Here is a 57,671-nt window from a genome sequence, read left to right on the forward strand (position 1 = left end):
GCCTGCGGCCTGCGGCCTGCGGCCTGCGGCCTGCGGCCTGCGGCCTGCGGCCTGCGGCCTGCGGCCTGCGGCCTGCGGCCTGCGGGCTACAGCGGCGAGTTGAGGGGTGTCATGAGTGACTACGGGGTCGGCTCCGGAAGTTCATCGGGGGTCGGCGCGACGGACGGTTGGTTGCGCGGCCCGAGGTGCTCAGGTGCACAGACCGCTGCAGGTTGCGTTCACTACGGTCTTAGCGGGGTAGCCCGAGCTCGCCCGCACGCAGCCCGGCCTGGTAGCGGGAGTCGGCCTCCAGCTTGACCATCAGTTCGGCCACGCGCCGCCGGTAGGTGCGTAGCGAAAGGCCGAGCTGCTTGGCCGCCGATTCGTCGGTGAGTCCCGAACCGAGGGTTTTGAGGATCGTGCGGCCTTCAGCATCGAGGTGGGGGATGTTCTTCCGCAGATAGGTGTCGGGATCGACGGCGGTGTCCCAGATCGCCTGGAACAGTGAGTGGACGCCGTCGACCAGGATCTGCGATGTCGTCACGGTGTATTCGCGGCCGGTAGGGGTCTCTGCGCCGGCGAGGATCACCACTCGCCGGTCGATGATGATGGTCTCGTGCGGCAGCAGCGAGCCGCTGATCCGAACGAGAGCCCCCTGGTTCTGCACCAGCCGCAGATGCGCGCGGGCCTCCTCGTCGGCGAGCGCGACCGGGCTGAGCAGCTTGCGGGGGGTGAAGTCCGGGGAGCGCGCAGCGCGCATCCGGTTGCGGATCGCGGCCCTCGCCTGTGGCTGCGAGAAGGTCTTGAGGTCTCGGGCGGCGCACAGGAACTCGGTCTGCGCGGACTCGAAGAGATGGCTGGCACGCACGATCAACTCTGCGTCCCCTCGGACGGAGAACACCTGCTCGTTCCGCATACCTCAAGTCTGGCAGCAAGTTGCCACAAGCTCGCGGGGCGTCGTGGCGGCGGACACCATGACGTTATGACGATCAAGAAGTTCTCCCTCGGCGGAGACCTGACCATCAACCGGCTCGGCTTCGGCGCGATGCGCCTGGCGGCAGGCACCTTTGACGGCCCGCCGCGAGACCCTGAGAACGGCATCGCGGTGCTCCGGCGCTCCGTGGAGCTGGGCGTGAACCACATCGACACGGCCGGCTTCTACCGCAGGGGTGCGGTGCGGGCCAACGAGCTGATCCGCAGGGCGCTGTCCCCGTACCGTGACGATCTGGTGATCGCGACGAAGGTCGGGCCGCTGCCCACGCCAGACGGTGTGCCGAGTGGGCAGGCGACGCCTGATCAGCTGCGCGGCCTGGTCGAGGCGGATCTGCGCTCTCTTGGGCTGGACCGGCTCGACCTGGTCTATCTGCGGGTGGGCGGGATGACCGGGCCGGGCGGCGAGTCGATCGCCGAACGCTTCGCGGTGCTGGCCGAACTCCGGGCGGAGGGGCTGATCCGGCACCTGGGCGTCAGTAACGTCGACGCCGTCCAGTTCGCCGAGGCCCGAGGAATCGCGCCTGTGGCGGCGGTGCAGAACCGGTACACCAGTGACATGGGGCTGCTGGCGGAATGCGAGGAAGGGGGCATCGCGTACGTGCCGTACTTCCCGCTCGGCGGTGGCATCAGTCCGCTGGACGCCGAACGGCTCGGCAAGGTCGCAGCTCGCCTGAGCGCGACCGCCACGCAGGTGCAGCTCGCCGCGCTGCTGGCGACCTCGCCGTCGCTGCTGGCGATTCCGGGCACCGGTTCACTCGATCACCTGGAGGAGAACCTCGCGGCGAACGATCTCAGTCTCAGTGACGAGGACCTGTCCGACCTGCGCGGCTAACTGGTCGGCTCTGGAAGTCGGCTTGCCTGCCATGCCCGTTGCCGCCGCCCGCCCGATATCCCCGACCGTCACCGAGCTGCACCGGTTGAAGAAGGCAGTCTGGGGCCACATGCCCACTCCTCCAGGCCGACCCAGCCCAACTGCCCCGATTGAACCACCCCTCGGTGTCCACGAGCGCGACTCATCTCGTGCCCTGTCGGGAACGGCGGCCTACAACCGGGTATCAGAGCAGCGCCCGGCACCAGTCGGCGGTGCCCAGCCTGCGGGTCTTCAGCGTGTCGAGGCGCCATTCGCCGTGCTTCTTGACTGCGGTGTAGAGCCGTTCGGAACGAAACGGGTGGCCGAGTGGATCACGAACGAGGAGTTCGCATCGGTTGGGCTTGGGATAGTGGACGGAGTGGAGTGTTTCGCGTTCATCCACTTCTGTCGGTGTCCCGATGCTGTGCGGGCGGTAGGTGCGCGGCCGGACGCTGAGATAGGCCGACGCGAGTACGTCTCGCTCTGCACACAGTGCGTTGAGGTCCCGGGCTCGATCGGCGAGCGCGTCCTGTTCCCACTTCGCCATCCGGAGGATGAAGCCGCGTATGACTGCGACAGGGTCGTCGTAGGTCACTTGGGCGGGGGCGACAGAAGGCCAGGGGAGAGCGGGAGGCTCAGGAACGGGTGGCGGAAGAACGGCGCCGGCTTCGACGAGTAGCCGATGAACGTGCGTTGCCCCATCGTTGCCGTGCGATTCACGATTCAGGGAGAGCGCATTCTGGCCGGAGCTGTCCGTGATGGCGACACGCGCGGTGTGCCCAAGCAGGATTCGCACGGCGTCCGCGTGACCCTGTTGGGACGCGAGCATGAGCGGAGTGCGAGCGAAGTCGCCATTGGCGCTGTCTACATCGGCACCGTACTCAAGGAGCACCCGCACAAGGTGCGTGTTCCCTTGTGCAGCGGCCCAGCCCAACGGCGTGAATCCGACGGCAGTGTCACGTGCCTCGATATCGGCAGACGCTGCCAAGAGGACAGCGACCGTATCGAGGTGACCGCTTATGACCGCCTCAAGAAGGGGTGTTCTCCCCGTTCCCCGGGCGCGCACGTCCACGTCGGACTGGGTCTGAACGAGCTTCCGCACTGATTCGGTGTCGCCGCTGCTGCTCGCGCGTAGAAGTGTCATCGTCGTGATCCTTGATCGAGAGCTCTCCGCAGTGCTGGTCATCGTAGGCCGACGGCCGATGCCCGAGCTGAGGCGCGTTTCAGGGGCGCTTGAGCATGCCCCGGAGTTCGGCGACGAGGCCGCCGACGTCGCGTTCCGTGTCGGCTCCGGTGGCCTGCTCGCGCGCGGCGTGCAGGGCGGGTGTGCGGCAGGGGCGGCAGAGGCCGTCGGGGAGTGCTTCGGGCGGGCCGGGTGTGCCGCATTCGGTGCATTCCATCGACAGGCGGCGGACGGTGCTGCTGGGCGTGGCCGGTGTTGGGGTGGTGGGCAGGTGGGGTGGGATCTTGTCGTTGAGGCGGCGGCGCACGAAGCCGATGGGGGAGTCGACCTGGGTGGGAAGTCCGGAGGTGAGGGAATGGGTGAGGTAGTCGGGGTCGACGCCTCGGGTGAACCACTGGGCGGCCAGGGGTTCCAGGACGGTGCAGTCGGCGGCTGAGAGGGCCAGGCGTGGTTCGATTCGGCCCAGTTGGGCCAGAGCGAGGTACGCGGGCGAGGGGTGTGCCGGGGCGGGTTCGGGGGTTCGCTGCTGCGGTACGGCGGGCAGGGGGCCGGGCGCGGTGGGCTGCGCTTCTGGCTCGGCCGGTGTCACGGGGGCCGGGGCCGACGGTTCTGCCCCGGCTTGGGGGGCGGGCGTCCCCGTGGGGATCCGGGGCGGCGTCGGGGGAGCGGTTGCTTCTTGGGCGGCTCGGTCGTTCTCGGCGTCGAGGAAGGCGCTCCACCATTCGTTGTCGCGGGCGGTGCGGGACCAGAACGTACGGGTGACCCAGCGGACCTGGCCGCGCTGCTCGACCCGGCATTGGGCGTGCCGCAGGTGACCGGCCACTCCCAGTGCCCTGAGGGCGCTGCCGACGGCCATCTGCCCGTACCGGGGGATGTTCTTGGCCAGTGACTTGATGTCCATGGCCGCACCGTCGGGCAGGTGGTCGACGTACCCGGCGATGTAGCGCTCACGCTCGGGCAGCAACATGAAGTCGTCCGCGCACGCGGGGTGTTGGTCCGGTGCGGATCGCTTGCCATAGCCGCGGACGGCTTTCGCGTACGGGCGCGAGGATGCGGGCGTACGCAGGGCAGGACTAAGGTTCTCGGTAGCCACGAGATCGCTCGATTCGATCTTGGGGTGAGACCCCGGCCCGGTGGTTCAACACCGTGTCGGGGTCGTTTCGTTGGGGGCACCGTAAGCAGCCGCAACAGCGCGCCGCAAGCTGGTCACAATTAGTCGTTACTTGCTGGTCGTGACGGGTCGGGGAGGGTGGGGAGGGTATCCCCAACCCCCTTCATTTACCAACCGGTTGAACAAGAGCGCTCGAATCCCGGAGCCCGGATCCCGACACCCGGATCCCGAAGCTCAAGCGTCGGGACCGACCCCCTCCACGTACCCACGAAAGAGTGAATCAGCCGGTCCCGGAGCTCGAACCCCGCCCCTCGAAGCCCGGAACTCGGGTACCGAGGGTCGGGTGGCGCTGCTCGACCGACAGACCCGCACGCCACCACCGTCCGTGAATTGCGGAGCCGGTTCCTCAAACGGCACCTCATCGGAATGGCCTGCCGACCGTCTTCTTCGCCATTCGCCCGAGGGACGGCGCTCTCTCCTCGATCCCAACGGACTTACCCTGAAAGGGAGGTGATCCCATGCCGCTGTCGGAGAACATTCGCAGCTTTCGACGCCGTGCCGGCCTGGGTCAAGAACGGCTCGCCGAGCAGGCGGGCCTGTCCCTGGGAGTCGTTCGAAAAGCCGAGCGAGGCGGAAGTGTGCGGGTCGGGACACTTCACATGCTCGCGCCGAACCAGGAGCCGGATGCGGAACCGCAGACGTACGCCATGCTGTGCGTCGTCTGCGGCGAGTCCTCCGCTGCGGCGGAGGACTGGGAGACCCCGCAGGGCTGGGCTCTTTCGCACTCGGGGCGCAATCCGTCCCACCACACGTACCGTGAGCTGATCACCAGACCTTGGCGAACGTGGATGGACTCGTGACGAGGGTCATGGGCCGTGGACTCTGCCTTCATCACCGCACACAAGCTCCGAGCCTCGAGCCCGGCGGCCTGGCCTGGATGCTTTCCTTTTGGTGGGTATCTGAGAAATAAGTGGGTTCTTGGCGGGTGCCTGCGCCGTGATGACCATGGTGCGCATGACGTCTAAGAACAGCTCCTCGATCGAACCTGCCCCCGCAACCGTCACCGTCATCGGCCTCGGCGCCATGGGTCAGGCCCTCGCCGGGGCTTTCCTCGAAGCCGGCCATCGCACCACCATCTGGAACCGCTCGCCGGGCAAGGGCGAAGAGCTCGTCGCCCGGGGTGCCGTACGAGCCGGATCGGTTGAAGAGGCGGTAGGAGCAAGTGAGTTGGTGGTCGTCTGTGTCGTCGACCACGAGGCCTCGCGGCAGATCCTGGCGCCGTTGACGGGCGCGCTCGCCGGGCGTGTGCTGGTCGACCTCACCTCGGACACCCCGGACAGCGTCCGTACCTCCGCGGCCTGGGCGGACGCCCATGCGCTCGACTATCTGGCGGGCGCCGTCATGGTGCCCATCGAGGTGATCGGCGGGCCGGAGGCGCTGATCTTCTACGCGGGGTCGCAGTCCGCGTACGACAGGTACGAGGCCGTGCTCAAGGCGCTCGGAGCGGGCGCCCCGTTCCTGGGCCCGGATCACGGACTCGCCGCCGCGTACGACATGGCGATGCTGGACTTCTTCTACGGGAGCATGGCGGGGCTGGTCCACGCCTTCGCCCTGGCCGGGGCCGAGAACATTCCCGCGGCCGCCATCGCCCCGTATCTGCGGACCATCGTGAACATCCTGCCGCCCATAGTGGCCGGGACGGCGGCCGATATCGACGCGAAGGACTACAACGGCGCGGGTGCCAACCTCGCCATGATGACCGCCGGTGTCGACCACGTGCTGCACTCGTCCCGCAGCAGAGGCCTGGACTCGGCCCAACTGGAGGCGATCAAGGCCGTCTGCGACCGTGCCATTGCCAAGGGGCACGGCGTCGACTCCTGGGCGAGCACGGTCGAGGCGATCGGCGGCTGAGCGGGCGGGCACGGCAAGGGCCCGCGACCGGACCTCGGGTTCCAGCGGTCGTCGCGGGCCCCTCCGCCGGATCACATCGGCTTGAACCAGACCGTCGCCAGCGGTGGCAGCGTCAGCAGGATGCTGCCGGGACGACCGTGCGCGGCCACCCGTTCCGGCTTCAGCGGGCCGGGGTGGTGCACGTCGCTGCCGCCGTACCGGGCGGCGTCCGTGTTGAGAACCTCCGCCCACGCGACCTGACCGCCGAGGACGTCCGGCACGCCGATGCGGTAGTCCTGCCGCACCACCGGGGAGAAGTTGCAGACGGCGAGCAGTGGCGAGCCGTGCGCGTCGTAGCGCAGGAAGGCGAAGGCGTTGTCCTCGGCCGCGCCACCGTCCACCCAGTCGAAGCCCTCCGGGACGGTGTCGCGCTGCCAGAGCGCCGGCGTGGCGGCGTACACCGCGTTCAGGTCGCCGACCAGGGTGCGTACGCCCCGGTGGTCGCTCTCCGCCTCGTACGAGGGGTCGAGCAGCCACCATTCCGGGCCGTGCCCCTCCGACCACTCCGCTCCCTGCGCGAACTCCTGCCCCATGAAAAGAAGTTGCTTGCCCGGATGGGCCCACATGAAGCCGAGGTACGCCCGGTGGTTGGCGCGCCGCTGCCACCAGTCGCCGGGCATCTTGCTGACCAGTGCCTGCTTTCCGTGCACCACCTCGTCGTGCGAGATCGGCAGGACGTAGTTCTCGCTGTACGCGTACACCATCGAGAAGGTCATCTCGTTGTGGTGGTACTTGCGGTGCACCGGCTCCTTCGACATGTACTGGAGGGAGTCGTGCATCCAGCCCATGTTCCACTTCAGCCCGAAGCCGAGTCCGCCGAAACCGTCGGAACCGACATGGTGGGTGGCGCGGGTGACGCCGTTCCAGGCGGTGGACTCCTCGGCGATGGTGACGACACCGGGATTGCGCCGGTAGACGGTGGCGTTCATCTCCTGGAGGAAGGAGACGGCATCCAGATTCTCCCGGCCGCCATGCTCGTTCGGGGACCAGTTCCCGTCCTCGCGCGAGTAGTCGAGATAGAGCATCGAGGCGACGGCGTCGACCCGCAGCCCGTCGACGTGGAACTCCTCGCACCAGTAAGTCGCGTTGGCGACAAGGAAGTTGCGCACCTCCTTGCGCCCGTAGTCGAACTCCAGCGTGCCCCAGTCCGGATGCGCCGCCCGCGACGGGTCCGAGTGCTCGTACAGCGGACGGCCGTCGAATTCCGCGAGCGCCCAGTCGTCGCGCGGGAAGTGTGCGGGCACCCAGTCGACGATGACGCCGATGCCGGCCCGGTGCAGCGCGTCGACGAGGAAGCGGAAGTCGTCCGGTGTGCCCAGACGCGACGTCGGGGCGTAGAAGCCGGTGACCTGGTAGCCCCACGAACCGCCGAAGGGATGCTCGGAGACCGGCATCATCTCCACATGCGTGAACCCCAGATCCTTTACGTATCGGGGGAGTTGGCCGGCCAGCTCGCGGTACGTGAGCCCCGGGCGCCAGGACGGCAGATGCACCTCGTACACGGAGAACGGCGCCTCGTGCACCGGTACGTCGCCCCGGTGGGCCATCCACTCCCGGTCCCGCCACTCGTGGTGCGAGGCCGTCACGATCGAGGCGGTGGCGGGCGGGACCTCGGTGCGGCGGGCCATCGGGTCGGCGCGCGTGGTGTGCGAACCGTCCGGGCGGCAGATGTCGAACTTGTAGAGCGCGCCCTCCCCGATTCCCGGCAGGAACAGCTCCCACACCCCGCTGGAGCCGAGCGAACGCATCGGGAAACCGGTGCCGTCCCAGAAGTTGAAGTCGCCGACGACCCGCACCCCGCGCGCGTCGGGGGCCCATACGGTGAACCGGGTGCCCGGGACGCCCTGGTGTTCCATGGGCTGCGCGCCGAGGGCGGTCCACAGCTCCTCGTGTCGTCCCTCGCCGATCAGATGCAGATCGAGATCGCCGAGCGCGGGCAGGAAGCGGTACGGGTCCTGCACCTCGATCTCGTTGTCGTCGTAGGCGACCAGGAGTTGGTACTCGGGGAGCGCGGGCATCGGCAGCAGGCCCGAGAAGAGGCCGTCGCCGTCGTCGTGCAGCCGGACCCGCAGTCCCTTGGCGAGCACGGTGACGGACCGCGCGAAGGGGCGCAGCACCCGGAAGGTCACACCGCTGCGGCCCATGTGGGCGCCGAGCAGGTCGTGCGGGGCGTAGTGCTCGCCGCACAGCAGCCGGGCCCGGTCGCCCTCGTCCAGGGGGTGTGCCTTGCGTACTCCCTGGCTGCCGGCGCCTTCCCGGCGACGCGGCGGCGTAGCGCCGGAACGGGAACCGGCACCAGTGGCGACACCGGCATCAGCAGCGGCTCGCCCGGCCGCCGGCTTCTGCCGCTCGGCGGGGGTGGCCGGTTCCGGAGAGGGCTGGGCGGCCACCTTCGCCGGGGCCGCGGCGGATACCTTCCCGGCCGGTGTCACCGGCGGGGCTTGGGGGGCCTCGACCTCGGTCTCGGCCTTGATCTCGGCTTCGGTGCGGGCGGGCGATTTACGGGACGGCTTGCGGGCGGTCACAGGGACAGCCTCCTCGGAGGGTATTGGCGGAGCGGAGCGGGAGGAACCGGTACGGGAACGGGACGGGGACGGGCGGCGGCCTCGAACCGGGCGACAGGGGCGGCGTCCCCGGGCCGTCAGTCGGCGACGGCGGCCAGGCGCTGGATCGCCGCCATCGGGACCGGCAGCCAATCGGGCCGGTGACGTGCCTCGTACAGCACCTCGTACACCGCCTTGTCGGTCTCATGGGCGCGCAGCAGCTCCGGTTCACTGCGCGGGTCGACACCCGCGGCCTCGGCGTACCCCTCGCAGTAGGCGGTCCGGCAGCGCGCCGCCCACGCGGCGTTCCACGGGCGGTGCGAGCGGGCCGCGTAGTCGAAGGAGCGGAGCATGCCCGCGATGTCGCGCACCGGGGGCTGCGGCCGGCGGCGCTCGGGCAGTGGCCGGGCCGGTTCGCCCTCGAAGTCGATCAGCGACCAGAAGCCGTCGGCCGCGCGCAACGTCTGGCCGAGGTGGAGATCGCCGTGGACCCGCTGGGCCGCCCAGTTGCGGCCCCGGTGCCCCAGCGCGGCCACCGCGTCGAAGGCGGTGCGCAGTCCGGGGACGTACGGCATGAGCGCCGGTACCGCGTGCGCGGCGGCCTCCAGGCGCTGCACCATCGCGGCGGCGAGATGCTCGGTCTGGGCGCGGCGCAGAGCGGGCTGCGGCAGGGCGACGGCGAGCGCGGTGTGGACCTCGGCGGTGGCTCTGCCGAGGGCGTGTGCCTCGCCGGTGAAGTCGAGGCCCTTGGCGAGGGCGCGCAGAGCGAGCTGCCAGCCGTCCTCCGCGCCGCGCAGGAACGGTTGCAGGACACCGAGGGTGAGCGGCTCGGGGGCGGCGGACTCGAACCAGGCGACGGGGGCGGGCACCCGTCCGCAGCCCTCGCGCGCGAGCGCGAGCGGCAGTTCCAGATCGGGGTTGGTGCCCGGGAAGATCCGGCGGAAGATCTTGAGGATGTAGGCGTTGCCGTAGACGAGCGAGGTGTTGGACTGCTCGGTGTCGAGCAGTCGCGGCGCGAGCCCCGCGGCGATCGGGGCGCCGCCCCGGTCGAAGCGCAGCGCGCCGAGGGTGCCGGGCGTACGGAACCGCTCCAGCAGGAGTTCCGCGAGGCGCGGGTCGTGCAGCCCCTCGTAGACGGTGCGGCCGGCGAGCGGCCCGTCCGTCACATGGCCGATGAGCGCGGGCGCCAGCCGCGGCGGCAGCACGGACCGTACGCCGAGCAGGATTTGGTAGCAGTCGTCCGGCGACTGCCCCGGCATGGACGGCTGATGGGCCCGGACCAGCAGATGGAGCAGCCCGGTGCGGGCGCCGACCTGGCCGGTGTCCACCGGCAGCATCTCGGTCGCCGACAGCAGCGAGAAGGCCGCGATCGGCTGTCCCTTGCCCGCGAACCACCTTTGCCGGGGCAGCCATTCGTGCAACAAGGGAGCGAGAGACGGGAGCAGAGCTGTGCTGTCAGCCAGGGCGACCCGAGTGGGCGCAGCCTCCGACATGGCATCGCGTCCTTTCCCCGGGCACACCACAGGATGCGAAGAGTGTCCCGGATTGCGGCATTAGCTGTCCGGCTGTGCGGGACGTGTCGGGTCAGGATGGTCCGTACGGACTCGACTCGAAGGGTTCGAAACGCCAGCAGGGACCCGGAAGGTCCCGGAAGTGCTCGATGTGGGGGAGAGTGCCCCGTGCGGGGCGGCGGAAACCGCCCCGCGGTGGGTGGTGGGAAGTGGCGCCCGGTCAGTTCGGCGGCGCGTCCTTGCGCAGTCGGAACCAGTAGAAACCGTGTCCGGCGAGAGTCAGCAGGTAGGGCAACTCACCGATGGCGGGGAAGCGCACCCCGCCGATCAGCTCCACCGGATGACGCCCGTCGAACGACCGCAGATCGACCTCCGTCGGCTGCGCGAACCGCGAGAAGTTGTGCACGCACAGCACGAGATCGTCCCCGTGCTCCCGGGTGAAGGCGAGCACCGCGGGGTTCGACGACGGCAGTTCGCTGAACGAACCGAGACCGAAGGCGGGGTTCTGCTTACGGATCTCGATCATCCGCCGCGTCCAGTGCAGCAGCGACGACGGAGAGGCCATCGACGCCTCGACATTGGTGACTTGATAGCCGTAGACCGGATCCATGATCGTGGGGAGGTAGAGCCGCCCGGGGTCGCTGGAGGAGAATCCGGCGTTCCGGTCGGGGGTCCACTGCATGGGTGTGCGGACCGCGTCCCGGTCGCCCAGCCAGATGTTGTCACCCATCCCGATCTCGTCCCCGTAGTAGAGGATCGGGGAGCCGGGCAGGGACAGCAGCAGCGCCGTGAACAGCTCGATCTGGTTGCGGTCGTTGTCCAGCAGAGGGGCGAGCCGCCGCCGGATGCCGATGTTGGCCCGCATCCGCGGATCCTTGGCGTACTCCGCGTACATGTAGTCGCGCTCTTCGTCCGTGACCATTTCGAGGGTGAGTTCGTCGTGGTTGCGCAGGAAGATGCCCCACTGGCAGTTCTCCGGGATCGCCGGTGTCTTCGCCAGGATTTCGGAGACCGGGTAGCGGCTCTCGCGCCGGACAGCCATGAAGATCCGCGGCATCACCGGGAAGTGGAACGCCATGTGGCACTCGTCGCCGCCGGCCTGGAACTCGCCGAAGTAGTCGACGACGTCCTCCGGCCACTGGTTGGCCTCGGCGAGCAGCACGGTGTCCGGGTAGTGCGCGTCGATCTCCTTGCGGACCCGCTTGAGGAAGTCGTGGGTCTCCGGGAGGTTCTCGCAGTTGGTGCCCTCGCGCTGGTAGAGGTACGGCACGGCGTCCACGCGGAAGCCGTCGATGCCGAGGTCCAGCCAGAAGCGCAGCGCGGAGATGATCTCCTCCTGCACCGCCGGGTTCTCGTAGTTGAGATCGGGCTGGTGGGAGAAGAACCGGTGCCAGTAGTACTGCTTGCGCACCGGGTCGAAGGTCCAGTTGGACGTCTCCGTGTCGACGAAGATGATCCGGGCGTCCGGGAACTGCTTGTCGTCGTCGGCCCAGACGTAGTAGTCGCCGTACGGCCCGTCGGGGTCGGTGCGGGACTGCTGGAACCACTCGTGCTGATCGCTCGTGTGGTTCATGACGAAGTCGATGATCACGCGCATGCCGCGCTGGTGCGCGGCGTCGACGAACTCCACGAAATCGGCCAGGTCGCCGAACTCCGGGAGTACGGCGGTGTAGTCGGAGACGTCGTAACCGCCGTCGCGCAGGGGTGACTTGAAGAACGGCGGCAGCCAGAGGCAGTCGACGCCGAGCCACTGCAGGTAGTCCAGCTTGGCGGTGATGCCCTTGAGATCCCCGATGCCGTCGCCGTTGGAGTCCTGGAAGGACCGGACGAGGACCTCGTAGAAAACGGCGCGCTTGAACCAGTCGGGATCGCGGTCCTTGGCCGGGGTGTCCTCGAACAGGTCGTGGACGGGCTCATTGACGATCATGGTGTGGGTGACCCTCCGGTCGGCGGGGACGGTCGCAGGACGACGATGTGCGCGGGCGTGACACCCGGCTCCAGACGCACATAGAAGGTCCTGCCCCAGTGATAGGAATCGCCGGTGAGCTCGTCGCGCACCGGCACGCTCTCGTGCCGGTCGAGGCCGAGTCGCGGCATGTCCAACGAGACCGTGGCCTCGTGGGTGTGGTGCGGGTCGAGGTTGACGACCACCAGAACGATGTTCGAACCCGAACGCTTGCTGTAGACGATCAACGCGTCGTTGTCGACGGAGTGGAAGTGCACATCGCGCAGTTGCTGCAGCGCAGGGTGGCGGCGCCTGATGCGGTTGAGGCGGGTGATGAGCGGGGCCAGTGAGCGGCCCTCGCGCTCCGCCGACTCCCAGTCCCTGGGCCGGATCTCATACTTCTCCGAGTGGAGGTACTCCTCGCTGCCCGGCCGGATCGGGGTGTTCTCGCACAGTTCGTACCCCGCGTACACGCCCCAGGTCGGCGAGAGCGTGGCGGCGAGAACGGCCCGCGCCTCGAAGGCCGGACGGCCGCCGTCCTGTAGGTAGCCCGGCAGGATGTCCGGGGTGTTCACGAAGAAGTTGGGGCGCATGTAGGAGGCGGTCTCGCCCGACAACTCCGTCACGTAGTCGGTGATTTCCTGCTTGCTGTTGCGCCAGGTGAAATACGTGTAGGACTGCTGGAAGCCGATGGCGGCGAGCGTACGCATCATCGCGGGACGGGTGAATGCCTCGGCCAGGAAGATCACATCCGGGTCGGTCCGGTTGATATCGGCGATCACCTTCTCCCAGAAGATCACCGGTTTGGTGTGCGGATTGTCGACGCGGTAGATCCGTACCCCGTGACCCATCCAGAAACGGAGAATGCGCCCGGTCTCCTCGACCAGGCCGCGCAGGTCCTTTTCGAAGGCGATCGGATAGATGTCCTGGTATTTCTTCGGCGGATTCTCCGCGTACGCGATCGTGCCGTCCGCGCGGTGGTGGAACCACTCGGGATGTTTTTCGACCCAGGGGTGGTCGGGGGAACACTGGAGCGCGAAATCAAGCGCGATCTCCATGCGCAGGGTGCGGGCGGTCGCGACGAAATGATCGAAGTCGTCGAGCGTGCCGAGCTCGGGATGGACGGCGTCGTGACCGCCCTCGGCCGAACCGATCGCCCAGGGCACGCCCACGTCGTGGGGAGAGGGGGAGAGCGAGTTGTCGGGGCCCTTGCGATGGGTGGTTCCGATGGGGTGGACGGGCGGGAGGTAGACGACGTCGAAACCCATGGCGGCGACCGCGGGAAGCCGTTCGGCGGCCGTACGGAAGGTGCCGCTGATGATCCTCTCCGGTTGTACCGCCGCCTTTCCCGCCCTGCCGGCTCTGCCCTTCTTCGCCGTACCGGCGGGCTTGGCCGGTACCACCCTGGCGCCCTCCGAGCGGGGGAACAGCTCGTACCAGGAGCCGAACAGGGCCCGCCGGCGCTCGACCAGCAGGGGGAGCGGATGGGAAGCGGTGACCAGTTCGCGCAGCGGGTGACGGGCGAGCGCGGCCCGCGCCTCGGGGATGAGCGCCGCGGTGAGCCGGGCCGCGGCCGGGCGGGACTCGTCGCGCAGGGCGTCGGCCGCGTCCAGCACCGCCTCGCGCCCGTCCCGTTTGGGCACGCCCGCGGCGGCCCGTTCGTACAGCTCGGCGCCCTCCGCCAGGACGAGCGCGGTGTCGATCCGGGCCGGGACCTTGATCCGGGCCCGCTGTTGCCAGGTGGTGACCGGATCGCTCCAGGCCTCGACCGTATACGTCCAGCGGCCCTCGGATGCCGGGGTGACATCGGCGCCCCATCGGTCGGTACCGGGGGCGAGCTCGCGCATCGGCGTCCAGGGACCGGGGCGCCCGTTCGGATCCAGCAGGACCACATTGGCGGCGACGGCGTCATGGCCCTCCCGGAAGACGGTCGCGGTGACCTGGAACGTCTCGCCGGCAACGGCCTTGGCGGGCCTTCTGCCGCAGTCGACGAGTGGGCGGACGTCGAGGACGGGAATGCGACCGATCATGGAATCACCTGGGGACTGGGGCTCGGACCGAACGGGACGCGACGCGACCGCGGAGGGCGGAATGCGCGCACCGCGACCGATGGGGTCCGTCCTTTCTAGCTGCTCTGTTGACGACTGACGGGGTGTGGGCATGGCCGCTCCTGTCCGCATTCACTCGAATGGCACTCGAATGGCTGGGGTGCGGATGTGTTTCGCGGAGGTAAACCGGCTGGACACCGGCCCCGCGGGTGCCTCGTATTCGTGCTGCATTCAGGCGGCATTCGCATGTTCCCGTGATGCACTCGGGCTCCGTACCGGAGAAGCCTTCCCACAGTTCCCGGGAGGCCAATCCGGTGGTGTGTCAACTACTCGGGCGTATCTGTAACGAACTGAATGCGCCGAGCGCTGCCGCACGTGCGCGGGCTCGTCGGTGCTTCCCGGACGCCACTGCGCAGCTTTCCCCTTGGTGCGAGGTGCCACAAGACCGGACGAGGGAAGGGAATCGGCCATTACCTGCGGGGCGGATGTGTAATTACGGGCCGCGAGAGGTACCGGGTGCGGATGAGGCGGGGGCGGGCTGCGCGGAGATCGCCCTCGGGCGGAAACGGGGTGGAACCCGGGCGGAAACGGGGCGGCACCGGGTGTGTCCTGCGGTCGGCGGCGCGCGCGGCGAGCCGGTCGCGCGCCACGGTTGCGGGGCGTGGTTGCGGGGCGCGGGCCACGGTTGCGGGGCGCGGCCCACGGCTGATGTCGAGGGTGACGGAGCGGCGCACACCGTGGTGCGTCCCCTCGGATCCGTACGTCCCCTGTAATGGTGGAATACGTGAAGGCCATCCGTCGATTCACCGTGCGTCCCGTCCTCCCCGATCCCCTTCAACCGCTCAGCGACCTCGCCCGCAATCTGCGCTGGTCCTGGCACACCGAGACCCGTGAGCTCTTCCAGGCCGTCGACCCGGAGGTCCGGCGGACGGCGGAGTGCGACCCCGTGCGGCTGCTCGGTGCCGTGTCCGCCGGGCGACTCGCCGAGCTCGCCCGCGACGAGCAGTTCCTGCACCGGCTGACCGAGGCGTCCGCGGACCTCCGGGACTACCTGGACGGACCCAGGTGGTACCAGGAGCAACTGGCCCAGGGGGCGGAACTGCCGGCCGCCGTCGCCTATTTCTCACCCGAGTTCGGGGTGACCGCCGCTCTGCCCCAGTACTCCGGCGGACTCGGCATCCTCGCCGGGGACCACCTGAAGGCCGCCAGCGACCTCGGCGTCCCCCTCGTCGCGGTCGGACTGCTCTACCGGCACGGCTACTTCCGCCAGAGCCTGTCCCGCGACGGCTGGCAGCAGGAGCACTACCCCGTACTCGATCCGAACGAGCTGCCGCTCACCCTGATGCGCGAAGCCGACGGCACCCCGAGCCGGGTGGTGCTCACCCTGCCCGGTGGCCGTTCGCTGCACGCCCACATCTGGCAGGCCCAGGTGGGACGCGTCCCGCTGCTGATGCTCGACTCCGCCGTGGAGGAGAACGCGCCGGGCGAACGCGAAGTGACCGACCGGCTGTACGGCGGCGGCAGCGAGCACCGGCTGCTCCAGGAGATGCTCCTGGGCATCGGCGGCGTACGTGCGGTACGGACGTACTGCCGTCTCACCGGGCATCCGGCACCCGAGGTGTTCCACACCAACGAGGGGCACGCCGGATTCCTCGGGCTCGAACGCATCCGTGAACTCTCCGGCACCGGGCTGGACTTCGACTCCGCGGTGGAGTCCGTACGGGCCGGAACGATCTTCACCACCCACACGCCCGTGCCCGCCGGGATCGACCGGTTCGACCGCGAACTCGTCGCCCGGCACTTCGGGGACGAGGGCGAACTCCCGGGGGTGGGCGTCGAACGCATCCTGCAACTGGGCATGGAGACCTTCCCCGGCGGCGAGCCCGAGCTCTTCAACATGGCGGTCATGGGACTGCGGCTGGCCCAGCGGGCCAACGGGGTCTCCACCCTCCACGGCTCGGTCAGCCGGGAGATGTTCGCCGGGCTGTGGCCGGGCTTCGACGCGGCGGAGGTGCCGATCACCTCGGTGACCAACGGGGTCCACGCGCCCACCTGGGTCGCGCCCGAGATCCTCCGGCTGCGCAAGGACTACGGCGGCACACCCGGCCGCTGGGACTCCGCCGCCGACGTCCCGGACCGGGAACTCTGGGATCTGCGGCGGTCACTGCGCGCACAACTGGTCGACGAGGTGCGGAGACGGCTCTACGCCTCCTGGCGTGACCGGGGCGCAGAAGCCGCCGAACTCGGCTGGATCGACAACGTGCTGGACCCGGACGTGCTGACCATCGGCTTCGCCCGGCGGGTCCCCTCGTACAAGCGGCTGACGCTGATGCTGCGCGACCGCGACCGGCTGCGGGAACTGCTGCTCCACCCCACCCGCCCGATCCAGATCGTGGTCGCCGGCAAGGCCCACCCCGCCGACGACGGCGGGAAGCGACTGGTGCGGGAGCTGGTGCGGTTCTCCGACGATCCACGGGTGCGCCACCGCATCGTGTTCCTGCCGGACTACGGGATGGCCATGGCGCAGAAGCTCTACCCGGGCTGCGACGTCTGGCTGAACAACCCCCTGCGCCCGCTGGAGGCCTGTGGTACGAGCGGCATGAAGGCGGCGCTCAACGGCTGCCTCAACCTCTCGGTCCTCGACGGGTGGTGGGACGAATGGTTCGAGCCGGACTTCGGCTGGGCGATCCCGACGGCCGACGGTCTGGCCCTGGACGAGGACCGCCGTGACGATCTCGAGGCCGGCGCCCTCTACGAGCTGATCGAGGACAGGATCGCGCCGCGCTTCTACGACCGGGGCGGCGAGGGGCTCCCCGAACGCTGGATCGAGATGGTCCGCCGCACCCTGGGTACGCTCGGGCCCAAGGTTCTGGCGGGGCGCATGGTGACCGAGTACGTGGAGCGGCTGTACGCGCCCGCCGCGCTCGCCCAGCGTGCGCTGGACCCCGGCGCCGCGCGGCAGCTCGCCGGCTGGAAGGCCCGGGTCCGCGCCGCCTGGCCGCGCGTCGCCGTCGACCACGTGGTGGCGGTGGCGCCCGACACGGCGGGCGGTTCGGCCGAGCTGGGGTCGACGCTGGTGCTGCGGGTCCGGATCGACCTCGGGGCGCTGGAGCCGGACGATGTGGAGGTGCAGGCGGTGGCCGGCCGGGTGGACGCCGCCGACGGGATCTCGGACGCCCAGCTCTTCCCGCTGAAGCCCGCCGGGGGCCAGGACCTGGACGGCCGCTGGCTGTACGAGGGTCCGCTGGCCCTCGACCGCACCGGCCCGTACGGCTATACCGTGCGGGTGCTCCCCGCCCATCCGCTGCTGGCGACCGGCGCGGAGCTCGGCCTGGTCGCGCTGCCCACGGAGTCGGCGGGGGACGGCGCGGGCGTGCTGATGCGCTGACGTACCGTCTCCGGGCCTCGCGGCACCCACCCGCCGCGGACATGAAACCGCCCGGGAGGAAGCGAGAGCTCCTCCCGGGCGGTTCGTTTCGGAGCCGGACCCGGCTCAGGGTTCAGCGGGCCGACGGGTTCAGAACGTCAGCTTGAAGCTGTTGATCTTGCCGGTGTCGCCCGAGTAGACGTCCTGGACCTTCAGCTTCCAGGTTCCGTTCGCCGCCACGGACGACGCGTTGACCGTGTACGTCGTCTGGACGTTGTCCGCCGAGTCGGAGATCGAGGCGTTCTTCAGCCGGTAGGTCGTACCGTTCGGGGCGACGAGGTCGATGACCAGGTCACCGCGCCAGGTGTGGGTGATGTCCACGCCGACCTTGAGGGCGCTGGGCGCGTTGCCCGTGATGCCGGTGACGTTGACCGAGGTGGTGACGGCCGCGCCGCCGTCCGGGATGGCGACGGAGGTGGTGTTCTCGAAGACCGTGCCGGTGCCGGGGTCACCGCCACCGGAGCGCGAGCCGACGTTGATGCCCGCCCAGGCGTCGGCGACGGCCTTGTACTCGGCGCTGGTCGTGCCGTACAGCTCACCGGCCGCGGCCAGGGTGCCGGTGCGGGCCGCCGCGTAGTTCGTGGTGGAGGTGAACTTGGTGGTGAGCGCCTTGAACCAGATCTGCGCGGCCTTGTCGCGGCCGATGCCGGTCACCGGCAGGCCGTCGGAGGTCGGCGAGTCGTAGTTGACGCCGTTGATGGTCTTGGCGCCGCTGCCCTCGGAGAGCAGGTAGAAGAAGTGGTTCGCCGGCCCCGAGGAGTAGTGGACGTCGACGTTGCCGATGCCCGAGTACCAGGCGTCCTTGGACGCGCCGTCCTTGCTCGGCTTGTCCATGTAGCGCAGCGGGCTGCCGTCGCCGTTGATGTCGATCTTCTCGCCGATGAGGTAGTCGCCCTTGTCGGTGGCGTTGTTGGCGTAGAACTCGACCGCGGTGGCCATGATGTCGCTGGTCGCCTCGTTGAGGCCACCGGACTCACCGCTGTAGACCAGGTTTGCGGTGGCGGCGGTGACGCCGTGCGTCATCTCGTGCGCGGCCACGTCGAGGGCGGTCAGCGGGTGCGCGTTGCCGCTGCCGTCGCCGTACGTCATGCAGAAGCAGCTGTCCTGCCAGAAGGCGTTGACGTAGTTGTTGCCGTAGTGGACGCGGGAGTACGCGCCGACGCCGTCGCCCCGGATGCCGGTGCGGCCGTGGACGTTCTTGTAGTAGTCCCAGGTCTCCGCCGCGCCGTAGTGCGCGTCGGCGGCGGCCGTCTCGGCGTTCGACGGGTTGCCGTTGCCCCACACGTCGGTGGAGTTGGTGAACAGCGTCCCGGTGCCGGAGGTGCCGTGGTTCAGGTTGTACGTCTTGTGGTTGCCGCGGCCCGTGTCGGTCAGCGAGTACGACGGCGCGGTGCCGAGGGTGACCTGGCCGCTGTACTCGGTGTTGCCGACGCCGTTCTCGATCGCCTGCCACTCGTACAGCTTCGCGCCGGAGGCCGCGTCCGTGATGACGTGCAGCTCGTTCGGGGTGCCGTCGTCCTGGAGCCCGCCGACGACGGTCTCGTAGGCGAGCTGCGGCTTGCCCTGCGCCATCCAGACCACCTTGCGGGGTGCCCGGTCGGCCTCGGTCTTCTTGGAGCCGTCGGCCTTGGCGAGGCCGAGCGCCTGCTTCTCGGCCGCGGCGGGCGCGATGTCGGCCGTCGTGTCCACGGCCTTCAGCTGGCCGCTGGTGACCTTGGACGCCTTGGTGACGCTCTTGGCCGCGCCGGCCTTGGACTCCTGGACGACCAGGTCGCCACCGAGCACCGGAAGTCCGGCGAAGGTGCGCTCGTAACGCGTGTGCGTGGTGCCGTCGTTGTCCTGGATGACATCCCGGACGACGAGCTTCTCCTGAGCGCCGAGACCGAGTTCCTTGGCCGTGGCCGCCTTGCTCGCGTCGGCCTCGCGGATCAGCTCGGCGCGCTGGGACGGGGTGAGCTGCTTGGCCAGCGCACCGTGCTTGGCGCCGGCGGTCGCCGCCGTTGCGGTGGTGCTGCCGGGAGTGGCAGTGGCCGTACCGGTCTGGACTCCGACGGCGAGGAGGGCTGCTGCGGCTATCAGAGCGCCGGTCGCGGTGGCACGACGGCTGGGCGTGGATCTCACGCGGACTCCTTCTGCGAGGGGGGTACCGGCGGCAGGGTGGCCGTCGGAAGAACGAGAAGTGCGCAGAACGGGGTGAAGAGTGTCAGCCGGAAGACGGTCCTGTCAGGACCGCGTCAACAAGTTGGCCGGAAGTCGTCCGTTGCCATAAAGGTCATGTTCGTTAAGCGGACGTTTCGCCGATCATCATCGCGACGTCATCCAGCGTCCTGGGCAGGCCGAATTCGAAGAGTTCGTCGAGATCAAGCTCGAACTCACCGTGTTCGAACAGCGAGTTGAGGAAGGGGTAGTCGCCACTGGCCGAGATGGCATCGAACTGTGGCTCATTTCTTACCATCCACTTTGCGGCGGACAGCGGGCGAACAGCGTGAGATGGATGTGCGGCATCGTGCGCGGCGGCAGCGCCGTGCCCGCCGGTCGCGGGGTACGACGCCCGGCGGGCGTTCACCGCGGAGGTGGGCGGCGTGGTGGCGACGCGGCGGATGGGCACCTCGGACATCCCCTCGGCGTCGGCCGGTCCGAGCGCGGTGCGCACGATGCGCTCACGGCTCACGGCTCACGGCTCAGGGCTCGCGGCTCAGGGCTCGCGGCTCAGGGCTCGTGGGTCACAGGTGACAGGTCACAGGTCAGGACTCAGGGTCGAGGCCGTGCCCCGGCCCGGTGACCCCTGGCGGGCGACGCTCGACGACGGCCGTGCCTGGGAGAAGGCACGGCCGTCGATGGAGCCCGCCGCCCCGTGCGCGGCGGGGTGCGTCAGCGCGTGGTGAGCACCATCCGGAAGCGGGCCGCGCCGGACATCATCTTCCGGTACGCCTCCTCGGCCGCGTCCAGCGGCACGGTCTCGGTCATCGGGCGGATTCCGCGCAGGGCGCTGAACGCCAGGGTGTCCTGGACGTCCTGCGCGGTGCCGGACGGGTGGCCCCGGACGACCTTGCCGCTCATGAGCAGCTGGGTCGGGCTGATTCCCAGCGGTTCGGGATCCGCGCCGATGACGACCAGCTCGCCGCGGGGCGCGAGGCCGTCCACGGTCGCCGTGATGGCCCCGGAGGCGGCCGCGGTGGCCAGGACGACCTTGGCACCGCCGAGGGCCTGCAGCGCGTCCGCGACGGTGGTGTCCGCCGTACTGTCGATGTAGTGGTGCGCGCCGAGTTCCTTCGCGAAATCGGCCTTGGCGGCTCCGCGGGCGATGGCCACGGTCTCGAAGCCCATCGCGGCCGCGTACTGCACACCCAGATGGCCGAGGCCGCCGATGCCGAGCACGGCGACCAGGTCACCCGGCCGCGCGGAGCTGCGCCGCAGCCCGTTGTACGTGGTCACCCCCGCGCAGGCCATGGGCGCCGCATCGACCGCGTCCAGCGCGTCGGGGATCCGGGCCAGGGCGTCCACCGGTGCGATCACCGTCTCGGCGTAGCCTCCGTCGTACGCCCACCCGGGCACCTTCAGGTACTGGCACACCATGAAGTCGCCCTGCCTGCAGGGTGTGCAGTGGCCACAGCTGCCGCCGAACCAGCCCACCGCCACCCGGTCGCCCACCCGCCAGGCGTTCTCCGCCCCCTCGCCGAGCTCCTCGATCCGCCCGGCGATCTCATGCCCGGGGACCACCGGGAACCGTACGCCCGGAAGCGCGTCGTTCACGAACAAGGCGTCACTGTGGCAGACCCCGCAGGCATCCACGGCCACCCGTACATGACCGGGGCCCGGCCGGGGCACCTCACGCTCGACGATCTCGAACGGACCGCCGGCGGCTGCGACCTGCGCGGCCCGATAGACGCTGGAGACGCTCATCTGGATCTCTCCGGGATACGAGGACACGGGTGGACGGCCCCCCGGAATCAGCAGACCAGCTCCGGCCCGATCACGCACGCCGGGCGGCGCGGACGAGGGGTGGGCACGGGGCCCGTCGGCACCCCCCTCGTCGTCAGCGCCGGTCATGTTTCCTCAGCCCACGCAGCGTTGCGGCGGCGTCCACCGCTGCCGTCCCGGCGCCGGTTTTGGACCGGTCCCGGCCGAGAGTCGAAGACCATCTCAAGTGGCCCCGGTCCCGTCGTACCCGGACGCACGTCCCGGCGCGTCAGCCGGCGAACCCCGGCACCACCAGACCGGACTCGTACGCGATGACCACCGCGTGGGTCCGGTTCTGCGCGCCGAGCTTGGTCAACACGTTTCCGACGTGGGTCTTCACCGTCTCCAGACTCACCGTGAGCGACTCCGCGATCTCCGGGTTGGACAGGCCGGTGGCCATCAATCGCAGCACCTCCTCCTCCCGCCCCGTCAGTGCCGCCTTCGGCAATGCCTCGGCGGAGCCCAGCGGACGGGCGGCGACCATCCGGCGCAGTGCCGCCGGGAAGAGGATCGCCTCTCCCGCCGCCACCACCCGTACCGCCTCCGCGATCTGCCGGACCGGACGCCGCTTGAGCACGAACCCACTGGCCCCCGCGCTGAGCGCGGCGGTGACGTAGCCGTCGTTCTCGAAGGTGGTGATCACCACGACCTTCGGCGGTTCGGCCGACTCGGCCAGCAGTTGCCGGGTGGCCTCGATCCCGTTGCGACGCGGCATCCGCACATCCATCAGGACCACGTCCGGCCGCAATTGCCGCACCTGCTCGACCGCGTCGACGCCGTCGGCGGCCTCCCCGACCACCGTGATCCCCGGCTGTGCCGCGAGCAGCATGCGCAGACCGCTGCGGGTCACCTCGTCGTCGTCCGCGATCAGGAGGGTGACGGGGGTGCCGGCAGAGCTGGTGGTGGCGGGGCCGGTGCCGGTGCCAGTCCTGACGGCTGCGCTCGCGTCAGGGCTGGTCGCGACGGCCGCGCTCGCGTCGGAGCCGATCATGCCGACAACCGTACCGGCAGCCGGACTGTCAACCGCCAGTGCTGCGGCCCGTCCGGGCCGGCCTCGATCTCACCGTGCAGCAGCCGCACGCGCTCGGCCAGCCCGGGCAGGCCGTGCCCGGACGTCGGGAAGGCGCCCGGGCCCCTGCCTGTGCCCGTCCCCGCCCGGGTCCGGTTGACCACGCCGAGCTCCAGTCCGTCCGACGCGGCCGCCACCCGGACCTCGATCGGACCACCCGCCCCGTGCCGCAACGCGTTCGTCAATCCTTCCTGCAGGATCCGGTACGCCGCCCGGGAGAGCGTCCCCTGCACCTGCGTCAACTCGCCCGACAACTCCGGCTCCACCACCGCCCCCGCGTGCCGCAACCGGTCCAGCAGCTCGGGCAGGTCGGCCAAGGTCCGGGTCGGCGCTGTCCCCGCCTTCTCCTCGCGCAGCACGCCCAGCACGTAATCCAGGTCCTCCAGCGCGGCTCGGGCCGACTCCTCGATGCTGCGCAGGGCGGCCCGTGCCGCTACCGGGTCGGCGGAGAGCACCTCGCCCGCCACCGCCGCCTGGATCGTGGCCGCCGTCAGCGTGTGCCCGATCGAGTCGTGCAACTCGTGGGCCAGTCGGTTACGTTCGGCCAGCAGCAGCTCCCGCTCGGCCGCCAGCGCGAGCCGCTCGGCCGAGGACGGCCCCAACAGCCTCGGCGCCAACCACCGCAGAGCGTTCGCCACCACCGCACACACCGTCGCCGCCAGCAGCACACAGCCGAGCGCCACCGCCCAGCTTCCCCAGCCGCCCCTCGCCCGCACCGACCAGCCGAACAAGCTCAGCCCCGCCTCGGCGCCGAGCCAATTCCCCGGCAGGACCAGGCCCGCGAGGATCAGTGCACCGCTCACCAGCGCCCCCGCCCACCCCAGTGCCACGTGCAGCAGCAGCCAGACCGAAGTCCGCCAGCGGTCCGCGCCGGACGGCACGGCGTGGGTCGGCGCGGCAGGGTCCGGCGCAGTGGGAGTCGGCCCGGTGTCGGGTGAACTCGCCCGCTGACGACCGGCCACCGGATCCGGCAACGGCACCCTCAGTAGTCGACGGGAGAACGCGATCAGCACCCGTCGCGTGGTGCGGGCCAGCCCGACCACACCGATCAGTGCCGCCCAGACCAGCAGGGCCAGAACGCCCTGCACTTCATAGGGGACGGATCGCCACGCCAGCACCGGCAGCAATGCGAAAAGCAGCAGCGGAATGCTCGCCAACGCACCGCAATAGGCGAACAGCGCACCCGCATACGTGGAGCCGCGCAGCAGCGGCCGGATTCCCCTGATCATAATCGGCCAGTATGACCGGGAAGCTCGCCGGCGGCCTCCCCCGATCGAGGGAGCATAATCTCCCGCCTTCCCGCGATGTGCGCCCGAGACCCCGGAAATCAGAATCGTGTCCTGCCCAGTTGAGCGGGAGGACGGATGATGAACACGCAAGGGACAGAGACGTCGCCGAATCACACGGCGCCGGCTGAGGCTGTGTCGACTCGGACGGCGTCAACGCCTGGCCGGCCGGCGCCGAGTCGGGCGGCATCGACTCGGGCCGCCGGGGCGGACCCCCGATCTCCATATCGCCAGGGCCCCGGCTACGGCATGCAGCCTTCGGTCGGCAAGAAGGGCCTGGCCGTGGCCGCCATGGTGCTGGGCGTCATCAGCCTGATCACCTCGATCGTCTTCGTCGGCGGCCTGCTCGGCGTCATCGGCCTGATCCTGGGCATCGCCGCCCTGAAGAGGGCCAAGCGGACCGGCGCCGGCCGGGGCCAGTCCATCACCGGTGTAGTGACGTCGTTCATCGCGATCGTGATGTCCATCCTGGTCGCCGTCTTCATGGTCTGGTACGCCAACAAGACACAGGAGTGCTACCGGCCAGAGGGCATCCAGGAATACAAGCAGTGCGTCCACCAGCAGCTCGCCGGGCACTGACCGGGCACTGACCGGCGGCCTGCAGCACGGCCGGCGACGCCCCCGGCCCCGGCGCACCCTTGGGCGGCCGCCCCCACCGGACCCCAGGCCACGACGTCAAAGATCAGCACGAGGATCACGTCGGCTGTGCGCCGTAAGCCGGACAGTGATTCCCCTCCCGACGACGGACTCGCCAACCTCCCGCGCGTAAAAGGGGGGAAGGGCCAGTCACCTCTTCTCGACAAGGACAAGCATGAATATGCGAAACGGGCGAACAGCATCTCTTCTGGCTGCCGGCGCCGTGGCGACTTTCGTTTCGGCGCTCACACCTTCCATGGCTTTTGCCGCATCCGAGGCCTCTGTGGCCACGGACCCTCTGCGGCAGTACGCCCAACAGAAGCCTCGGTGGCAGCGCTGCGACGCGGAGAGCCCCGCCACCTTTCAATGCGCGACTCTCAAGGTGCCGCTGGACTACAGCGATCCCGGCGGGAAGAAGATCGGTATCGCTGTATCCCGGCTGAAGGCAAGCAGCGCAAAGGAACGTCGTGGCGTGCTGCTGCTCAACCCCGGCGGGTCGGGCCTTAATATGCCTGTCATCCCGGAATTGACATTTCCCGAGGAAGTGAAAAGACAGTACGACCTCATCGGGTTCGACCCGAGGGGCGTCGGGCAGAGCTCTCCCGTCAGCTGCGGCCTGACCGACGAGGAAAAGAACGATGAGCGCCCGTACAAGGCCGAGACATTCGCGAAGGACGTGGAGTGGGCGCGTACGGTGGCCGACCGGTGCCGGGCCAAGGAGGGTGACACACTGCGGCACCTCACCACCCGCAACACCGCTCGCGACATGGACGTCATTCGTGCCGTACTGGGAGAGAGGAAGATCTCCTACCTGGGGTTCTCCTACGGCACCTACCTCGGGGCCGTCTACACGCAGCTGTTCCCCCAGCGAACCGACCGTTTCGTGCTGGACAGTGCAACCGACCCCGCAGGGATCTGGCGGGGCATGTTCCAGGAGATGGCGGAAGGGGTCGAGCCGGCCATCACACGATGGAGCGAATGGACTTCCCAGCGAAGTACCACATACAACCTGGGCAATACCCCGGCCGAGGTCCGCGCGACCTTGTGGAAGCTGATCGCCCAGGCCGACCGCACGCCCATCGACTCCGGCGGTGGACCCCTCACCGGTGACGACATCCGCGCTGAGCTGCGCGCAGAGTTCTTCCGCGTTCAGACAGCTGCCGAAAGGGTCGCCGAGCTGAAGAAGGCGGCCGAGGACGAGAAGTCGGCCCTGTCAGGCACGCCCGAGCGGTCCCCGGGCCCGGTCCCGTCGGCGTTCGCCCGTGACATCCCCTCGGACAATGACGCCGCGAGTGCTTGGGCCGTCTTGTGCGCCGACACCCGTACGTGGCCGCGCGACCCGGAGCAGTACCGCCGCGACGCGATCCGCGACAAGGCCCGGTATCCGCTGTACGGCGATTTCGCGTCCAACATCAAGCCGTGTGCCTTCTGGAAGCAGGGCAGCGAGCCGCCGACAACAGTGAACAACAAGGTCGATGCACTGATCCTGCAGAACGAGTGGGATCCCCAAACGCCCCTGGCCGGAGCCCAGGGCATGCATCGGGCCCTGCAAAGCTCCCGGATGGTCACCGTCGCCGGGGGAGAGGGACACATCGTCTACGGCTCCAACTCCTGTGCGGACAAGAGCCTCACGGTCTATCTGACCACGGGCAGGCTCCCGGCCAAGGACCTGACCTGCCGAGCGTCGGCCGGGCAGTAGGGAGAGAGCCCGCACGCTTCCTGTTCCGACAGCTCCGGGAACGCTCAACCGCGCCTGACTGTCCGGTGTCGACGTTGACTTGGGGCCTCCCGCCGACGGCAGGCCCCACCTCTGGACCAGGCAGTCCTGCTCAACCCGGGCGATCGGGTGTTCTGTGCGGCTTCGCGTTCAGCGAGAAACGTGTCGAGGAGCTGGAACATCACGTCGATCGCGTGTTCTTCATCGTCCGGCGGCAGGTCCCACATGTTGCCCTGCTTGTCCGGCAGGGCGATGTGGAGGACTTGCCCGGACCATGCGTGGTTGCGGTCCTGGCCACGGTGGGCCGATAGCTACGGACCGTAACGGATGCGCATCGCTCCCCGGATTTGCGCATTCACCGTGCATCCTCGGCCGACATTACGCATCAACCAGCGGATCCTGGACGTTCGTCCCGTCACGTCAGGCTCTCCCGCCATGCCCGGTGCAGCCCCGCGAAGCGGCCCGTGCCGGCGATGAGTTCGGCCGGGGCGCCGTCCTCCACGATGCGGCCGTGCTCCATCACCAGGACCCGGTCCGCGATCTCCACGGTCGACAGGCGGTGGGCGATCACCACCGCGGTGCGGCCGTGGAGCACCGTGTCCATGGCCTGCTGCACCGCCCGTTCGCCGGGGATGTCCAGGGAGCTCGTCGCCTCGTCGAGGATCAGCACGGACGGGTTCGCGAGCAGGGCCCGGGCGAACGCGACCAACTGGCGCTGACCGGCCGAGATCCGGCCACCCCTCTTGCGTACGTCCGTGTCGTACCCCTCGGGCAGCCCGGCGATGAAATCGTGTGCGCCGATCGCCTTGGCGGCCTGCTCGATCTCCTCGCGGGTCGCGTCCGGGCTGCCGATCGCGATGTTCTCGGCGACCGTACCGGAGAACAGGAACGCCTCCTGGGTCACCATCACCACACCCCGCCGCAGCTCGGGCACGGCCAGATCCCGCAGATCGGTCCCGTCGAGCAGCACCCGGCCCTCGGTCGGGTCGTAGAAGCGGGCCAGCAGCTTGGCGAGCGTCGACTTGCCCGCGCCCGTCGAACCGACCACGGCGACGGTCTGACCGGCCGGGACCGTCAGATCGAAGCGGGGCAGCACCTCGCCACCCGTACGGTAGGCGAACCGCACCGAGTCGAAGACGACCTCGCGGCCCGGTTGCTCACCCGCGAGCGCGGGCAGGCCGACCGGATCCACCGTCTCGGGGACGGAGGGGGTTTGGGCCAGCAGCCCCGCGATCTTCTCCAGCGAAGCGGCGGCCGACTGGTAGGAGTTGAGGAACATGCCCAGCCGGTCGATCGGGTCGTACAGCCGACGCAGATAGAGCACGGCCGCGGCCAGCACACCGAGCGCCAGCGTGCCCGACGCCACCCGGTACGCACCCCACAGCACGATCCCCGCGACCGCCGTGTTGGCGACCAGCCGGGAGCTGACGACATAGCGCGCCATCTCCAGCATCGCGTCGCCGTTCGCCTGCCGGTGAGTGGAGTTGAGGCCCTCGAAGTGCGCGTCGTTGAGGCGCTCGCGGCGGAACGCCTGGACGGGCCGGATGCCGTTCATCGACTCGGCGAACTTCACGATGACCGCGGCGATCGCCGTCGACCGCGCCGCGTAGAGCACTCCGGCCCGCCGCTGGAAGCTCCGGACCAGCAGATACAGCGGGACGAAGGAGAGCACCGCCACCGCGCCGAGACCGAAGTCCAGCCAGAGGAGCACCAGGGAGATGGAGACGAAGGACAGGACGATGCCGATCAGCTCCTGGAGCCCCTCGCTGAGCAGTTCCCGCAGCGATTCCACATCCGTGGTGGAACGGGAGATCAGCCGCCCCGAGGTGTAGCGCTCATGGAAGTCCACGCTCAGCGCCTGCGCGTGACGGAAGATCCGGCCGCGTAGATCGAGCAGCACGTCCTGGTTGATCCGGGCGGAGACCATGATGAACGCGTACTGCATGAGCCCCGCGGCCGCCGAACACAGCGCGTACCCCACGGCCACCGCGATCAACGGCCCGTAGTCCGCGTCCCGGAACGCTGGCACACCGCTGTCGATGGCGTACGCGACGAGCAATGGGCCCGCCTGTACCGCCGCCTGCTGGATCAGCAGCAACAGCGCCGACACCAGCACCCGGCCCCGGTGCGGCCGGAGCAGCGACATCAGCAGCGCGCGGGTCGCACCGCGGGGCGTGGGCAGATCATCCCGGTCGAACCGGTCCCCGGCACCGTCGGAAGGGGACGGGCCCGCGGGCTCCTTCCGCGCGTCCGGCCGCCGGTCGGCTTCGGCGGGCCCGGTCGTCGTCGTACCGGTCGTCGTGCTGGTTGTCGGGCTGGTCATCGGGTACGGCCCTTCTCGGCAGGGACGTCCGGTACGAGATGGCCCTCGCCGGACAGGTCGGGGACGGCGTCCACGGCGGGGGCACCCTTCTGTGCGCCGGTGGCCCCCGACATCAGCCACGCGTACTCCGCGTTGCCGCGCAGCAGTTCCTGATGGGTGCCGACGGCAGTGATCCGGCCCTCGGAGAGCAGCGCCACCCGGTCCGCGAGCATCACGGTGGACGGCCGGTGCGCGACCACGATCGCCGTCGTCTCCTCCAGCACCTGCCGCAGCGCGGCCTCCACCAGCGTCTCCGTGTGCACGTCCAGGGCGGAGAGCGGATCGTCGAGCACCAGGAAGCGGGGCCGGCCGACCACGGCGCGGGCCAGCGCGATCCGCTGCCGCTGCCCGCCGGAGAGGCTGAGCCCCTGCTCGCCGACCTGGGTGCCGATGCCGTCGGGCAGGTCGTACACGAAGTCGGCCTGCGCGACAGCGAGCGCCCGCCGCAACTCGTCCTCCCCGGCGCCCTCGGCGCCCATCAGCACGTTCTCCCCGACGGTCGCCGAGAAGAGCGTCGGCTCCTCGAAGGCCACGGACACCAGCTTGCGCAGCTCCTGGCGGGGCATGGCGGTGATGTCCCTGCCGTCCAGGGTGATCCGCCCCCCGGTGGCCTCGTGCAGTCGAGGCACGAGCGCGGTGAGCGTCGTCTTCCCGGAGCCCGTGGCCCCGACCAGGGCCATCGTCTCGCCGGGGCGGATGCGCAGATCGATCCGGGACAGTACGGGTACGGATCCGGGCTCCGCGTCGGGATAGCGGAACTCCACGCCCTCGAAGACCATTTCGCCCCGGCCGTCGTCCGTGCCCTGCGGCGCGCGGCCGTCGGAGGCGGCCGCGTCCTCCTCCTCGGCCACGTCCATCACCTCGAAGAACCGCTCGGTCGCCGTCGCCGACTCCTGACTCATCGCCAGCAGGAAGCCGATCGACTCGATCGGCCACCGCAGCGCGAGCGCCGTCGACAGGAAGGCGACCAGCGTGCCCGCCGACAGGCCGCCATCGGCGACCTGGACGGTGCCGAGGACCAGCGCCGCCCCGATGGCCAGCTCGGGGATCGTGGTGATGACGGCCCAGATGCCCGCGAGGAGACGCGCCTTGCCCAGCTCCGTGCCGCGCAGGCGCTGCGAGAGGGCACGGAACGCGAGGGCCTGGCTGCGGTGCCGGCCGAAGCCCTTGATGATGCGGATGCCGAGCACGCTCTCCTCGACGACCGTCGTCAGATCACCGACCTGGTCCTGCGCCTGGCGCGCCACGACCGAGTACTTCGTCTCGAAGACCGAGCAGAGAATCACCAACGGCACCACCGGAGCGAGCAGGACCAGCCCCAGCGTCCACTGCTGCATCAGCAGAATGATGAAACCGATCAGGATCGTCGTGCCGTTGACCAGCAGGAACGTCAGCGGAAAGGCCAGGAACATGCGCAGCAGCATCAGGTCCGTGGTGCCGCGCGAGAGCAACTGCCCCGACGGCCAGCGGTCGTGGAACGCCACCGGCAGTCGCTGCAGATGCCGGTACAGGTCGGCCCGCATCGCCGCTTCGACCCCCGCCAGCGGCCGGGCCACCAGCCACCGGCGTATCCCGAAGAGCAGGGCCTCGGCGATGCCCAGCAGGAGGAGGTACAGCGCACCCAGCCAGACACCTCCCGGATCGCGGTCCGCCACCGGGCCGTCCACGATCCACTTCAGTACGAGAGGGATCACCAGACCCATGCACGAGGCGACTATCGCGACCAGCGCGGCGGCGGACAGGCGGTTGCGTACCGGCTTCACATAGGGCCACAACCTCAGCAGGGAGCGCGCGGCGGACCGTTCCTTGGGATCTACATGTTCTTCGGGCATCACAGTCGAGCCTACGGTTCACCACTGACATCGCTCATGTGGTTTTTCGGCCGTCCGGTGGTGCCGGAGCCCGCTGGTCGTACCCCGTATCAACCGATCGGCCGATGCCGCTTCGAGCGCGATGGACGATGGTGCGCGGGTTCCCCGGACACGATGCTCGTAGGCATGGCAATCATCGAAGTGGACGCGGTGCACAAGGCTTACGCCGGGCGCCCCGCGGTGGACGGAGTGAGCTTCGCCGTCGACGAGGGGGAGATCTTCGGGATCCTCGGCCCCAACGGAGCGGGCAAGACCACCACCGTCGAGTGCATCGAGGGGCTGCGGGTCCCCGACGCCGGTACGGTCCGGGTGGCCGGCCTCGACCCCGTCGCCGACCACGACCGGGTGACCGGGCTGCTCGGCGCACAGCTCCAGGAGAGCGAACTCCAGCCCAAGCTCACCGTGGCCGAGGCGCTGCAGCTGTACAGCGCCTTCTACCCGGACCCCGCCGACTGGCGCGCGCTGGCCGAACGGCTCGGTCTGCACACCATGTACGGCACCCGGTTCGCCAAGCTGTCCGGCGGTCAGAAGCAACGGCTGTCCATCGCGCTCGCCCTGGTCGGCAACCCGCGGGTCGTGGTCCTCGACGAGCTGACCACCGGTCTGGACCCGCGGGCCCGCCGGGACACCTGGAAGCTGATCGAGGACGTACGCGACAGCGGTGTGACGGTCCTTCTGGTCACCCACTTCATGGAGGAGGCCAACCGGCTCTGCGACCGTGTCGCCGTGATCGACAAGGGGAAGGTCGTCGCCCTCGACACCCCGTCCGGCCTGGTCAGCAGGGCCGGCAGCGCCACCGTCATCTCCTTCACCCCCGCACAGCCGCTCGACCCGGCCGAGCTGGATTCGCTGCCCGGTGCGGACTTTGTCGAACAGAAGGACGGCCGGATCGTCATCCACGGCAGCGACGAGACGGTCAACGCGGTGATCTCACTGCTGGCCCGCCACCGCATCACCGCACACCAACTCCGCGTCTCCGAAGCAACGCTGGACGACGCCTTCCTCGACCTCACAGAAGCAGAACAGGCGGCCTGAGATGACCACAGCGACCCCGGCCAGGACGACGGCCACCCCCACCCCATGGGCTGCGGTGCTCAGGACCGAGACGCGGCTCTTCCTCCGCGAACCCGGCAGCCTGTTCTGGGTCCTCGTCTTCCCGACCGCGCTGCTGACGATCCTCGGCCTGATCCCGTCCTTCCGGGACCCCGATGACGCGCTCGGTGGCCGCCGCGTCGTCGATCTGTACGTACCGGTGTCGGTGCTGCTCGCCATGATCATGGCCGGGATCGGGGCCATGCCGCCCATCCTCACCGGCTACCGCGAGCGCGGGATCCTGCGCCGGATGTCGACCACTCCGGTGCCGCCGTCCGCCCTGCTCACCGCGCAGATCGCCCTGCACGGCACCGCGGCTCTCGGCTCCGCCGCGCTGGTGATGACCGTCGGCCGCACCGTCTTCGGCGTGAGGCTGCCCGGACAGCCCTTCGGCTACGTCCTGGCGTTGCTCCTGGCGACCGCGAGCGTCCTCGGCCTCGGCGCGCTGCTGTGCGCGCTCTCGCGCACCACCAAGGCATCCTCCGCCATCGGCACGGTCGCCAACCTCGTGATGATGTTCACCGCCGGGGTCTGGATCCCGGTGCAGACCATGCCCGACACCCTCCGGCGCATCGTCGAGGTCACCCCGTTCGGCGCGGCTTCCCAGGCACTGGACCGGGCGGCGTCCGGCGGCTGGCCCGGCTGGGTACAGCTGGGCGTCATGGCGTTGTGGGCGGCCGTGGTGACCGGGCTGGCGACCCGGCTGTTCCGTTGGGAGTGACGGTTCCGGGGGAGAATCCCCCCATGAACGCGGGGGACATGACGGAGACGGGCACAGCCGGAGTGACGACGGCCGCGCAGTGGTGGGAACGGTTCTTCCGGTACGGGCCGTACGTTCTGCTCGGCCTGGCCACCGCGGCCTCTGCCGTGTCCGCCGAGCTCATCATGTCCCGCTCGGACGTGTACGCCGGCGCGGTGCTGGTCCCGGTGGTGCTCGTCCTCGAGATCTGGTGGGGACGGTACAGGGCGGCGGTCACTCCGCCTTCGCGGGCGGCGCAGTTCTACTTCGTCGCCCGCACGTCACTCGCCTTCGGACTGGCCTGGTGCAACCCGTTCTTCTCCATCTTCGCGGTTCTCGGCTACTTCGACGCCGGCCGGCTGCTCCCGCAACGGGCCATGCGCGCCGGGCTGCTGGCCACCGCCGTCATCATGGCGGGCTCGCAGTCCGGCAGCGGCCTCCCGCCGATCGGCCTCATGAAATGGATCGCCTTCGGCATCGTTTTCGCCCTCCACGCAACCATCACCCTGGTCTTCGCCCAGATCGGCGACCGGGAGGCCGAGCAGACCCGCGCCCAGGTCGACACCATCACCGAACTGGAGTCCGCCAACGCCCGCCTCGAACAGGCCATGGCGGAGAACGCGGGCCTGCACGCCCAACTCCTCGTCCAGGCCCGCGAAGCGGGCGTCGCGGACGAGCGCCGTCGGCTCGCCGCCGAGATCCACGACACGCTCGCGCAGGGACTGACCGGCATCATCGCCCAACTCCAGGTGGTCACCTCGATCACCGACACCGATCCGGCCCTGGCCCGGCAGCACCTCGACCGCGCCGCCGCCCTCGCCCGGCACAGCCTGGGCGAGGCACGCCGCTCGGTCCACGATCTGGTCCCCGTCGCACTGGAGCACGACGACCTCGTGGGCGCGCTGAAGAAGACCGTCACCGGCTGGGGCGAACGCCATGGGGTGCGGACCGAGTTCACCGTCACCGGTACCGCCGAGCCGGTCCACGACGAGATAGCCGCCACCCTGCTCCGTATCGCCGAGGAGGCCCTCGCCAACGCCGGCCGCCATGCCGGGGCCTCACGCATCGGCATCACCCTGTCCTTCATGGGTGAGGAACTCGCCCTGGACGTACGGGACGACGGCCGCGGCTTCGACCCCGACGCCCTGCCGCCGCGCCGCCGCGGCGCGGGCGGATTCGGGCTCGGCGGCATGCGGGCCCGCGCCGAACGCATCGCGGGCACCGTCGAGGTGGAGACGGAACCGGGGCGTGGCACGGCGGTCTGCGCCCGGGTGCCCCTGGTACGGCACGGCTGATGACCAGTACGGTTGCCCTGCCATGGCTGAGGATTCCGCACGCGTCATCACGCTCGTCGTCGTAGACGACCACCCCGTCGTACGGGACGGTCTGCGCGGCATGTTCGACTCCGACCCGGGGTTCCGGGTCCTCGGGGAGGCGCCGGACGGGGTGGCGGGTGTCGACCTCGTGGCCCGGCTCGACCCCGACGTCGTCCTGATGGATCTGCGGATGCCGGGCGGCGGCGGAGTCGCCGCCATCGCCGAACTGACCGGGCGCGGCGTCCGCGCCAAGGTGCTGGTCCTCACCACGTACGACACCGACTCCGACACCCTCCCCGCGATCGAGGCCGGCGCGACCGGCTATCTCCTCAAGGACGCGCCCCGTGAGGAGCTGTTCACCGCCGTCCGCGCCGCCGCCGACGGCCGCACCGTGCTCTCGCCCGCCGTCGCCTCCCGCCTCGTCTCCCGGGTGCGCACACCGGTGGCGCCGGGCCACGAGTCACTGTCGGCCCGGGAGCGCGAGGTGCTCGAACTCGTCGCGAAGGGCACCTCGAACCGGGAGATAGCCGCCGAACTGTTCATCAGCGAGGCCACCGTGAAGACCCACCTCACCCATGTCTTCGCCAAGCTCGGCGCCAAGGACCGGGCCGCCGCCGTGGCGATCGGCTACGACCGGGGCATCCTGGGCTGACCCTCCCCGACGTCATTCCCCGGCCCTCGTTCCCGGCCCTCATTCCCTGACCCGCAGCAGCAGCACCGATCTGGCCGGCACGGTCAGCACCGTGCCGCCCGGGTGAACGGTGCCCGGCGCCTCGGCCTGGTCCTCCCGTGAGGTGTCCAGAACCAGTTCGTAACTCTGCGCCCACGGCGGTCCGGGCAGCAGGAAGCCGCTCGGCCGGTGGTCCGCGTGCAGGATCGCCAGGAAGCTGTCGTCCGTGACGGGTTCGCCGCGCGCGTCCCGGCCGGGGATGTCGCGCCCTGAGAGATAGAGCCCGACCGTCGCGGCCGGTGCGTACCAGTCCTCCTCCGTCATCTCCGCGCCCTGCCGGGTGAACCACGCCAGATCCCGCAGCCCGTCCGCCGCCTGCGCACGCCCGGAGAAGAAGGCGCGACGGCGCAGCACGGGGTGGGTGTGGCGCAGGGCGAGGACCCGGGAGGTCAGCTCGGTCAGCGCCCGCCACTCCGGCCGGTCGAGCAGGGACCAGTCCACCCAGCTGACCTCGTTGTCCTGGCAGTACGCGTTGTTGTTGCCGCCCTGCGTCCGGCCCATCTCGTCGCCCGCGACCAGCATCGGCACACCTGTCGACAGCAGGAGGGTGGTGAGCAGATTGCGCAGCTGGCGGCGGCGCAGCGCGTTGACGGCGGGGTCGTCGCTCTCACCCTCGACGCCGCAGTTCCAGGCCCGGTTGTCCGAGGTGCCGTCCCGGTTGTCCTCACCGTTGGCCTCGTTGTGCTTCTGCTCGTAACTGACCAGATCGCGCAGGGTGAAGCCGTCGTGCGCGGTGATGAAGTTGACCGAGGCGTACGGGCGCCGGCCGCCCCACGCGTACAGATCGCTGGACCCGGTCAGCCGGTAGCCGAGATCCCGTACATCGGGCAGGGCGCCGCGCCAGAAGTCCCGTACGGCGTCCCGGTAGCGGTCGTTCCACTCGGTCCAGAGCGGGGGGAAGGCGCCGACCTGGTACCCGCCGTTGCCGACGTCCCACGGCTCGGCGATCAGCTTCACCCGGCGCAGCACCGGGTCCTGGGCGATCACCGCGAGGAACGGGGAGAGCATGTCGACGTCGTGCATCGAGCGGGCCAGCGCGGCCGCCAGATCGAAGCGGAAACCGTCGACGCCCATCTCCGTGACCCAGTATCGCAGCGAGTCCGTGATCAGGCGCAGGACGTGCGGCTGGACCACGTGCAGGGTGTTGCCGCAGCCGGTGTAGTCCGCGTACCTGCGGGCGTCCGGCTGGAGGCGGTAGTAGCCGCGGTTGTCGATGCCGCGCAGCGACAGCATCGGACCCAGCTCGCTCGCCTCCGCCGTGTGGTTGTAGACCACGTCGAGGATCACCTCGATCCCGGCGTCGTGCAGGGCCCGCACCATCCGCTTGAACTCGCCGACCTGCTGGCCCGCGGTCCCGCTCGCGGAGTAGTCGGCGTGCGGGGCGAAGTAGCCGATGGAGTTGTAGCCCCAGTAGTTGTGCAGACCGCGCCGGAGCAGATGGTCCTCGTGGGCGAACTGATGCACCGGCAGCAGTTCCACCGCCGTCACTCCCAGCCGTCGCAGATGGTCGAGCGCGGCCGGATGGGCGAGACCGGCGTACGTGCCCCGCAGCTCCTCCGGGATCCCGGGGTGCAGCTCGGTGAAGCCGCGCACATGCAGCTCGTAGATGACGGAGTCCGCCCACGGGGTCTTGGGGCGGCGGTCCTCCGCCCAGTCGTCGTCATCGTGGACGACGACGCCCTTCGGGACGTACGGAGCGGAGTCCCGCTCGTCGCGCACGGTGTCGGCGACCTGCTGGTGCGGCCAGTCCCGCACATGGCCGTACACCTCGGCCGGGAGGGTGAACGAGCCGTCCACGGCACGCGCGTACGGGTCCAGGAGCAGCTTCGCCGCGTTCCAGCGCGCACCGGTCCAGGGGTCCCAGCGGCCGTGCACCCGGTAGCCGTACCGCTGACCCGGGCGTACGCCCGGCACGAAGCCGTGCCAGATCTCATGAGTCAGTTCGGTCAGCGCAAGCCGCCGCTCGTTTCCCTCCTCGTCGAAGAGACAGAGCTCGACGGCCTCCGCACCGCCCGCCCAGAGCGCGAAATTGGTGCCCGCCACCCCGTCGGGGCCCACCCGGAAGCGGGCCCCGAGCGGCATCGAGGCACCGGGCCACACGGCGGCCGGCCGCCCCGGCACGGCCTCCGGCGCGCTCTCCCGCTCCTCCGTCTCTCCGGTCTCCTGCACCGCCTCCTGCTCGGCTGCGCTCGACACCTGCTCGCCTCCTGCGGCTCGTGGGGACCGGCACCGAAAAGGAGCACACGGCGTCCCGGCCGCGGCTCCCCGAGTGTGGTCCTCCCCTCTGTTCTGCCCACACCGGCGCCAGGACTCACGTTTCCCCCGACCGGCCCCCGTCGTTGGGGGGACGTGAACCACGTAGCGAAGAGAGCGGTGGCGAGCCCGGCCACCGCGCTGACATGGGCAGGACTGTTGACCCTGCTGGCCCTGCTGAGCGGCTGCACCGACTCCGGATCCGTCTCCAACGGGAAGGCGCGCTCCCCGCAGGACGCGATCCTGATCACCCCGAGCGACGGGGCGAAGAACGTAGGCCCGGACGACCGGATGGAGGTGAGGGTCCCCGACGGGCGGCTGGAGAGCGTCAAGGTGGCGCGGATCGAGGACGCGCAGAGCCAGGAGGTGCCGGGCCGGATCGCGCACGACGGTACCTCCTGGACTCCGTGGGGGAAGACGGGCCGGTTCAGGCTCGCCGCCAAGTACAGCGTCGACGCGGTGGCCGTGGACGCCGCCGGGCACCGCTCGGCCCGCCACACCACCTTCACCACGGCGGTCCCCGAACACCGGTTCATCGGCTACTTCAAGCCGGAGAACGGGTCCACGGTCGGCACCGGAATGATTGTCTCCTTCGACTTCAACCGCCCGGTCGAGAACCACGCGGCCGTGCAGCGGGCCATCCGGGTGAGCTCCGTGCCGGCGGTCGAGGTGGTGGGCCACTGGTTCGGCAACGACCGCCTCGACTTCCGGCCCGCCACCTACTGGAAGCCGGGTACCGAGGTCACCGTCGAGGTGGGGCTGCGGGATGTGGAGGGTGCGCCGCACGTGTACGGGACCCAGGACAAGACGGTCGCCTTCACGGTGGGCCGCTCGCAGACGTCCCTGGTCGACGCGGCCGCCCACACCATGGAGGTACGCCGCGACGGCCGGCTCGTCTCCACGGTCCCGATCACGACGGGCTACCCCGGGAGGGACACGTACAACGGGAAGATGGTGGTCAGCGAGATGTACGACGTGACCAGGATGGACGGCCGCACGGTCGGTTTCGGCGGCGAGTACGACATCAAGGACGTCCCGCACGCCCTCCGGCTCACCAGCTCCGGCACGTTCCTGCACGGCAACTACTGGTCGGACGAGGACGTCTTCGGCTCGGACAACGTCAGCCACGGCTGCGTCGGGCTGCGCGATGTGCGGGGCGGCAGCAGCGACACCCCGGCCGGCTGGTTCTTCGACCGGACACTCATCGGCGATGTCGTCGAGGTGGTCAACTCCAAGGACAAGCAGGTCGCGCCCGACAACGGTCTCGGAGGCTGGAATCTGAACTGGAATCAGTGGAAGGCCGGCTCCGCCCTCAGCTGATCTCCCGCCACCTCCGTACCCCGTGTCACCTGGAGAAGTTCCGGAACGAGTTGGGACTGAACGGTGACATTCCGCGGGGTCAATTCCGCACAGTGAGTGTGATTATCTTTCGCTGAGCGCGCATACGCAGCGTGCGGGGGTGGGGCCCGAGGGCCCCAGGGCCTTGGCGCGGCCAGGCCGTGTGAGGGGAGACGACCACATTGAACGGGCAGCCGATATCGGGGACATCGGCCGGGGCGGACAGCGGGCGGCGCGGACGTGGGGCCACCGGACTGCTGGCCCTGGTGCTGGGTGCGCTGCTGTTGCTGGTGACGGCGTGCGGCGGGGGAGACGACGCCGGCAGCGCGGGCGAGGACCGCAAGGGCGGGGCGAAGGTCGATGACACCACGGCCTCGCAGGCCGTGGTGACCGTCGCACCGAAGGACGGGGCGGACTCCGTCGCCACCAGCGGGGCGCTGAAGATCTCCGCCGCGCAGGGGAAGCTGACGACGGTCAAGGTCGCCGGCCCCAAGGGCGTCGAGGTCGAGGGCAGGATCGCGGCGGACGGCACGAGTTGGACACCGGACCGGCACCTGGCCGCCGCGACCAAGTACACGGTCCACGCGGTCGCCAAGGACGCCAAGGGCCGCGAGTCGGCCAAGGACACCAGCTTCACGACGCTGGTTCCGCAGAACACCTTCATCGGGCAGTACACCCCGGAGGACGGTTCCACGGTCGGCGTCGGCATGCCCGTCTCGATCCACTTCACCCGCGGCATCACCGACCCGGCCGCGGTCGAGAAGGCCATCAAGGTGACCGCCGAGCCCTCCGTGCCGATCGAGGGCCACTGGTTCGGCAACGACCGCCTCGACTTCCGCCCCGAGGACTACTGGGCCGCGGGCACCAAGGTGACCGTGAAGCTCGACCTCGACGGCGTCGAGGGGCGTCCCGGCGTCTACGGCAAGCAGGCCAAGACGATCGCCTTCACCATCGGCCGCAAGCAGGTCAGCACCGTCGACGCGAGCACGCACCGGATGAAGGTCGTCCGTGACGACAAGCAGATCAAGGACATCCCGATCTCGGCGGGCGCCCCGGCGACCACCACGTACAACGGTCGGATGGTCATCAGCGAGAAGCTCAAGGTGACCCGGATGAACGGCGACACCGTGGGCTTCGGCGGCGAGTACGACATCAAGGACGTGCCGCACGCGATGCGCCTGTCCACCTCGGGCACCTTCATCCACGGCAACTACTGGGGCGCCTCCGGCATCTTCGGCGCGACCAACACCAGCCACGGCTGCGTCGGCCTGCAGGACGTGCGCGGCGCCTGGAGCAAGAAGACCCCGGCTGCCTGGTTCTTCGACAACTCGCTCATCGGCGACGTCGTCGTCGTGAAGAACTCGAAGGACAGGACGATCCAGCCGGACAACGGCCTGAACGGCTGGAACATGTCCTGGTCGGAGTGGACCAAGTAGCTCCCGACGTACCTGACACGGACGGGCCCGGCGCTGTGACCAACAGCACCGGGCCCGCCGTCGTTAGCGCCGGTTAACCTGCCTCTCATGACCGCAAATCTCGAAGTGACCGACGGTGTCGGCACGATCCGGCTGGACCGTCCGCCCATGAACGCCCTGGATGTCGCCACCCAGGACCGGCTGCGTGAACTCGCCGAGGAGGCGACCCGGCGCGAGGACGTGCGGGCCGTGGTCCTCTACGGCGGCGAGAAGGTGTTCGCGGCGGGCGCGGACATCAAGGAGATGCAGGTGATGGACCACGCGGCGATGGTCGTACGGTCCAAGGCGCTGCAGGACTCCTTCACCGCGGTGGCCCGGATCCCCAAGCCCGTCGTCGCCGCAGTCACCGGCTACGCGCTGGGCGGCGGCTGCGAGTTGGCGCTCTGCGCCGACTACCGGATCGCCGCCGACAACGCCAGGCTGGGCCAGCCCGAGATCCTGCTCGGGCTGATCCCCGGCGCGGGCGGCACCCAGCGCCTCGCCCGGCTGATCGGCCCCTCCCGGGCCAAGGACCTGATCTTCACCGGCCGTCACGTGAAGGCCGAGGAGGCCCTGACGATCGGACTGGTGGACCGCGTGGTGCCCGCCGCCGAGGTGTACGAGCAGGCGCACGCCTGGGCCGCCGGGCTGGCGAAGGGGCCCGCCCTCGCGCTGCGCGCCGCCAAGGAATCAGTGGACGCCGGCCTGGAGACGGACATCGACACCGGGCTCACGATCGAGCGGAACTGGTTCGCAGGTCTGTTCGCCACCGAGGACCGGGAGCGCGGAATGCGCAGCTTTGTGGAAGAGGGCCCGGGCAAGGCCAAGTTCCTCTGACTGGAAGTCAGTTGGGCACAGACTGACGCGGGTTCATCCGTGCGGGCGGATTGGCTGGGCCTTGAGGGAGCCTTGAGGCCCAGCCCTCCGAAGGGGCTGGCAATCCCGCTCGGACGAGGTATCCATGCAGGTCAGCCGGGGTGCGACGAGCCTCATTCTGCCAGTGGCATATGCCTACCGATCTCTGCGGAATGATGCATTCCGGGGTGCGGATTCCGTTGGAACGGCCCCGGAGGGCCCGCCTTGCGGCCATGATGGTGTGCATGGCGGGCCTGGAGGGTGTGGAACAGCCGCGACCGCACAGCGGCGCGACGGCGGCACGCTGGGTGCCGACCGTCGAGGACGAACAGGCTTTCAAAGCACTGGAGTTGTTCGGAAATCCGGCGGACGGTGAAATCCGGCTGCCCTCCCGCCCGGAGTCCGCTGCCACCGCTCGGCGGCTCACTTCCTGTGTGGTGCTGCGCCAGTGGGCGCTCTCCCCGCAGACCGCCGAATACGCCGTCCTGCTCGTCTCGGAGCTCGTCGGCAATGCCGTCCGGCACACCGGCGCCCGGGTCTTCGGGTTACGGATGCTGCGCCGCCGCGGCTGGATCAGGATCGAGGTGCGCGACCCCTCGCGCGGACTGCCGTGTCTGATGCCCGTCCGGGAGATGGACGTCAGCGGGCGGGGACTCTTCCTCGTCGACAGGCTCTCCGACCGGTGGGGCGTGGATCTGCTGCCGCGCGGCAAGACCACCTGGTTCGAGATGCGGATCTCCGACCGCTGACCCCGGGACGCACAGCAGCCCCCGGTCCGCCGTGGTGGGGCGCTTCGGGGGCTGCTGTGTGGGGGCCGTGAAATGGGGGGTGTGTTCACGGCCGCTTGTGACGACCGAGCTCGGGTCGATGCGGTCGTGTCACCGACTATGGCAGACGGGCGACCCCTGCGCCAAAGGTGCAAACGGGGCATTCGTGGAAAAAGTAGATCATTTTCTGGGTGAATCGCAGGTGTTATGGGTCACTTGCCTGGAAATCCATGAATATTTATGGGATTCGTCGAGTGATTCATTCGCACCACTCCTAATTCTAAAATGTGATTTTCGGAACATTTCGCCCCTATGGTGCTGCGTATGAACGCCTCCGACCCACCGGTGCACCGCCGCAGCGCCCTGCGCGCGGGAGCAGCGGCCGCCCTTGCCGGCGCCCTGGCCGCCGGATGCGCGGACCGCGGCGACGCCGCCGGTGCGTCGGCCAGGACCGGCACGGCCGGGGCGAGCCCGAAGAACACCCCTGCGACGGCGACCACCGGGCACCCGGCCCCGCACCCCGCGCCCGCCCCGCGCCGCTTCCCCGGGCAGCCGGCCCAGATCGACCACGGCCCCCGCGACCGCGCCCGCGTCGCCCTCACCTTCCACGGCCAGGGCGACCCCGCCATCGCCCGGACCGTACTCGCCGAGGCCGAACGGGCCCACGCCCGGATCACCGTCCTCGCCGTCGGCAGCTGGCTCGACGAACACCCCGAGATGGCCCGCCGTATCCTCGACGGCGGCCACGACCTCGGCAACCACACCCAGCGTCACCTCGACATCTCAACGATGGGCGAGGCCGAGGCGTACGCGGAGATCACCGACTGCGCCCAGCGGCTACGCCGGCTCACCGGCTCCATCGGCACCTGGTTCCGGCCCTCGCGTACCCGGTACGCCACCCCGCTCGTCCAGCGGCTCGCCGCCCGGGCGGGCTACCCGCACGTCCTCTCGTACGACGTGGACTCCCTCGACTTCACCTCTCCCGGCGCCGCGGCCGTCACCCGCAAGGTGGCCGGGGAGATCCGCAACGGATCGGTGGTGAGCCTGCATTTCGGCTACGCGGACACGGTCGCCGCACTGCCTCTCCTCCTCACTGAAATCGACCGCCGCCGACTGCGCGCGGTGACGACCACGGAGCTGCTGACCTGATGCCTCCCTCCACCAAGCTCACCGCGGCCCTGCTCGGGGGCATCCTCCTCGCCGTGCTCACCGGCTGTGGCACCCCCGCAGAGAAGGGCGCCGTCAAGGGCGCCACACCGCCCGTCGAATCGGAACGCGTCGCGCCGCCGGGCCTGCCCGGCATGCCACCGGTGCTCGACGCCAAGGACGTCTACGCGGCCGACCGGCCGGGGAAGCTCTCCCCGGCCGTCAAGGACTTCCCGTCCCGGGTGTATGTCCCCAACACCAACTCCGACACGGTGTCGGTGATCGACCCGGCCACGTACAAGGTCATCCGGACCATCAAGGTCGGCCGCCAACCGCAGCACGTCGTCCCTTCTTGGGACCTGAAGACCCTCTGGGTCAACAACGACATCGGCGACAGCCTCACGGCCATCGATCCCGCCACCGGGAAGGTGGGCCGCACGGTGCCCGTCTCGGACCCGTACAACCTCTACTTCACCCCGGACGGCAAGTACGCCGTGGTGATGGCCTCGATGGACCGCGAACTGGTCTTCCGTGACGCCCACACCATGAAGACGGCCAAGACCGTCCCGGTCAGCTGCTCGGGCGTCAATCACGCCGACTTCTCCGCGGACGGCCGGTACTTCATCGTCTCCTGCGAGTTCTCCGGCGAACTCCTCAAGGTCGACACGGCGAAGATGAAGGTCGTCGGCCAGCAGAAGCTGCCCTTCAAGGGCGCGATGCCGCAGGACGTGAAGCTGTCACCCGACGGCAGCACGTTCTACATCGCGGACATGATCGCGAACGGGGTGTGGGTGCTGGACGGCAAGAAGTTCACCACCCCGAAGCTGCTGGGCACCGGCAAGGGCGCTCATGGCCTCTACGTCAGCCGCGACTCCAAGGAGATGTACGTCTCCAACCGGGGTGAGGGCTCCATCTCGGTCTTCGACTTCGGCCGGCGCGAGCTGGTGAAGAAGTGGCACCTGCCGGGCGGCGGCAGCCCCGACATGGGCGGAGTCTCGTCGGACGGCAAGGTCCTCTGGCTGAGCGGGCGTTACAACTCCGTGGTGTACGCGATCGACACCGCCACCGGCAAGCAGCTCGCCCGCATTCCGGTGGGCAGCGGCCCGCACGGACTCGCCGTGTACCCGCAGCCGGGCCGTTACTCGCTCGGCCACACCGGCGTCTTCCGCTGACCGCCCGAAGTCAACACTCCGCCTGACACGCTCGCCTTCGGGTGACGCTCCAGGGCCCGGCGTCGCACTGCCGAGACAGTGACCGTCATGATGATCACTTCTCGTCTGCGGCGTCGGGCCGCTTTCGCCGTTATCGCGTTCTCCGCCGTACTCGTCCCGGCGGCCGCCACCGAGGCCGCCCCCGCCGCCGCTCCCGCGGCCGTCGCGTTCAAGCCGGGTGGCTGCCCGGTCGTCGCCGACCATCTGTTCGCCGCCGCCGACCCGGTGGAGATCCGCCGGATCACCCCGCGCCCCTCCTGGCGGGACAACTGCCGCCAGCTCTACCGGGCGGACGGCCGGGGCCCGCAGGCCATCTTCGACGAGGGCTTCCACGCCAGGGACATCGTGTACGGCCAGTACGACCTGGAGAAGTACGTCCTGGTCAACCAGCCTTCGCCGTTCGTCTCCACCACGTACGACCACGACCTGTACAAGCGCTGGAAGAGCGAGTTCAACTACTACATCGACGCTCCCGGCGGCATCGACGTGAACAGGACGATCGGTGACACCCACAAGTACGCCGACCAGGTGGAGGTCGCCTTCCCCGGTGGCGTCGACCGCACGTTCATCGTCGGGGCGTGCCCCATCGACCAGGCGACCAAGACCGAGATCATGAACAAGTGCGTCGACAACCCGCACTACAAGCCGTGGCGCAGCTGATCCGCTGAACCCTCTACCCCGCGACGAACAGGGCCTCCGAGCCCACCGGCCGGTAGCCCGCCGCCTGGAACGTCCGCACACTGCGGGCGTTCCCCGGCGACTGCTGGGCCCACACCACCGAGTCCGGAACCAGATGCCGGGCCGCCCGCGCGAGCCGTTCGCCCAGCCGCCTGCCGCGCGCCTCCTCGGCCACCTCGATCGCCGTCTCCCAGCGCCCCGCGACTCCCCGGCCCAGGATCACCACTCCGCCGTCGGCGGACCACACCCGCACCTCGTCGCGGTACTTCATCGCCCGCGCCACCCGGGGATGTTCCGGGTCCTCGATCTCCCGCAGCGCGATCTCCGGCTCGCCCGGCAGCGCGTCCGCGACCGTCAGCAGATCGATGGTGTTCATGTGCCGGCGGCTCCGGGCCAGCAGCGCGCCCAGGAAGTACGGATTCATCGTCGCGGCGAGCGCGTCGCCGGGGGTGGCGGCCAGCACGGCCCGCACCCAGCCGGGATCCTCGTCGGTGAACACCACCGAGTGCGCGGTGAATGCCAGCACCCCCGCGTCCCGGACACCGGGCTGTCCCACCACGGTCGTTGCCCCGTCCGGCGGGGGAAACCTTCCGCGCGCGGCGGCCGTCAGGATCCGTGCCAGTGCGTCATCCATCGGTGTCCCGTCCCCGGTCCGGACCGGGGCCCGCCGGGCGGCGGACCCCCACCCATGATCGACGACCGGCCGCCGCGACCGCCAGCCGTCCCGCCCGTTAATCTGACCCCCGTCAGTCAGACACTGGTCAGGCTCTGATCAGGCAGTGGTGTGGCATTACGAAGGGGCGGAACCGTGGCGGACATCGAGTCGGCGCGCAAGGCATTCGAGCGGTTCGATCTGAACGGCGACGGGCTGATATCGGCCGCCGAGTACAAGAGCGTGATGGCTCAGCTCGGCGACCCCTACGTCACCGAGCCGGTGGCCCAGGCCGTCATCAACTCGCACGACGCCAACGGCGACGGGCTGCTCACGTTCGACGAGTTCTGGGCGGCGCAGAACAAGAACTGATGGCCGGGAGGACCCCCGGCCGGCGGGCCGGGGGCCGCGGAGCACACTGTCGTCCGCGGTGTGCCTGCCGGTGTCAGGCGTTCCTCCGGTACGGTGCCCAGCCGCGCAGCTCCTCGTCGCGCGGGACGCGCACCACGGCCGGGGCTCCCGGGCCGAAACTCATCACCGGGCCGGACGTGTCCCAGGCCGGCCGGCCGAGGTCGCCGGAGGCGGCGAACCGTACCCACGCCGCGTGCATCGATACGTACCGGTCCGAGGGCACGTCGATCCGGAACCGGGCGTTCCCGTGCTCGACCCGGATGGCACCGAGCGGGTACATCAGCAGATCACGCCGGGGTGTGGCCGACCGTCCGAGGAGAGTCCTGGCGGGAGGGGCCTGGAGGCGGCGCGGGGTCCGGGCCTCCGCCCCCCACGCGCCACGCCCCGTCGGACCGGTCGGGGCGACCGGTCGAGGCTGCCTGTCGAGACGGCCGGTCAGGGCGACCTGTCAGGGCCACCGGTCAGGCGGCGAAGTACCGTGACAGCGAGTCCCGTTCGTCGACCTCCACGAGATCCGGGCGGGTGTAGCGCTCCGCGCGGGCGTGGTAGTCGAAGTCGCCCCGCACCAGCCCGCGGTAGTCCTGCACGCACCGCTCCAGCGCGGCCCGGGTACGCCCGTGGATCCCGGCCGCCTCGATCTCCTCGACCAGTTCCTTCTCGGCACGCTGCACCCGTTCCGCTATCTCCGCGAGCTGCGCCCCGGCTTCGTCGACGGCCTCCTGGAGGGTGAATCCGTGGTCGCGCTGAATGAGCCGTACCGCATTGTGCTCGTAACCGAGCAGTGCCTCCTTCTCGAAGGAGCAGATGTCGTTGCAGAGCCCCGAGTGATCGGTGACGGCGTTGCGCAGAGCGATATACGCGGGAAGGCTGCGGGCCGATTCCGGAAGGTCGATTCCAGCGGTGATCTCATGGAGATCCAGGAAGGGCTGCATGGCCACTGATTCCCGGCGGTGCTTCACGAATTCGGCCCTGGTCGGCACCTTTCCGGCGGCCCGCTCCACGGCCTCGGCGTAATACGTCCACAGCCAGGCGACCGTGTCCCGCCGGAACTGCCGGATCCAGCGCGGCGAGCGGTCCCGGTACGTCCGGTCCCGCAGTCCTACGAGCGCGTACTCCATGGCGCCGCGCGGCTGTTCGCCGTCGAGCACCGCCACCAGTCGTTCGATCGCCGCCTCGCACATGCGGGGATCGCGTCCGGCGGGTCCGTCGTCGAACTCGTCGTCGACGAGGAAGGCCCAGAAGAGCCACTGGCAGAAGAGATCGAGATGCTGCTGCGAAGCAGCGGGAAATATGAGGGATATCCAGAGTTCGGGCCTGGTGCGGATCATCTTCTTCCGGGCCGTCGGGGAGAGCGCGAGGCCATTGGAATCGGCCCATTCCCATGCGGCCCTCCTGGTCTCCTCGATGCCCGGATTGCATCCGGTGCTCTGGAACGGCATATGAAACTCTGGCAGCGCAATCTGGCTCATTGGTGCCCCTCGTCGAGACGATGCGGATGAACGATACGAACGGGGATCTGATCGAATTCACGCGTCGGCGCCAGTACACACAAGGGGACGCGCCGCCCGTTTCCGCCCGGCGTCGGCCGAAGGGTCACCGTGCGAGGTATGACGGTCATCCCTGGTCACTCTCCTCCGCCGGGCATCGGGGCATCGGGGCCGGGCTCGGGGCCCGCGGTGGCAATCGCCCTTGGCTCAGGACGGCGGCATCACCATGCGTGACCCCCAGTCAACCGCCCGTGGGCGAAGGGGGGAAGGTGCTTGTGACCGAAATTGTGTGATCGTCAGGAACGAGTGAACATCCCTGAGTAGTTGGTGACCTCTCGGGACGATCACCGTGTCGATCGCTGGCGGCCGCCACGGACTGGCCGGTTCGCGTCAGGCGGTCCGCGTCCGGTGGTCCGTGTCCGGCCGGTCTGTTCGCCTCGGGCGCGCTCAAGATGCCGCATCAGCCGCTCGAAGTCCCTCGAAGCTCGGCGAAACGTCCGATGCGCGGCGATTCATGCGGGGTCCGCGTCCTTCTCGAGGATGAGGGCGATGGCGCCGAGCCCGGGCTGCTGCTGGGCGGCGAAGGCGTCGCTGAAGTAGTAGCCGGGCCCGTCCACGGTGCCGACGACGGTGAACTGCTCATGGTCCTGGGTGATGTTGACGGTCAGTTCGCTGCCGACGGCCGCGTCCGGCGCGCGGTCCACGACGACCTCGTCGGCGCCCTTCGGGGCCCGGCCGTCGACGAGCTCGTACGGTCCATCCGGGCGCCGGCCCCAGCCGTGGCCGGACTCCAGGGCGCCCTCGTCGGTGACGGGCTTGCCGTCGCGGATGGCCTGGGTGCAGAAGGAGCGGTCCACCACCGCGGCGGTCACGCCCGGGACCTCGGCGAGCCCGGACAACAGCGGCTCGGCCTCGGCCGTGCTCCACGGCATGCGGTCCTCGGGGCTGCCGTCGGCGTCGACGGCCTGCTGGTGCAGGGCCAGGGCGGCGGTGCTCTCGTAGCGGTGCTGGGCCCCACGGTCACGGGGCGCGGATATTTCCACCGGGCCGGACGTCGGCATCCGAACCTGCCCGCACAAGGCACATGGGTGGAGGAGGGCGTCACCGGGCCTCTGACAGATCCGCGGAGAGCTGCACGGCCCCGGTGCAGGCCAGTTTGTCTGCCACCTCGACGCACGCCTCGGCCCCCTTCGGGCTGGTCGCGGGCAGCATCGGGCTGCTTTTGCCGTGCGTCACCCTGTCCCGGCGCGAGGCGAGCAGCTCGTCCGCTCCAGACCGGATCGAGACCTCCAGGGCGCCGCCGCGCGCGTCCGTCTCCACCTCGGACCAGACGGTGGAGCAGGACGGGCTGAACCGGAGCCGTACGACGTAGGCCCCCTCGGTGACGGTGCTCTCAGTGCGGGCATCCCGGTCGCAGCGGGAGGAGCCCGGATACTGCCCCCGGCAGCTTTCCTTGCGGCAGGACGCCGCCTGCCGCTCCGGGCTGCCGCCCGACAGGGCCGGGGCGCCCACGATGAAGGCCACGGCGCCCAGCGCGGCGGAGACAGCCAGCACGACGGCCGTCCGCAGCCGTCGCCCCCGGGCAGCCGCAGCGAGGGGCAGCCGCGGCGCAGGGGGCTGGGGCGCCGCGCTCAGCGGTCTGGTCTCGGCCCGGCAGGCGTTCTCCCACAGCGCGACCAGCGGCGCCATCTCCGTGCCCCCGAGTCGCCCCAGCGCCTCGACAGCGGTACGCGGCGGGAGCTTGACGCCGTTGAGATAACGGTGCCATGAGGACTTGCTGTGGGCGGTGCGTGTGGCCAGCGCGGCCAGGCTCAGCCCGGTCTGCTGTTTGAGGTCGCGCAGCCGCTCCACCAGCAGCAGCCCGTCGGGGCCGAGCGAGTCGGGCAGATGCTGCGGGCGAGCCGTCGCTTGCTCCTTCATGCCGTTCCCAGTCCTTCCATCCGCCATCCGGTTCATCCCGGATCGCGTGATGTGTGCCCTGTGGTAAGGGCGGCCACACGCACGGCCGAAGTCATCGGGCGATCGGCTTGTAGTACAGAGAGAAGGCGCGGTCCGAGGGCGGGCCCTGGGTGAAGCCAAGGCATAGCCAGGGTCCGCCCCGGCGCAGCACAGCCAGGCCCTCCGGCTCGCGCGGGTAGAGCCCCCTCGCAGTCTGGTCCAGCACCTGTTGCACCACGCGGCCGGTACGCACGTCGATACGGAACAGGCGGACGTCGCCGGCCGAGCCGGCGGGGTTGCCGGCGCCGTATCCGTGGCCGAGCAGCTGGTAGGCGTACGGGCCGTACAGCGCCATGCCCTGGAGGGGGATCCCCAGTTCGGCGCCGGGCTGAGCGAAATCGGCGACCGGCCGGAAGTCCCCGGCCGCGAACTGTTTGAGCCCGTACACCCCGTAGCGCGGTGTGCCGCCCACCTTGTACCGCAGCAGCAGCCGGTTGTGCGCCGGGTCGAGGGCCACCTGGTTACTCGTGGAGCCGGGGAGCGGGCGATGCGTGGCAATTCTGCGGTCACCGCGGGTCAGCACCCGGCCCGCGGTGAAGGTGAAGCGGCAGATGCCACGGCCGTAGCCGGAGGCCGGCTTCGCGTCCCACTCCGTCCACAGAGCGCCCGCGCGGCGGGCTGTGTCCTCCACGCCGAGGCCGCTGCCGTGGCCGAAGCCCAGCAGGTACATGTGGCCGGTGAGCGTGCCGCCCATGGTGAGCCGGTTCAGGCACATGTCGCCGCGGGCCGCGCGCTCGGCACGGGTGTACGGGCGCGGCTCGCCCGGCAGCCGGACGCCGCCCCCCATGACCTGGAGCGCGTACATGTGGCCGTGCCGCTCGTCGAAGGCGAAGGACTGCAGCACCGTGGAGTGGTGCAGCCGTACACCCCGGAGCCACGGCTTGCCCGCCGACGCCAGGCCGGCCGGCTGAGCCTTCGGCCGGGCTTCTGCCCTGCCGACGGGCAATGTGGTGGCCAGTGCGACCGCGGCTCCGAGGCCGAGGACGGCTCTGCGGCCCGGACTGGATGGAGGGGAAAGGGACATGGTGTTCTCCTCGCTTGCTCGATGGCCTCGTGGAACGGGCCCGCCCGCCCCGGGAGCGGGACGGGCGGGCACAGTGACTCAGCACCAGGGGACGGCGCTCACGTTGCGGACGTAGCGGGCGGAGACGTAGCCCTTGTGGTGGGAGAGCTTGTACCAGCGGTGGTTGCCGCGGACGTTGCTCCCGTGCTTCTTGCAGGGGATGTGGACCGTGCCGCCGGGACGCAGCGAACCGATGACCCGGTAGCCCGTGCCCGGGCCGGAGCGGATCCTGAGCGGCATGTGGCGGGTTACCACGCGGCCCTGTACGTAGCCGGTGCGGGTAACGGGCCGGGTCGTGGAGTGGCTGGGCGCCCACAGCCGCGGTGGGTCCGTGCGTCGGTGGGGCATCTGCTGGTGAGACGCCGTGTGCCGCTGTTGCGCGGCGGCGGTGTCGGCGGAAACGACTGCAGCGGGCAACACCGCGATCGCCGCAATCGCGGCCACGAGGCTGCGCTGGATCGTGCGATTCATGGGCTCTCCTATGAGGGTGTCTTCAGGATCGGCTGAGCGAGACCCTGTGTCGCTCAGCGTTTCCTGGCCCTCGGACAAAGATTCCGTCCCACGCGTTTCCGGGAGAAAGTGGGACGTCCCACCGAGGGGATCAACCCCATTTCCGGCAGGCTGCGGATGAGGGCCCCGTCAGGGTGGGCGGTGACCAGCCGTTCGATCTCGTCTTGGCAGCGCTTTGAGGCGGGCCTTGCCGGCTGCCGGTTCGTCGGCGGGTTCGCGGATGAGTTCGGCGGTGCGCCGTTCGCCGGGAAGCGCGACGTGGCGGGCCTGTGCGGAGTTCACGGCGGCGTCCGCCAGGGCCTGCGCCACGGTCTGCTCGCTGACGCCGTGCCCGCCCAGGCAGTCGGCGATGCGGGTGGTTCCGGCGCGCCGGATCTCGCTCGCGGTGACGTTTCGGCCCAGCAGGATGAGCCCGGACTTCGTCGTGGGGTCCACGACGCGTTTCAAAGCGCCACCGGCAGCCCTCTCAGCGGCCGGCCGGGCCGGACGTTTTCGGGCGACGGACCACGAGGCACGAACAGGCCAACCAGCCCCAAGTGCTCTGATCAGGCAGAACATCACTCGGCAGCACGCCCGGGCACCATGCGACCTGATCGGTCACGGTCTCGTAATGCGTAGCTTTCACTCCTGGCGACGTGCACCGACCGCACACCACGTCTCGAGGTGACGTCGTGGGCGCCCGGTCACCCCGGAGGCCGCCGCATCCCAGCCCCCGGGAGCGAGGCGTCCCTGGGACATCCTCGGGACTTCTCAGGGACTTTCACCTCTGTCCGAGGAAGATTCCAGGGACTTTTCGCTACCTGGGCAGGGAAGGCCCTGACAGCGTTGAAAGGCAGGAACGCGCTGTTCAGGGCCCATCCTGTCAGCACTCGATGATGTTCACCGCGAGACCGCCACGGGCCGTCTCCTTGTACTTCACGCTCATGTCCGCGCCCGTCTCCTTCATGGTCTTGATGACCTTGTCCAGGGAGACCTTGTGGCTGCCGTCGCCGCGCAGGGCCATCTTCGCCGCGGTGACGGCCTTGACCGCGGCCATGCCGTTGCGTTCGATGCACGGGATCTGGACGAGACCGCCGACCGGGTCGCAGGTCAGGCCGAGGTTGTGTTCCATGCCGATCTCGGCGGCGTTCTCGACCTGCTCGGGGGTGCCGCCGAGGACCTCGGCGAGGGCGCCGGCGGCCATCGAGCAGGCGGAGCCGACCTCTCCCTGGCAGCCGACCTCGGCGCCGGAGATGGAGGCGTTCTCCTTGAAGAGCATGCCGATGGCTCCGGCGGCGAGGAGGAAGCGGACCACGCTGTCCTCCTTCTCCGCCTCGGTGGCACCGCCGGCCGCGAAGTTCATGTAGTAGTGCAGCACGGCCGGGATGATGCCCGCGGCGCCGTTGGTGGGGGCGGTGACGACCCGACCGCCCGCCGCGTTCTCCTCGTTGACCGCCATCGCGTAGAGGGTGATCCACTCCATCGCGTGGGTCTGCGGGTCGCCCTCGGCGCGCAGCTGGCGGGCGCTGTTCGCGGCGCGGCGGCGGACCTTGAGGCCACCGGGCAGGATGCCCTCGCGGGACATGCCGCGCGAGACGCAGGCCTGCATGACGCGCCAGATGTCCAGCAGACCCGAGCGGATCTCGTCCTCGGTGCGCCAGGCGCGCTCGTTCTCCAGCATCAGCGAGGAGATCGACAGTCCGGTGTCCTTCGCGAGCCGCAGCAGTTCGTCGCCGGTGCGGAAGGGGTGCTTGAGGACGGTGTCGTCGAGAACGATCCGGTCCTCGCCCACCGCGTCCTCGTCCACGACGAAGCCGCCGCCGACGGAGTAGTACGTCTTCTCCAGGAGGGGGGCGCCCTCGTGGTCGTACGCGAAGATCGTCATGCCGTTGGCGTGGTACGGAAGGGCCTTGCGGCGGTGCAGGACCAGCTGCTCGTCGGCGTCGAAGTCGATCTCGTGCATGCCGAGCAGATTGATCCGGCCGGTGGTACGTATGCGCTCCACCCGGTCGTCGGCGGACTCCACGTCGACCGTACGGGGCGACTCGCCCTCCAGACCGAGCAGGACCGCCTTGGGGGTGCCGTGGCCGTGACCGGTCGCGCCGAGGGAGCCGTACAGCTCCGCGCGTATGGAGACGGTGTGGGCGATCAGGCCCTCGTTCTTCAGCCGTCGCGCGAACATGCGGGCGGCGCGCATCGGGCCGACCGTATGGGAGCTGGACGGGCCGATGCCGATCGAGAACAGGTCGAAGACCGAGATGGCCACGGGTGACTCCTAAGGGTTGGTAGACGCCGTTGTCTGCCGGGTGGTGCGGTACGGACCGGTCGGCCCGAAGAACAGCGGGACAAGGGATGGGGCACCGCGCTCACTGCCCAGTGTGCGTGGTGCCCCGCCCGAAAGGTGACGAAGTGTGTCCGGTATTACTCCCGGGACGCCCCTCGTTCCGGACTGCTAGAGGCCGGGGTACAGCGGGAACTTCTCGGCCAGCGCGACGACGCGGGCCTTCAGGGCGTCCGCGTCGTAGGACGGCTTGAGGGCCGACGCGATGATGTCCGCGACCTCCGTGAAGTCCTCGGCCTGGAAACCGCGGGTGGCCAGGGCCGGCGTACCGATCCGCAGACCCGAGGTGACCATCGGCGGCCGCGGGTCGTTCGGGATGGCGTTCCGGTTGACCGTGATGCCCAGCTCGTGCAGCCGGTCCTCGGCCTGCTGGCCGTCCAGCTCGGAGTTGCGCAGGTCGACGAGGACCAGGTGGACGTCCGTACCGCCGGACAGCACGGAGACACCGACCTCGGTGACGTCCGGCTGGACCAGGCGCTCGGCGAGGATGCGGGCGCCGTCCAGGGTGCGCTGCTGGCGCTCCTTGAACTCCTCGCTCGCCGCGATCTTGAACGAGACCGCCTTGGCCGCGATCACGTGCTCCAGAGGACCACCCTGCTGGCCCGGGAAGACCGCCGAGTTGATCTTCTTCGCCAGCTCCTGGGTCGACAGGATGACGCCACCGCGCGGACCGCCGAGGGTCTTGTGCGTGGTGGTCGTGACGACATGGGCGTGCGGCACCGGGTTGGGGTGCAGACCCGCGGCCACCAGGCCCGCGAAGTGCGCCATGTCGACCATCAGGTACGCGCCGACCTCGTCCGCGATGCGGCGGAAGGCGGCGAAGTCCAGCTGACGGGGGTACGCGGACCAGCCGGCGACGATCAGCTTCGGCTTGGACTCCTTGGCCAGGCGCTCCACCTCGGCCATGTCCACGACGCCGGTCTCGTCGACGTGGTACGGGACCACGTTGTAGAGCTTGCCGGAGAAGTTGATCTTCATACCGTGGGTCAGGTGGCCGCCGTGGGCCAGGTTCAGGCCCATGATCGTGTCGCCGGGCTTCAGCAGCGCGAACATCGCGGCGGCGTTGGCCTGCGCACCGGAGTGCGGCTGGACGTTCGCGGCCTCGGCGCCGAACAGCGCCTTGATGCGGTCGATGGCGATCTGCTCGACGACGTCGACGTGCTCACAGCCGCCGTAGTAGCGGCGGCCGGGGTAGCCCTCGGCGTACTTGTTGGTGAGGACGGAGCCCTGGGCCTCCATGACCGAGACCGGAGCGAAGTTCTCCGAGGCGATCATTTCGAGGGTGGACTGCTGGCGGTGGAGCTCGGCGTCGACAGCGGCGGCGACGTCCGGGTCCAGCTCGTGGAGGGAGGAGTTGAGAAGCGACATCAGATGGTCCCTTGGGTCTCAGTTGCCGGAGAACTCGGTGTACTCGTCGGCGGAGAGCAGGTCCTTCGGCTCCTCCGCCATGCGTACCTTGAACAGCCAGCCGCCCTCGAAGGGCGCGGAGTTCACCAGCGACGGGTCGTCCACGACGTCCTGGTTCGCGGCGGTGACCTCACCGGTCACCGGCGAGTACAGGTCGCTCACGGACTTGGTCGACTCCAGCTCGCCGCAGGTCTCGCCCGCGGTCACCGTGTCACCGACCTCGGGGAGCTGGGCGTAGACGACATCGCCGAGCGCGTTGGCGGCGAATTCGGTGATACCGATCGTGGCGACACCGTCCTCGACGGCCGACAGCCACTCGTGCTCCTTGCTGTAACGCAGCTGCTGGGGGTTGCTCATGACCTGAATTCTCCTGTACGCGGGGGAGTGCTGATGAACGGTGGTCTTACGGTGTGAGACGGGACTACGTCACTTCCGAGGTGCGCGGACGTCACTTCTGACGCTTGTAGAACGGCAGCGCGACGACCTCGTAGGGCTCATGGCTGCCCCGGATGTCCACTCCGACGCCCGCGGTACCGGGCGTGGCGTGCGCGGCATCCACGTACGCCATGGCGATCGGCTTGCCCAGGGTGGGCGACGGGGCGCCCGAGGTGACCTCGCCGACGACCTCGCCCCCGGCGACCACGGAAAAGCCGGCGCGCGGCACGCGGCGGCCCTCGGCGACCAGGCCGACCAGCTTGCGGGGCGGGGCGGTCTCGGCGCGCTCGGCGGCGGCCTCCAGGGCCTCGCGGCCGACGAAGTCGCCCTCCTTCTCGAACTTCACGACCCGGCCGAGACCGGCGTCGAACGGGGTCAGCCCGGTGGTCAGCTCGTGCCCGTAGAGCGGCATGCCCGCCTCCAGGCGCAGCGTGTCGCGGCAGGAGAGCCCGCACGGGATCAGGCCGCGAGAGGCGCCCGCCTCGGTGAGGGCCTTCCACAGCTGCTCGGCGTGCTCGGGGGCGACGAACAGCTCGAAGCCGTCCTCGCCGGTGTAGCCGGTACGGGCGATCAGCGCGGGGACACCGGCGACGGTGCCGGGCAGACCGGCGTAGTACTTCAGGCCGTCCAGGTCGGCGTCGGTGACGGCGGCCAGGATGGCGGGGGACTCGGGGCCCTGGACGGCGAGCAGCGCGTACGCGTCGCGGTCGTCGCGCACCTCGGTGTCGAAACCGCCGGCCCGCGCGGTCAGCGCGTCCAGCACGATCTGGGCGTTGCCGGCGTTGGCGACCACCATGTACTCGGTCTCGCCCAGCCGGTAGACGATCAAGTCGTCCAGGATGCCGCCGTCCTCGGCGCAGATCATCGTGTAGCGGGCGCGGCCCACGGAGACGGTGGCGATGTTGCCGACCAGCGCGAAGTTCAGGAAGGCCGCGGCCTCGGGGCCGGCGACGGTGATCTCGCCCATGTGCGACAGGTCGAAGAGACCGGCCCTGGTGCGGACCGCGTTGTGCTCGTCGCGCTCGCTGCCGTACCGCAGGGGCATGTCCCAGCCAGCGAAGTCGGTCATGGTCGCGCCCAGCGAACGGTGCAGGGCATCGAGGGCGGTGAGACGGGGGGCGGTGCTCATGGATGTGGCTCCCAGGGCATGACGACAGGACGATCCCTCCCCATCTGTCATCGGAACCTGAGAGGTTCGCCGAGAGCCCCATGAGGGGTTCGGCTTGCACCTTGGGTGGAGCCGCGGAGCGGCCCGCTTTTCAGATCTGCCTCATCCACGCGGTACGGGGCCTGAGAGATTCAAGGGAGGAACTTGCTCCTTCGGCGCCCGGCACATGCAGTGACCGGAGCTCTCCCGCGCGGATTCAAGCGGCCTTTATGCAGTTGGCCCGGTCATCATTGCACGCGTCGCGCTGGAGTGGATCCCCGGTCCCTCGCGGGAATCAACGGCGTGGACGGTTGTGCCGCATTACCTTTTCTTTACACTTCAGAGGCATGCGTGGGGTGACCCGACAGGGGGAGGGGCGATGACGTTGCAGCGATACGCGACGACCGCGGGGGTCGCGCACGGAGCGATGCCCGCACAGCCGGGGGCGGCACCTGTCGCGGAAGCGCGTGGCCCGCACGCGCCCGTCGTAAGGGACCTGCGGGAGCGGGGCGGGCGCGGCCCGCACAGCCTGCACTTCTCGGCGGGCGACGTGGTGGTGGTGTCCGGGCTGCCCGGCAGCGGCAAATCCACCCTCATCCGGCGGACGGTGACGACGGCCCACGCCATCGACTCCCAGGACACCCGGGACCGCTGGGCGGGGCTCGTGCCCGCGTTATTCCCGTACGCCCTCTACCGCCCCCTCGTCCGCGTCGCCCACTACTGGGGGCTGTGGCGGGTGCTGCGCTCCGGCGATTCCGTCGTCGTCCACGACTGCGGAACCCAGGCGTGGGTACGCGGCTGGCTGGCCCGTGCCGCCCGGCGCCGGGGCCGCGTCCTGCACCTCGTCCTGCTCGACGTCACACCGCAGACGGCGAGGAACGGCCAGCGGGAACGCGGCCGCGGCGTCTCCGGATACGCCTTCGCCCGGCACCGCAGGGCGGTGGGGAGGCTGTTGCGGGGCACCGAGACCGGCCTGCTGCCGCCCGGGTGCGCCTCGGCGGTGCTGCTGGACCGGGAGGCGGCCGGGCTGCTGGCCCGGATCGCGTTCGTGGACGTACAGGGCCCGGGAGCCGGACGTTAACCTTCTGCCGGAAGGCTCGGGGAAGAAGGGGAAGCAGTGGACATTCCGGCACAGGGTCAGTCCCATCCGCAGAGCGGATGGCCCGCCAATGAGCTCGAAGAGGTGCTGATGGCCTCGGTGGGCAGCCCGGAGGCGGGCGGACGGCTCGTCGAGGTGCTCGGGCGCAGCCAGGTCTGGGTGCCCCTGCCCGCCGGCGGCGGACCCGACTCCGCCGACCTGGACCTGCCGACGCTGGAGATCGAGGGTGCCGCGTACGTCCCCGTGTTCAGCTCCGAACAGCAGTTCCTCAGTTGTGTCGGTACCGCCATGTCCTTCGCCGTCGCGCCCGCCCGCGATCTCGCCCGCGGACTGCCCCCGCAGCTCGGCATCGCGGTGAACCCGGGCGGCGCCGTCGGGATGCCGGTGCCACCGCTCGCGGTGGCCGAGCTCTGCCGCGCCGGACGCACCCCGCTGGACGGACCGGCCAGCGGCGGCCGGGTCCGGCTGTACGAGCCGGACTGGAAGGAGGAGCCCGTCGACTTCCTCGCCGCGGCGGCCGGTGAATTCGAGGAGAGCGGTGTCGTACTCACCGCGCGCCGGACACTGGCCAGCATCGAGGGGGGCGAGCCCGTCCTCTTCATAGGCGTGGAGTTCTCCACCTGGGAGGGCGCCGGGCGCAACGCCCCCATGGACGCCCTCGGCCGTGCGCTCGGCCGCGTCGAGGTGCCCTGGCCGGTCAATCTGGTCCTGCTCGATGTGGCGCAGGACCCGGTCGGGGACTGGATGCGGGAGAAGGTCCGGCCGTTCTACCGGCGCGAGACCCAGTAGCACGCCGACGGCTCCGGAGCCGATTGCCACGTCGGCCCATGGCGTCAAGTCGGTGTCAGGACCGGCGCATAAGCTGGTTTGATGGCTGGTGCCACGGCATCATGCCGCACCCGTGTGCCCCGGGAGCGGCGGGCCGACACAGTGGCACAGTGGATCGAAGAGGGGCGGGACCAGGTGAGTGCGTCAGGCACCGCGGCGGCCGGGCAGGTCGAGCACATGCTGCGCCAAGTGACGCCCGGGCGCTACGACGCGTACGAGGCACTGCTGCAGGCCCTCGCGAACGACCGGATCTGGATGCTCCTCTGGCACGGTCAGGCGGGCTCGCCCGACGCC

48 protein-coding genes and 1 riboswitch (1 of these 49 running past the window's edge) are annotated in these 57,671 nt (G+C 69.9%); of the genes, 21 read left to right on the plus strand and 27 right to left on the minus strand.

Going from position 1 to position 57,671, the window contains the following annotated elements:
• Positions 1–229: 229 nt before the first annotated feature.
• Positions 230–895 (minus strand): DNA-binding response regulator, encoded by a 666-nt coding sequence (locus ACFU8Q_RS02840; protein ID WP_384447023.1) that lies wholly within the window; start codon positions 893–895, stop codon positions 230–232.
• Positions 896–961: 66 nt separating this feature from the next.
• Here ACFU8Q_RS02840 and ACFU8Q_RS02845 point away from each other — a divergent pair, with 66 nt between their 5' ends.
• On the plus strand, positions 962–1,804 hold the full coding sequence (locus ACFU8Q_RS02845; protein WP_384447024.1) for an oxidoreductase: 843 nt from the start codon (positions 962–964) through the stop codon (positions 1,802–1,804).
• A gap of 223 nt (positions 1,805–2,027) precedes the next feature.
• On the opposite strand, the gene ACFU8Q_RS02850 is transcribed toward ACFU8Q_RS02845, so the two are convergent.
• Entirely contained in the window at positions 2,028–2,966 is a 939-nt protein-coding gene (locus ACFU8Q_RS02850) for an ankyrin repeat domain-containing protein (RefSeq protein ID WP_384447026.1), read from the minus strand.
• 79 nt (positions 2,967–3,045) lie between these two features.
• The gene (locus tag ACFU8Q_RS02855; RefSeq protein WP_384447028.1) at positions 3,046–4,098 is read right to left on the minus strand and encodes a MarR family transcriptional regulator; all 1,053 of its coding nucleotides are present in this window, start codon (positions 4,096–4,098) and stop codon (positions 3,046–3,048) included.
• Positions 4,099–4,775: 677 nt separating this feature from the next.
• Between ACFU8Q_RS02855 and ACFU8Q_RS02860 the strand changes: the two genes are divergently transcribed.
• Together ACFU8Q_RS02860 and ACFU8Q_RS02865 are read left to right on the plus strand one after the other, a co-directional pair.
• On the plus strand, positions 4,776–4,976 hold the full coding sequence (locus ACFU8Q_RS02860; RefSeq protein ID WP_384447029.1) for a hypothetical protein: 201 nt from the start codon (positions 4,776–4,778) through the stop codon (positions 4,974–4,976).
• 154 nt (positions 4,977–5,130) lie between these two features.
• Entirely contained in the window at positions 5,131–6,027 is an 897-nt protein-coding gene (locus ACFU8Q_RS02865) for an NAD(P)-dependent oxidoreductase (RefSeq protein WP_384447030.1), read from the plus strand.
• 71 nt (positions 6,028–6,098) lie between these two features.
• Here the strand turns inward: ACFU8Q_RS02865 and glgB are convergent, their stop codons facing one another.
• The 4 genes from glgB to ACFU8Q_RS02885 form a co-directional block, all read right to left on the minus strand.
• Positions 6,099–8,591: a 1,4-alpha-glucan branching enzyme gene (glgB, locus tag ACFU8Q_RS02870; RefSeq protein WP_384447032.1), complete on the minus strand. Its 2,493-nt coding sequence runs from the start codon at positions 8,589–8,591 to the stop codon at positions 6,099–6,101.
• Between the two features lie 116 nt (positions 8,592–8,707).
• On the minus strand, positions 8,708–10,102 hold the full coding sequence (locus ACFU8Q_RS02875) for a maltokinase (RefSeq protein WP_384447034.1): 1,395 nt from the start codon (positions 10,100–10,102) through the stop codon (positions 8,708–8,710).
• Between the two features lie 238 nt (positions 10,103–10,340).
• Positions 10,341–12,047, minus strand: coding sequence for a maltose alpha-D-glucosyltransferase (treS, locus tag ACFU8Q_RS02880; RefSeq protein ID WP_384447036.1), 1,707 nt, complete (start codon positions 12,045–12,047; stop codon positions 10,341–10,343).
• On the minus strand, positions 12,044–14,095 hold the full coding sequence (locus tag ACFU8Q_RS02885) for an alpha-1,4-glucan--maltose-1-phosphate maltosyltransferase (RefSeq protein ID WP_384447037.1): 2,052 nt from the start codon (positions 14,093–14,095) through the stop codon (positions 12,044–12,046). The genes treS and ACFU8Q_RS02885 overlap by 4 nt, the downstream gene beginning before the upstream one ends.
• Positions 14,096–14,897: 802 nt before the next feature.
• Between ACFU8Q_RS02885 and glgP the strand changes: the two genes are divergently transcribed.
• Positions 14,898–17,501: an alpha-glucan family phosphorylase gene (gene glgP, locus ACFU8Q_RS02890; RefSeq protein WP_384447106.1), complete on the plus strand. Its 2,604-nt coding sequence runs from the start codon at positions 14,898–14,900 to the stop codon at positions 17,499–17,501.
• Between the two features lie 129 nt (positions 17,502–17,630).
• Here the strand turns inward: glgP and ACFU8Q_RS02895 are convergent, their stop codons facing one another.
• The 5 genes from ACFU8Q_RS02895 to ACFU8Q_RS02915 form a co-directional block, all read right to left on the minus strand.
• On the minus strand, positions 17,631–19,661 hold the full coding sequence (locus ACFU8Q_RS02895) for a M4 family metallopeptidase (protein ID WP_384447038.1): 2,031 nt from the start codon (positions 19,659–19,661) through the stop codon (positions 17,631–17,633).
• Between the two features lie 160 nt (positions 19,662–19,821).
• A complete protein-coding gene (locus ACFU8Q_RS02900) occupies positions 19,822–20,211 on the minus strand; it encodes a hypothetical protein (protein WP_384447039.1) in 390 nt (129 codons plus the stop codon).
• 200 nt (positions 20,212–20,411) lie between these two features.
• Positions 20,412–21,443, minus strand: coding sequence for an alcohol dehydrogenase (locus ACFU8Q_RS02905; RefSeq protein ID WP_384447040.1), 1,032 nt, complete (start codon positions 21,441–21,443; stop codon positions 20,412–20,414).
• 286 nt (positions 21,444–21,729) lie between these two features.
• The gene (locus ACFU8Q_RS02910) at positions 21,730–22,491 is read right to left on the minus strand and encodes a response regulator (RefSeq protein ID WP_384447041.1); all 762 of its coding nucleotides are present in this window, start codon (positions 22,489–22,491) and stop codon (positions 21,730–21,732) included.
• Positions 22,488–23,798: a sensor histidine kinase gene (locus ACFU8Q_RS02915; protein WP_384447043.1), complete on the minus strand. Its 1,311-nt coding sequence runs from the start codon at positions 23,796–23,798 to the stop codon at positions 22,488–22,490. The genes ACFU8Q_RS02910 and ACFU8Q_RS02915 overlap by 4 nt, the downstream gene beginning before the upstream one ends.
• A gap of 306 nt (positions 23,799–24,104) precedes the next feature.
• On the opposite strand from ACFU8Q_RS02915, the gene ACFU8Q_RS02920 reads away from it, so the two are divergent.
• Complete coding sequence (locus tag ACFU8Q_RS02920; protein ID WP_384447044.1) at positions 24,105–24,434, plus strand: DUF4190 domain-containing protein; 330 nt, start codon at positions 24,105–24,107, stop codon at positions 24,432–24,434.
• 340 nt (positions 24,435–24,774) lie between these two features.
• Positions 24,775–26,190, plus strand: coding sequence for an alpha/beta hydrolase (locus ACFU8Q_RS02925; protein WP_384447045.1), 1,416 nt, complete (start codon positions 24,775–24,777; stop codon positions 26,188–26,190).
• Positions 26,191–26,623: 433 nt separating this feature from the next.
• Here ACFU8Q_RS02925 and ACFU8Q_RS02930 read toward each other — a convergent pair whose 3' ends face one another.
• Together ACFU8Q_RS02930 and ACFU8Q_RS02935 are read right to left on the minus strand one after the other, a co-directional pair.
• Positions 26,624–28,531 carry an ABC transporter ATP-binding protein gene (locus tag ACFU8Q_RS02930; protein ID WP_384447046.1) on the minus strand — a complete coding sequence of 636 codons (1,908 nt, stop codon included), beginning with the start codon at positions 28,529–28,531 and terminating at the stop codon, positions 26,624–26,626.
• Positions 28,528–30,402, minus strand: a complete 1,875-nt coding sequence (locus ACFU8Q_RS02935) for an ABC transporter ATP-binding protein (protein ID WP_384447048.1) — start codon at positions 30,400–30,402, stop codon at positions 28,528–28,530. Before ACFU8Q_RS02935 ends, ACFU8Q_RS02930 begins: the two co-directional genes overlap by 4 nt.
• Positions 30,403–30,567: 165 nt before the next feature.
• Here ACFU8Q_RS02935 and ACFU8Q_RS02940 point away from each other — a divergent pair, with 165 nt between their 5' ends.
• The 4 genes from ACFU8Q_RS02940 to ACFU8Q_RS02955 are packed head-to-tail and all read left to right on the plus strand — an operon-like array spanning position 30,568 to position 34,240.
• On the plus strand, positions 30,568–31,476 hold the full coding sequence (locus tag ACFU8Q_RS02940; RefSeq protein ID WP_384447049.1) for an ATP-binding cassette domain-containing protein: 909 nt from the start codon (positions 30,568–30,570) through the stop codon (positions 31,474–31,476).
• 1 nt (position 31,477) lies between these two features.
• Positions 31,478–32,254, plus strand: coding sequence for an ABC transporter permease (locus ACFU8Q_RS02945; protein WP_384447051.1), 777 nt, complete (start codon positions 31,478–31,480; stop codon positions 32,252–32,254).
• A gap of 23 nt (positions 32,255–32,277) precedes the next feature.
• Positions 32,278–33,567 (plus strand): sensor histidine kinase, encoded by a 1,290-nt coding sequence (locus tag ACFU8Q_RS02950; protein ID WP_384447053.1) that lies wholly within the window; start codon positions 32,278–32,280, stop codon positions 33,565–33,567.
• A 22-nt stretch (positions 33,568–33,589) separates the two neighbouring features.
• On the plus strand, positions 33,590–34,240 hold the full coding sequence (locus ACFU8Q_RS02955; protein WP_384447055.1) for a response regulator: 651 nt from the start codon (positions 33,590–33,592) through the stop codon (positions 34,238–34,240).
• Between the two features lie 39 nt (positions 34,241–34,279).
• Here the strand turns inward: ACFU8Q_RS02955 and glgX are convergent, their stop codons facing one another.
• A complete protein-coding gene (gene glgX / locus ACFU8Q_RS02960) occupies positions 34,280–36,514 on the minus strand; it encodes a glycogen debranching protein GlgX (RefSeq protein WP_384447056.1) in 2,235 nt (744 codons plus the stop codon).
• Between the two features lie 153 nt (positions 36,515–36,667).
• On the opposite strand from glgX, the gene ACFU8Q_RS02965 reads away from it, so the two are divergent.
• The 7 genes from ACFU8Q_RS02965 to ACFU8Q_RS02995 all read left to right on the plus strand — a co-directional run bounded on the left by ACFU8Q_RS02965 (position 36,668) and on the right by ACFU8Q_RS02995 (position 44,002).
• The gene (locus tag ACFU8Q_RS02965; protein WP_384447058.1) at positions 36,668–37,891 is read left to right on the plus strand and encodes an Ig-like domain-containing protein; all 1,224 of its coding nucleotides are present in this window, start codon (positions 36,668–36,670) and stop codon (positions 37,889–37,891) included.
• A 200-nt stretch (positions 37,892–38,091) separates the two neighbouring features.
• The gene (locus ACFU8Q_RS02970; RefSeq protein WP_384447060.1) at positions 38,092–39,345 is read left to right on the plus strand and encodes an Ig-like domain-containing protein; all 1,254 of its coding nucleotides are present in this window, start codon (positions 38,092–38,094) and stop codon (positions 39,343–39,345) included.
• Between the two features lie 87 nt (positions 39,346–39,432).
• Positions 39,433–40,200 carry an enoyl-CoA hydratase/isomerase family protein gene (locus ACFU8Q_RS02975; RefSeq protein WP_384447062.1) on the plus strand — a complete coding sequence of 256 codons (768 nt, stop codon included), beginning with the start codon at positions 39,433–39,435 and terminating at the stop codon, positions 40,198–40,200.
• Between the two features lie 251 nt (positions 40,201–40,451).
• A complete protein-coding gene (locus tag ACFU8Q_RS02980) occupies positions 40,452–40,967 on the plus strand; it encodes an ATP-binding protein (RefSeq protein ID WP_384447108.1) in 516 nt (171 codons plus the stop codon).
• A gap of 342 nt (positions 40,968–41,309) precedes the next feature.
• The gene (locus ACFU8Q_RS02985; protein ID WP_384447064.1) at positions 41,310–42,134 is read left to right on the plus strand and encodes a polysaccharide deacetylase family protein; all 825 of its coding nucleotides are present in this window, start codon (positions 41,310–41,312) and stop codon (positions 42,132–42,134) included.
• Positions 42,134–43,303 (plus strand): hypothetical protein, encoded by a 1,170-nt coding sequence (locus ACFU8Q_RS02990; RefSeq protein ID WP_384447066.1) that lies wholly within the window; start codon positions 42,134–42,136, stop codon positions 43,301–43,303. The genes ACFU8Q_RS02985 and ACFU8Q_RS02990 overlap by 1 nt, the downstream gene beginning before the upstream one ends.
• Positions 43,304–43,393: 90 nt before the next feature.
• Positions 43,394–44,002: an ADP-ribosyltransferase gene (locus ACFU8Q_RS02995; protein WP_384447109.1), complete on the plus strand. Its 609-nt coding sequence runs from the start codon at positions 43,394–43,396 to the stop codon at positions 44,000–44,002.
• A 13-nt stretch (positions 44,003–44,015) separates the two neighbouring features.
• Here ACFU8Q_RS02995 and ACFU8Q_RS03000 read toward each other — a convergent pair whose 3' ends face one another.
• Complete coding sequence (locus ACFU8Q_RS03000) at positions 44,016–44,654, minus strand: GNAT family N-acetyltransferase (protein ID WP_384447068.1); 639 nt, start codon at positions 44,652–44,654, stop codon at positions 44,016–44,018.
• A 174-nt stretch (positions 44,655–44,828) separates the two neighbouring features.
• On the opposite strand from ACFU8Q_RS03000, the gene ACFU8Q_RS03005 reads away from it, so the two are divergent.
• Positions 44,829–45,044: an EF-hand domain-containing protein gene (locus tag ACFU8Q_RS03005; protein WP_384447069.1), complete on the plus strand. Its 216-nt coding sequence runs from the start codon at positions 44,829–44,831 to the stop codon at positions 45,042–45,044.
• Between the two features lie 73 nt (positions 45,045–45,117).
• Here the strand turns inward: ACFU8Q_RS03005 and ACFU8Q_RS03010 are convergent, their stop codons facing one another.
• From ACFU8Q_RS03010 to gcvT, 11 genes are all read right to left on the minus strand, one after another.
• Entirely contained in the window at positions 45,118–45,363 is a 246-nt protein-coding gene (locus ACFU8Q_RS03010) for a hypothetical protein (RefSeq protein WP_384447071.1), read from the minus strand.
• A gap of 181 nt (positions 45,364–45,544) precedes the next feature.
• Positions 45,545–46,522, minus strand: coding sequence for a terpene synthase family protein (locus ACFU8Q_RS03015; protein ID WP_384447110.1), 978 nt, complete (start codon positions 46,520–46,522; stop codon positions 45,545–45,547).
• A gap of 560 nt (positions 46,523–47,082) precedes the next feature.
• On the minus strand, positions 47,083–47,613 hold the full coding sequence (locus ACFU8Q_RS03020; protein ID WP_384447073.1) for a hypothetical protein: 531 nt from the start codon (positions 47,611–47,613) through the stop codon (positions 47,083–47,085).
• 58 nt (positions 47,614–47,671) lie between these two features.
• Positions 47,672–48,490, minus strand: coding sequence for a DUF2690 domain-containing protein (locus tag ACFU8Q_RS03025; protein ID WP_384447075.1), 819 nt, complete (start codon positions 48,488–48,490; stop codon positions 47,672–47,674).
• Positions 48,491–48,581: 91 nt separating this feature from the next.
• Positions 48,582–49,592, minus strand: a complete 1,011-nt coding sequence (locus ACFU8Q_RS03030; RefSeq protein WP_384447077.1) for a teichoic acid biosynthesis protein C — start codon at positions 49,590–49,592, stop codon at positions 48,582–48,584.
• Positions 49,593–49,670: 78 nt separating this feature from the next.
• Positions 49,671–50,102, minus strand: coding sequence for an SH3 domain-containing protein (locus ACFU8Q_RS03035; RefSeq protein ID WP_384447079.1), 432 nt, complete (start codon positions 50,100–50,102; stop codon positions 49,671–49,673).
• A 168-nt stretch (positions 50,103–50,270) separates the two neighbouring features.
• On the minus strand, positions 50,271–50,576 hold the full coding sequence (locus ACFU8Q_RS03040) for a hypothetical protein (protein ID WP_384447081.1): 306 nt from the start codon (positions 50,574–50,576) through the stop codon (positions 50,271–50,273).
• Between the two features lie 427 nt (positions 50,577–51,003).
• On the minus strand, positions 51,004–52,386 hold the full coding sequence (locus tag ACFU8Q_RS03045) for an L-serine ammonia-lyase (protein ID WP_384447082.1): 1,383 nt from the start codon (positions 52,384–52,386) through the stop codon (positions 51,004–51,006).
• Positions 52,387–52,572: 186 nt separating this feature from the next.
• Positions 52,573–53,829: a serine hydroxymethyltransferase gene (glyA, locus tag ACFU8Q_RS03050; protein ID WP_384447084.1), complete on the minus strand. Its 1,257-nt coding sequence runs from the start codon at positions 53,827–53,829 to the stop codon at positions 52,573–52,575.
• Positions 53,830–53,847: 18 nt separating this feature from the next.
• Positions 53,848–54,225 carry a glycine cleavage system protein GcvH gene (gene gcvH, locus ACFU8Q_RS03055; protein ID WP_327272806.1) on the minus strand — a complete coding sequence of 126 codons (378 nt, stop codon included), beginning with the start codon at positions 54,223–54,225 and terminating at the stop codon, positions 53,848–53,850.
• A 91-nt stretch (positions 54,226–54,316) separates the two neighbouring features.
• On the minus strand, positions 54,317–55,432 hold the full coding sequence (gene gcvT, locus ACFU8Q_RS03060; protein WP_384447086.1) for a glycine cleavage system aminomethyltransferase GcvT: 1,116 nt from the start codon (positions 55,430–55,432) through the stop codon (positions 54,317–54,319).
• 140 nt (positions 55,433–55,572) lie between these two features.
• Positions 55,573–55,670: riboswitch (glycine riboswitch) on the minus strand.
• 159 nt (positions 55,671–55,829) lie between these two features.
• Between gcvT and ACFU8Q_RS03065 the strand changes: the two genes are divergently transcribed.
• The 3 genes from ACFU8Q_RS03065 to ACFU8Q_RS03075 form a co-directional block, all read left to right on the plus strand.
• A complete protein-coding gene (locus tag ACFU8Q_RS03065; RefSeq protein ID WP_384447088.1) occupies positions 55,830–56,531 on the plus strand; it encodes an AAA family ATPase in 702 nt (233 codons plus the stop codon).
• Positions 56,532–56,567: 36 nt separating this feature from the next.
• Positions 56,568–57,338 (plus strand): enhanced serine sensitivity protein SseB, encoded by a 771-nt coding sequence (locus ACFU8Q_RS03070; RefSeq protein ID WP_384447089.1) that lies wholly within the window; start codon positions 56,568–56,570, stop codon positions 57,336–57,338.
• Positions 57,339–57,512: 174 nt separating this feature from the next.
• Positions 57,513–57,671: the start of an enhanced serine sensitivity protein SseB C-terminal domain-containing protein gene (locus tag ACFU8Q_RS03075; RefSeq protein ID WP_384447090.1), read on the plus strand. 624 nt of this gene lie beyond the right edge of the window; only the first 159 of its 783 coding nucleotides appear in the window; it begins with the start codon at positions 57,513–57,515; its stop codon lies off the right edge, out of view.

Source organism: Streptomyces sp. NPDC057543 (assembly GCF_042801895.1).
Classification (GTDB): domain Bacteria; phylum Actinomycetota; class Actinomycetes; order Streptomycetales; family Streptomycetaceae; genus Streptomyces.

Coding starts and splice junctions, on each gene's coding strand:
- ACFU8Q_RS02840 (WP_384447023.1), bottom strand. CDS start 895: ATGCGGAACGAGCAGGTGTTCTCCGTCCGAGGGGACGCAGAGTTGATC.
- ACFU8Q_RS02845 (WP_384447024.1), top strand. CDS start 962: ATGACGATCAAGAAGTTCTCCCTCGGCGGAGACCTGACCATCAACCGG.
- ACFU8Q_RS02850 (WP_384447026.1), bottom strand. CDS start 2,966: ATGACACTTCTACGCGCGAGCAGCAGCGGCGACACCGAATCAGTGCGG.
- ACFU8Q_RS02860 (WP_384447029.1), top strand. CDS start 4,776: ATGCTCGCGCCGAACCAGGAGCCGGATGCGGAACCGCAGACGTACGCC.
- ACFU8Q_RS02865 (WP_384447030.1), top strand. CDS start 5,131: ATGACGTCTAAGAACAGCTCCTCGATCGAACCTGCCCCCGCAACCGTC.
- ACFU8Q_RS02875 (WP_384447034.1), bottom strand. CDS start 10,102: ATGTCGGAGGCTGCGCCCACTCGGGTCGCCCTGGCTGACAGCACAGCT.
- treS (WP_384447036.1), bottom strand. CDS start 12,047: ATGATCGTCAATGAGCCCGTCCACGACCTGTTCGAGGACACCCCGGCC.
- ACFU8Q_RS02885 (WP_384447037.1), bottom strand. CDS start 14,095: ATGATCGGTCGCATTCCCGTCCTCGACGTCCGCCCACTCGTCGACTGC.
- ACFU8Q_RS02905 (WP_384447040.1), bottom strand. CDS start 21,443: ATGAGCGTCTCCAGCGTCTATCGGGCCGCGCAGGTCGCAGCCGCCGGC.
- ACFU8Q_RS02910 (WP_384447041.1), bottom strand. CDS start 22,491: ATGATCGGCTCCGACGCGAGCGCGGCCGTCGCGACCAGCCCTGACGCG.
- ACFU8Q_RS02915 (WP_384447043.1), bottom strand. CDS start 23,798: ATGATCAGGGGAATCCGGCCGCTGCTGCGCGGCTCCACGTATGCGGGT.
- ACFU8Q_RS02920 (WP_384447044.1), top strand. CDS start 24,105: ATGCAGCCTTCGGTCGGCAAGAAGGGCCTGGCCGTGGCCGCCATGGTG.
- ACFU8Q_RS02930 (WP_384447046.1), bottom strand. CDS start 28,531: ATGACCAGCCCGACAACCAGCACGACGACCGGTACGACGACGACCGGG.
- ACFU8Q_RS02935 (WP_384447048.1), bottom strand. CDS start 30,402: ATGCCCGAAGAACATGTAGATCCCAAGGAACGGTCCGCCGCGCGCTCC.
- ACFU8Q_RS02940 (WP_384447049.1), top strand. CDS start 30,568: ATGGCAATCATCGAAGTGGACGCGGTGCACAAGGCTTACGCCGGGCGC.
- ACFU8Q_RS02945 (WP_384447051.1), top strand. CDS start 31,478: ATGACCACAGCGACCCCGGCCAGGACGACGGCCACCCCCACCCCATGG.
- ACFU8Q_RS02950 (WP_384447053.1), top strand. CDS start 32,278: ATGAACGCGGGGGACATGACGGAGACGGGCACAGCCGGAGTGACGACG.
- ACFU8Q_RS02955 (WP_384447055.1), top strand. CDS start 33,590: ATGGCTGAGGATTCCGCACGCGTCATCACGCTCGTCGTCGTAGACGAC.
- ACFU8Q_RS02975 (WP_384447062.1), top strand. CDS start 39,433: ATGACCGCAAATCTCGAAGTGACCGACGGTGTCGGCACGATCCGGCTG.
- ACFU8Q_RS02980 (WP_384447108.1), top strand. CDS start 40,452: ATGATGGTGTGCATGGCGGGCCTGGAGGGTGTGGAACAGCCGCGACCG.
- ACFU8Q_RS02985 (WP_384447064.1), top strand. CDS start 41,310: ATGAACGCCTCCGACCCACCGGTGCACCGCCGCAGCGCCCTGCGCGCG.
- ACFU8Q_RS02990 (WP_384447066.1), top strand. CDS start 42,134: ATGCCTCCCTCCACCAAGCTCACCGCGGCCCTGCTCGGGGGCATCCTC.
- ACFU8Q_RS02995 (WP_384447109.1), top strand. CDS start 43,394: ATGATCACTTCTCGTCTGCGGCGTCGGGCCGCTTTCGCCGTTATCGCG.
- ACFU8Q_RS03000 (WP_384447068.1), bottom strand. CDS start 44,654: ATGGATGACGCACTGGCACGGATCCTGACGGCCGCCGCGCGCGGAAGG.
- ACFU8Q_RS03010 (WP_384447071.1), bottom strand. CDS start 45,363: ATGTACCCGCTCGGTGCCATCCGGGTCGAGCACGGGAACGCCCGGTTC.
- ACFU8Q_RS03015 (WP_384447110.1), bottom strand. CDS start 46,522: ATGCCGTTCCAGAGCACCGGATGCAATCCGGGCATCGAGGAGACCAGG.
- ACFU8Q_RS03025 (WP_384447075.1), bottom strand. CDS start 48,490: ATGAAGGAGCAAGCGACGGCTCGCCCGCAGCATCTGCCCGACTCGCTC.
- ACFU8Q_RS03030 (WP_384447077.1), bottom strand. CDS start 49,592: ATGTCCCTTTCCCCTCCATCCAGTCCGGGCCGCAGAGCCGTCCTCGGC.
- ACFU8Q_RS03035 (WP_384447079.1), bottom strand. CDS start 50,102: ATGAATCGCACGATCCAGCGCAGCCTCGTGGCCGCGATTGCGGCGATC.
- glyA (WP_384447084.1), bottom strand. CDS start 53,829: ATGTCGCTTCTCAACTCCTCCCTCCACGAGCTGGACCCGGACGTCGCC.
- gcvH (WP_327272806.1), bottom strand. CDS start 54,225: ATGAGCAACCCCCAGCAGCTGCGTTACAGCAAGGAGCACGAGTGGCTG.
- gcvT (WP_384447086.1), bottom strand. CDS start 55,432: ATGAGCACCGCCCCCCGTCTCACCGCCCTCGATGCCCTGCACCGTTCG.
- ACFU8Q_RS03065 (WP_384447088.1), top strand. CDS start 55,830: ATGACGTTGCAGCGATACGCGACGACCGCGGGGGTCGCGCACGGAGCG.